Raw genomic sequence first — 57671 nt, 5'->3', positions numbered from 1 at the left:
TCCGCGCGATCCACAGGTAGTTGCGGCCGTCGGGCATCTCGGCGATCTGCGTCATGATCTTGCCGGGATACGCGAACGTCTCGTACACGTTCCACAGAGGGCACGTGCCGCCGCTGGAGGAGAAGTGAAAGCCGGTGGCGGACTGTCGTTTCGACATGTTGCCGGCGCGATCGACTCGGACGAACGAGAACGGAACACCGCGCATCTCGGGGCGCTGCAGCGTGGAGAGTCGGTGACAGATGGTCTCGTAACTCACCGAGAAGAAGGCCGACAGCCGCTCGATGTCGTATCGGAAATCCTCGGCGACATCGTGGAACTGGTGATACGGCAACACCGTCGCGGCCGCGAAATAGTTGGCGAACCCGAGCACCGCCAATTTCTTCGACGCCTCGCTCGTGAAGTTTCCCTCGTCGGCCATCTTGTTCAACAGATCACCGCATTCGAGATAAGCGAGCTCGGCGGCGAACTTGAACACCTTCTGCCCGCCGGAGAGGTGAGGAGAAATCTCCAATACCCTTGTCTGCGGGTCGAACCGATGCAACACGTTCTCACCGAGGTCGATGCGATTGACGATCTGCACGTCGTGCACCGTGCGCAACCGCTTCGCGATCTCACCGCCCACATCGGCGCGATGGAACCGAATTCTCGACGTCAATGCCTCTGCGGCGGTATCCAATTCGTGCAGATAGTTCTGTCGTTGATAGAAGTAGTCGCGCACCTCTTCGTGCGGCTTGCTGATCGAGCCGCTGCCACTGCCGTCGGAGAAGCGTTCCTCGGTCGCTGCCAACAGCTGAGCCGTCGTATTGCGGTATCGGCGATGCATATTGACCATTGCCCGAGCCAGCTGTGGGTGCGAGCTGACCATCTGCGCGATCTCGTGCGGATCGGCATCGATGCCCATGTCCTGATCGAGTGCGACCTCGCGCAACTCGGCAACCAACCTGGTGTCGTCCTCGGAGGAGAAGAACGAGGTGTCGACGCCGAAGACCTCCGAGATGCGCAGCAGAACCGGAACCGTCAACGGGCGTACGTCGTGTTCGATCTGGTTGAGATAGCTGGCCGAGATACCCAGCTTCTGCGCCAGAGATACCTGGCTCATACTGCGTTCGCTGCGGAGCTGCCGAAGGCGAACGCCGACGAAAGTCTTGGACACGGTTGCCAGGCTACGCCTGCGAAGAATTGCCTTAACACCGTTCGCAACTAGCTGCTGGGTCACGATTCGGTGACCGTCGGGAACATTAGCCGAAGTAAAGGCGTATACCGATATACGAGCTATTCATCACGCACCTCGAGGAGCGGTCATGTCCAATCGTCAGCGCACATCGGAAATCGTCAGGGACGTCGTCGTCTTCGTCACCGGGGCCGTTCTGGTCGCCTCCACCGTCTGGCTTCCCGTCCAGGGCGACCAAGAAGTCACCGGAGCCATCCTGGTGCTCGGCATCCTCGCGGCATCGTCGGCGCTCTGGGCAATCGGATCCGCGTCCAGGCAGAGCCACTGGACTCACGTCGGCCTCGGTGTGTTGCTCGCCGTCTCACCCGCGCTGATGGTCTTCCCCTCCGGATTGCTGGCCGCGGACCTGTTCGCCATCGTCGGCGGACTCGTGATCGCTGCCATGGGTGCGTTGGGGGTCATCGCATCGCGCCGGGTGCCGGTCACCTCGCGAGTGGTGGCCTCCAGCGACGAGCACACCGGCGTTCGCATCTGAGCCTTCTCTGCAACTGATGCTCCACTCCCTGGGGCGTGCGCGATGAGACTCGTGCTCGCCCCGGGAAGTGGAGCATTGTGTGCAGTCATCGCCGCGATGCCCGTCGTCGTCGAATCACCGCTGCGATTTCGGCAGCCACGTCGTCAGGCGCGGTGAGCACATCGAACGCCGAATAGCGCAGCACCAACCAGCCATCGAGGACCAGCGCGTTCTGTCGTCGGCGATCCTTGCTGAATACGGCTGCTGCACTGTGGAATTCGCGACCGTCGACTTCGATGATCGTTCGGCTGCGGCGGTCGACGAAATCACACACGAACTGACCGACTGCAGCGTTCATCTCCAGGCGCAGGCCGAGTCGATGCACTGCGCGGCCCAGGGCGCGCTCGGGCTCCGACGCAAATCTCGATACCGCGAGCCGCACCTGACGAGCCAGCTCGACGTTCCCGTGCCGACCCGGGAATCGGTCGAGTAGGCAGAGCAGCGAAGCCGGGTCCATTCCGAACTTCAGGCGCTCGTCGATCAGCAACTCGGCATCGGGGCGGGGGAGTAGCGCCAGGCAGTCGAGCATCGTCTGCGCAGAGATGGTGCAGGGCAGCGCTGCGACCTCGTCGACGAGCGTGGAGTCCATCTCGCGACGGTGCAGCCGAAGCCACGACGGAGGTCTCAGCCGCGCAGTTCGGGGGACGGTGGCGTCGAGCATTGTCGGTTCGGTGGTCCAGCCGCGCAGGTACGCGGCCGATCGATGACTGAGGACGGCGTCGGGTCGCCACAGCGTGATGGCCCAACAACGGTCCACCGTCGACGGCTCCCCGCGCATGTGGACCGTCGGCAGGACGCGCGTGAAGCGACGCGAGATGGTGCTGGGGTGAATCCCTGCGTCGACGAGGTCCCCCCAGGTGGTGGGAGTGGAGCCTGCGGGGGTGGGAGTGGAGCCTGCGGAATGACCTGCGGGGGTGAGAGTGGAGCCTGCGGAACGACCTGTGGGGTTGTGGTGTGTCATGGCTGCAGCATCGGTGTCTCGCTGTACGGCGTTGATCGCTCGACCTGGGGAAATGGAATGGCCTGTGCATGGCCGAATGCTTGTGGATGGTGCAATTCCTGCTCCACTCGACGCACTCGCACGGGGGATTCTCCAACGAGAGATCGCGAGTGGAGCCCCTTGTGCAGCGTCCACATCGTGAGACGATGCGTGTGTGACCTCCATCACTACCAGGCCGTCTTCTGACTCGATTCAGACGCTCGATTCAAACCGTACAAGCGTCCCGTAAAGAATTTTGTTCATTCCGTTCACCAACTGGGGATTCGTCGCTACCGACGAGTAACCACGCTGCCCGATCGGCGAGGTATGTGAGCCCCGAAAATTTGCAGACTTAGCAAAGGGCTCTGGAAAGCTAGCCAAGATTGGCACTAACAACTGGTAGACGCCTGTTTTCGGGTGTGCCATTGTTTTGGAGTACACCAGAAGGGCCTGGCAACGATGTGAAGATTCGTCTCGCGGCAGGCCGAGAAGCAGAGAAGAGACTGGAGCTCCGATGTCGACCACCGGCACCCCGAAGACCACCGCCGAGATTCAGCAGGATTGGGACACCAACCCGCGCTGGAAGGGCGTCACCCGTAACTTCACCGCGCAGCAGGTCTCCGACCTCCAGGGCACTGTGGTCGAAGAAGCCACACTCGCTCGCCGCGGCAGCGAGATCCTGTGGGATCTCGTCAACAACGAGGACTACATCAACTCGCTCGGTGCCCTCACCGGCAACCAGGCCGTGCAGCAGATTCGCGCCGGCCTCCAGGCGATCTACCTCTCCGGCTGGCAGGTCGCCGGCGACGCCAACCTCTCGGGCCACACCTACCCGGACCAGAGCCTCTACCCGGCCAACTCGGTTCCGTCGGTCGTCCGTCGCATCAACAACGCACTCCTGCGCGCCGACGAGATCGCCAAGATCGAGGGCGACACGTCCGTCAAGAACTGGGTTGCACCCATCGTGGCCGACGCCGAAGCAGGCTTCGGTGGCGCACTGAACGCATACGAGCTGCAGAAGGCCATGATCGTGGCCGGTGCTGCCGGCGTGCACTGGGAAGACCAGCTCGCATCGGAGAAGAAGTGCGGCCACCTCGGTGGCAAGGTGCTCATCCCCACCCAGCAGCACATCCGCACCCTGACCTCCGCCCGTCTGGCCTCGGACGTCGCCGACGTCCCCTCGGTCATCATCGCCCGCACCGACGCCGAGGCAGCCACGCTGATCACCTCCGACGTCGACGAGCGTGACCGCGAGTTCCTCGACGGAACCCGCACCGCAGAAGGCTTCTTCGGCGTCAAGAACGGCATCGAGCCCTGCATCGCTCGCGCCAAGGCCTACGCACCGTACGCAGACCTCATCTGGATGGAGACCGGCGTCCCGGACCTCGAGGTCGCCAAGAAGTTCTCCGAGTCGGTTCGCAGCGAATTCCCGGACCAGCTGCTCGCCTACAACTGCTCGCCTTCGTTCAACTGGAAGGCACACCTGGACGACGCCACCATCGCGAAGTTCCAGAAGGAACTCGGCGCCATGGGCTTCAAGTTCCAGTTCATCACCCTCGCGGGCTTCCACTCGCTCAACTACGGCATGTTCGACCTGGCACACGGCTACGCCCGCGAAGGCATGACCGCGTTCGTCGACCTGCAGGAGCGCGAGTTCAAGGCTGCCGAAGAGCGTGGCTTCACCGCCATCAAGCACCAGCGTGAGGTCGGCGCGGGCTACTTCGACCGCATCGCCACCACCGTCGACCCCAACACCTCGACGGCAGCACTGAAGGGCTCCACCGAAGAAGGCCAGTTCCACTGAGCTAGCCCGCCTCCCCGGATCTTCAGCGCACTAGTCAGGCGGCCCCAGCGTTTCGCTGCGGGCCGCCTGATTTGTATCGCCTGGGTTCTGGGCGTACCCCGGAAGGGTTACCCTCATCTCGCTTTAAGCTGTTGTGCTGCAACATTATTCGCTAGGAGTTTGCTGTGACGGTGGAGAGGGTGGGGATCGTCGGAGCCGGACAGATGGGTGCGGGAATCGCAGAGGTCTGCGCCCGCGCGCACGTCGACGTGGCGGTCTACGAACAGACTCGCGAACTGGCGACGGCCGGCCGCAGCCGCATCCTGCAATCACTGGACCGCGGAGTGAGCAGCGGCAAGATCACCGAGCGCGAACGAGAACACGCCGCCTCCCGGTTGCGGTTCACCTGCGACCTCGGGGACTTCGCAGACCGCCAACTCGTCGTCGAAGCAGTCCTCGAGGACGAAGAGATCAAGGCGGCAATATTCGCAGAACTCGACGCGGTGGTGTCCGACGCGAATGCCGTGCTCGCGTCCAACACCTCGTCCATTCCGATCACGACGCTCGCGTCGGCCACCACGGCACCGCAACGCGTCGTCGGACTTCATTTCTTCAATCCGGTTCCGGTATTGCCGCTCGTCGAGCTGGTCACCACGAGTACAACGTCCGATGCGGTGGCCGACCGCGCCGAAGCCTTCGCCGGAGATGTTCTCGGCAAGCAGGTGGTGAGATCCGCGGATCGCTCGGGCTTCGTCGTCAACGCACTTCTCGTTCCGTATCTGCTCTCGGCGATCCGCATGGTCGAGTCGGGATTCGCCACCAAGGAAGACGTCGACAAAGCGACGGTTCTGGGTTTGGCGCACCCGATGGGACCGCTCGCGCTCGCGGATCTCGTAGGTCTCGACACCGTCAAGTCCATTGCCGACTCCATGTATTCGGAATTCGACGAGCCGCTGTTCGCGGCACCGCCGTTGTTGCTGCGCATGGTCGAGGCGGGGCAGACGGGCAAGAAGACCGGGGCCGGGTTCTACCGCTACGAGAACGGCCGCGTAGCAAAGTAGTGGGCGTCTCGGGCGGGTCGCCGCGCAGCGGCCTGCCGAGCGCTATTGTCGGTCTGCCGGTGCAAATCCATCGATCCCAGGGAGCATGTCAGTGAGCAAGTCCAAGAAGTCGAACGGTCTGGTGCCCAAGGCATTCGGAATCGGGTTGGCCGCTACAGGCGCGGCCCATTTCGTCGTGCCGGAGGCCTTCGAGGGAATCACCAAGCTTCCGTTCCCCAAGGACACTCGAACCTGGATCAGTCGTAACGGGGCCACAGAACTGGCCGTCGGCGTGGCGATCGCGTACCCCAAGACCCGCAAGATCGGACTGGTCGGTCTGGCAGCGTATGTTGGATGGCTCGGCGTCAATATCGCCAAGAACAGCTGACGTTACTGTTGCGAACGACTCGTTCGGAGCAGGAATAGCCTGGTCGCAGCGGTAGCTGTGTTGCGCTTACACAGATGCGTAGGTAGCAATGTAGACATGACTTCAGCTACCGCTTACCAGGCCACCGCTCCGGACGCTCCGCTCGAGAAGGCGACGATCGAGCGACGCGCAGTCGGACCGCACGACATCCTCATCGACGTCAAGTTCGCGGGGATCTGCCACTCCGACATCCACACCGCCCGAAACGAGTGGGGCGGCACCACGTACCCCGTCGTTCCCGGACACGAGATCGCCGGCATCGTGGCCGAGGTCGGCTCCGAGGTGACCACCCGCAAGGTCGGCGACCGCGTGGGCGTCGGCTGCTTCGTCGACTCCTGCGGCAAGTGCGAGGCATGTCTCGACGGCGACGAGCAGTACTGCACCAAGGGCGTCGTCCAGACGTACAACTCCACCACCTACGAGGGTGAATTCACCAACGGCGGCTACTCCACCCAGATCGTCGTCACCGAGAAGTTCGTCCTCGGAATCCCGGAAGGCGTCGAACTCGACGTCGCAGCGCCGCTGCTGTGCGCAGGCATCACGCTGTACTCGCCCCTCAAGCACTGGGGAGCCGGCCCCGACAAGAAGGTCGCCATCATCGGAATGGGCGGCCTCGGACACATCGGCGTCAAGATCGCTCACGCCATGGGCGCGCACGTCACCGTGCTGAGCCAGACGGATGCGAAAGAAGCAGACGGCAAGGCCTACGGTGCCGACGAGTACTACGCCACCAAGGACACCACCGCGCTCAAGGATCTGCAGGGCAAGTTCGACCTGATTCTCAACACCGTCTCGGCCAACCTGCCCATGGGCAAGTACCTGGGACTGCTGGCCCGCAACGGAACCCTCGTCGAGCTCGGTGTTCCCGAGAAGCCCCTCGAGGTGCCTGCATTCAACCTGCTGGCCAACCGTCGCTCGTTCGCCGGTTCCATGGTCGGCGGCATTGCCGAGACCCAGGAAATGCTGGACTTCTGCGCCGAGCACCACATCGGTGCCGAGATCGAGGTCATTCCGGCCGAGAAGATCAACGAGGCATACGACCGCGTCGTCAAGTCCGACGTGCGCTACCGCTTCGTGATCGACGCAGCCACGCTGTAACTGTCTCCTTGGACGCGTGAATGGTCCATTGACCTGCCCAGACGGGGGTCGATGGACCATTCTCGCCTTCGACGGGGGTTCAGCTCTCGGCGAGTCGCTGCTTCTCGTATTCGACATCGAAATCGGCTGCGGGCCAATCGAGATCGAGCTTTTCGAGCGCGTCGATGAGAATTTCCGTGACGGCCAGTCTGCTATACCACTTGCGGTCGGACGGGACGACGTACCACGGTGCGTGGTCGGTATCCGTGCGATCGAGAACCCGCTGGTACGCCGTCCGGTACTGCGGCAGGAAACCACGCTCGGTGACGTCGCCCGGGTTGTACTTCCAGTGCTTCTCGGGTCGATCAAGCCGTTCCTGCAGTCGCTTCTTCTGTTCGTCGGCCGAGACGAACAAGGCCACCTTGACGACGACCGTGTCTCCGTCGACCAACTCCTTCTCGAAGGCGTTGATCTCGTCGAATCGCTTCTCCCACACCTGCCGTGGCACGAGGTCGTGGACCGCGACGACGAGAACGTCCTCATAATGGGACCGATCGAACACCCCGATTCGGCCTGCGCGCGGAAGAGCTTTGCGGATGCGCCACAGGTAGTGGTGTTGCTTCTCCTCCTGGGTCGGTACCCCGAACGACGCGAGGTCGACGCCCTGCGGATCGACCATCCCGATGACGTGCTTGACCATGCCGCCCTTGCCCGCAGTGTCCATGCCCTGCAGCACGAGCAGAACCGACTTGGTGCCGCCTGCGCGCCCGTGGGCATAGAGCTTTTCCTGGAGCGCCGCAAGGACCGCACCGCGCTGCTCGAGGACGTCGTTGCCGTGTGCTTTCGCGCCGTCGAACCCCGGAGTGGCGGTGAAATCGATGTCCTCCACACGAGGAGAGGCACTGGCGCGCAGCACATCGACGGGAGAGAGCGTCCACAGTTTCGACTTGTCGGCCATAGGCGGAAGACTACTTCTCTACCATGGGATTCATGGCCCCTACCATCGCAAAAGCCGAGACTGTGTCGCGTGAGCAACTGCTCGAATTCGTATCTCCGCGGCACCACCACACCCTGATCACGCGTAAGCGCGACGACGGTCTGCAGGTCTCCCCGGTGTCCGCAGGCGTGGACTCGGAAGGCCGCATCGTCATCGCCACCTACCCCGAGCGCGCCAAGGTGCACAACATCCGCCGCACGCCGGCCGTCACCGTGTTGGTGCACAGCGACGACTGGAACGGCGACTACGTCCAGGTCGACGGGACGGCCGAGATCATCGATCTCCCCGACGCCGTCGAGCCTCTGGTGGAGTACTTCCGCAGCATCGCCGGCGAGCACTCGGACTGGGACGAGTACCGCGCGGCGATGGTGAAGCAGGGAAAGTCGTTGATCCGCATCACGATCGACACCTGGGGCCCGATCGCCGCGGGTGGCTTCCCGCCCGGGAGAGTGTGACAAGCCCCCGGGAAGAGTGTGACAAGCCCGCCCGGGAAGAGTGTCGCAAGCCCTCCCGGGCGGGTGTGAGCTAGGCCTTCAGTGGTGCTGCGAACAGTGGCACTGCGTTGTCGAGTGCATATCGGGTTCCCGCGACCGAGGCGGCCGAGAATGCGTTGGACAGGTCGGTGTCACCGAGCACGACGAGGCGTCCGTCGCGGGCCGACGGGAGTCCCTGGATGAGCGGGTTCTCGGTGATGACCTCGGGTCCGCTGCCGATGGGGAACATGACCGTCAGGTCGGCGTCGAGGTTCGCGATGTTCTCCTCGGAGAGGTCGACGCTGAACTTCCCGGGTTGGGCGAGGCCCTGGATGGCCGGGGCGTTCGACAGTCCGAGTGCTTCGAGGAAGTCGACTCGAGTGTCGCCGCGTACGTAGGCCCCGCTCTGGCCGCTGTACAGCGTGCCGACGGCGACGGACTTGCCGGCGAATTCCGGGTTGGCAGCCACGGTCTCGGCGAATTGGGTCTTGGTGTCGTCGATCAGCTTTTTGCCTTCGTCGACTTTTCCGAGCGCCTCGGCGACGATCTCGGTCTGCCCGTCCCATGTGGTGCCGTAGGCGACGTCGGTTCCCGGAGGTGCCGCGACAGTGGGGGCGATGTCGGACAGCTGGTCGTACACTGCCTTGTCGTTGGTGCTCCGGGTCCACAGGATCAGGTCCGGTGCCAGGGCGGCGACCGATTCGACGTCGATGTCGTAGGTGGCCAGGATCGTCGGGTCGGTGTCGTACTTTTCGGTGACCCAGGGGCCGAGGCCGTTGCCTCCGACGCCGAGCCAGTCACTGGCTCCGACGGGCTGCACGCCGAGAGCCAGTGCGGTTTCGGCGTCGGACCAGCCGAGTGCAACTACTCGCTGGGGGTCGGCCGGCACCTCGACCTCCCCGAACATGTCGGTGACGACGGTGCCTTCAGCAGCCGAGTCGGCCGAGTCGCCGCCGTCGGAATTACCGGATCCGCACGCGGTCAGGGTCAGAGCGAGGGCCACGGCTGCCGCAGGCAGGGCCAGAGATCGAGAAATGCGCATAGGGCACGCTAACCTATCAAGCGCGGAAGTGCTCCACGATCTTCGCGCAGAAGGCAGGCAGGTCGTCGGGGTTACGACTTGACACCAGGTTGCCGTCCACGACCACTTCCTCGTCGACGACAGTCGCACCGGCGTTGCGCAGGTCGGTCCGAATGCTCGGGTAGGACGTCAGCGTGCGGCCTTTCAGTACGTCTGCTTCGGCCAACGTCCACGCGCCGTGGCAGATGACTCCGACCGGTTTGCGCGCCTGAACGAATGCGCGCACGAACTCCACTGCGTCCGCATCCACGCGCAGTTGATCGGGATTCGTGGTGCCGCCGGGCAGGATCAACGCGTCGAAGTCGTCGACCGATACCTCGCCCGCGATCTTGTCGACACTGAACGTGTCGCCTGCGTTCACGTCGCTGTTCATGGCTTGGATGTCGCCGTGATCGAGCGACACCAATGTGACTGTGGCACCAGCATTTTCGACGGCTTCACGAGGCTGCACCAATTCGACCTGCTCGACACCGTCGGTGGCGAGAACGGCAATGCGGCGTCCGGACAATGTTTCGTTGCTCATGCTCGTTCGGATTACCGGCGCGATCGAGTTTCAAACGAGAACCGTGTGCGCGGCAGTGGTACGAATGGACACATGAGCGAATCACCGATCGAATCTCCGACCGAGGATCGCGTCGAGCAGAATCTGCCGATCGCGGACGAACCGGACGAGCCGGATGCGGGCGATCTCCCCGTCGAGGCCGACGCCACGGACGTCATCGAACAACGCACCGAAGTTGCGCTCGACGACGAATACGACGAGCGCTAGGACTTACCCGGCTCGTCGTCCACCAGAGGATGCGGCTGCGACTTGAACTTGGCCGGTGAGCCGTCGGCCATGGCCACGCCGTGGATGCCGCCCCACATCATCATGCAGAGGTAGTCGATCAGGTCATCGGCGGACATGGACTTGTTCGAGATCCACCAGTGCGTGGCCAACTGGACTGCGCCGACGATGGCGAACGCCCACGGCACCGAGCCGCCCGAATCCATCTCGCGTTGGCGCAGCCGCTCACCCAACACGGTGGAGAGGAGTTCGGCGATCATGCGCTCGGACTCGGCCACCACGTCCCGGTTGTTGCCGGCGTTGTTGGCCATCACGTAGAGGTACACCTCGGGATCGGTGGCCACCGTCTCGACGTAGGCGGTCACCACCACCCGGGTCAGCTCGTACTCGTCGAGCTCGTGGGAGATCGCGGAGTAGATGCGCGGCGCGAGGGTGGTTTCGACGTACCGGGACATCGTCGCGCTGGTCAGATCGTTCTTGTCGGTGAAATACCGATAGAGCACCGTCTTCGAGATACCGATCTCCGACGCGATCTCGTCCATCCCGATCTCGCGACCACGCAGCCGGATCGCGGCCAACGTACCGTCGACGAGCTCTTCGCGTCGGGCGATCTTGTGCTCTCGCCATCGACGCTTGCGGCCGTCCGGCTTCTCGATCTTGGGCTTGTCCGCGTCCGCCTCGGGGGCGTCCTCCGAGGCTGCCGCCGCACTATTTTTCACCACGTCACCCACCTTATGCGTCGGGTACGACACAGGAGGGGGCCGTGCCCGGTTGATCGGTTGCGATTCTGGGCACAATGTCGGGTGTGCAGCTCATGAACTTCGACGACGAGACCAAGCGTCGCGACCTCCGCAAGATGAAAACCGTCGCGACGGGATTCCTCGTCTTCGCCTCGATCGTCTATCTCTTCTGCCGCTGGCAGGAATCCACCGGGGCCGGGGCATGGGTGGGGTACGTCCGAGCGGCGTCGGAGGCGGGCATGGTGGGCGCGCTGGCGGACTGGTTCGCAGTGACGGCCCTGTTCAAGCATCCGCTGGGCATTCCGATTCCGCACACGGCCCTGATCAAGAAGAAGAAGGACCAGCTCGGTGCCAGCCTGAGCTCGTTCGTCGGTAGCAACTTCCTCGCGCCCGAGGTCGTCTCGGAGAAGGTCGCGTCGGCTCAGGTGCCGTTGCGGCTCGGCACCTGGCTCGCCCAACCCGACAATGCGGAACGGGTGGCGGCCGAGGCGGCAACGGTGCTGCACGGCGTGGTCGACGTGCTCAACGACGAGGACATCACCGCCGTCATCGACAGCACCATCGTGCGCCGACTGGCCGATCCGCAATGGGGGCCGCCGATCGGCCGCATCCTCGACGAGCTGCTTCGCGAGAACCGTCAGCTTCCGCTGATCGACATGCTGGCCGAGCGGGCTCATCAGTGGGCATTGGGCAGCCAGGAAATGATCGATCGTGTGGTCGCCCGGGACTCGCCCAACTGGTCGCCGAAGTTCGTCGACACACTGCTGGGGGAGAAGGTCTACAAGGAACTCGTCGAGTTCACGTGGAAGATCCGCTCCAATCCCGAACACGAGGTGCGCCTGGCGGCGAACAAGTTCCTCGTCGACTACGCCAACGATCTGCAGAACGATCCGGCCACCATCGAGAAGGCCGAGAAGCTCAAGGCACAGATCATGGGCCGCGAGGAGATCACCGGGCTCGCCGCGTCGACGTGGAAGGTGGCCAAGCGTCTGATCACCGAGTCGGTGGACGATCCGACGAGTACTTTGCGCAACAAGATCAAGGAGAACACGGCCAACTTCGGCATTCGACTGCGCGACGACGACGAACTGCGCGGAAAAGCCGACGGATGGCTGCTGGGTGGGGCCCGTTACATCGCTGCCAACTACGCGGACGAGATCACGACGATCATCGGCGACACCGTCGCGCGCTGGGACGCCGAGGAAGCGAGCAGGAAGATCGAACTGCAGGTCGGACGGGATCTCCAGTTCATCCGGATCAACGGCACCGTCGTCGGTTCCATCGCAGGCCTGGCGATCTACACCGTCTCCGATCTGATCTTCGGGCACTAGTGCTAGCAGAGTGCTTGCAATAGTTAGCACCCTTCGGTACCGTCCAGTAGGACACCGAAACCAGGAGGCCGAGATGGCCGAGAACGAGGGGGATCTGGTCGCCAAAGCGACCGAGGCGACGCAGGTGGTCGCCGAGGCCGGAGACCTTGTCGCCGCAGTCGTCACGACTGCAGCCCAGGACATCGGAAGCTACATCCGGTCTCAGCGAGAAGCCGCACAAGTATCCATGCGGCAGCTCGCGAGCAGGGCCGGAGTGAGCAACCCGTATCTGAGCCAGATCGAACGCGGACTACGCAATCCGTCCGCAGAAGTGCTTGCGCAGATAGCCAAGGGTCTGCGCGTCTCCTCCGAGGTGCTGTACGTCCGGGCCGGGATCTTGGAAGCGCGTCCCCACGGTCCGGTGCGCGAAGCTCTGCTCGGCGATGAGCACATCACCGAACGGCAGAAGCAAGTGCTGATCGAGATCTACGACTCGTTCTGTCGTGAGAACGAGTCGACGCAAGAGCCCGAAACCGACGAACAGGAGACACCAGATGTCTGATTCCAAGAACTTCGAGAACGTCAAGACTCCGATTTACGCAGCTGTCGGTGCCGGCGACGCAGTCGTCCAGGCCGTCGCAGATGTCGTGGCACAGGTGCGCTCGCGCGCCGAGAGCCGGACCAGCGAGGTCAACGCCCGCATCGCAGACCTCTCCGACGAGGTCACCGAGGGCGTCGAGTCGCTCCGCGAGCGCCTGACGAACCTGCCCGCAGAGCTGCCCGACGAGATCGCCGAGCTCCGCGAGCGCTTCACCCCGGACGAGCTTCGCAAGGTAGCCGAGGCGTACCTCAAGGTCGCGTCCGACCTCTACACCTCGCTCGCCGAGCGCGGCGAAGAGACCGTCGAGCGCATCCGCCGCACCCCGGCAGTCGAAGAAGGCTTCGAACGCGCCAACTCCGCCGCCAACGACGTCGTCGACCTCACCGAGCACGCTCTCGGAACTGTCGCATCGCAGACCCGCGCGGTCGGCGAGCGCGCCGCAGCTTTGGCCGGCATCGCGTCGGACAAGGTTCGTGAAGGTGCCGACGAGATCTCCGAGGCCGCCGACGAGCTCGCCGAGAACATCGACGAAGCCGGCGACGAAGCCAAGGACAAGGCCGTCGAGGCGTCCGACAAGGTGAGCGGCGTGGCAGGCAAGGTCGAATCCAAGACCCGCGGCACCGCCGACGCACCCATCAAGAAGGCTGCTCCGGCACCGGCCAAGAAGACGGCACCGGCACCGGCCGCCAAGAAGACCGCACCGGCACCGGCTGCCAAGAAGGCTCCGGCCAAGAAGACCACCAGCTAAAGCACTCGTAAAGAAAACGACCCCTGCACCGCACGGTGCAGGGGTCGTTTCTCGTACACTGGGCGACGTGATTGCGAGCAGCTTCTCCCAGACGATCTTCCTGATCCTGCAAATCATCTCGATTGCAGGGGCTGCGTACGCAATCTTCCACGCGCTACGCCAACGTGCCGACGCTTTTCCGGCCACCGGCAAGCTGACCAAGAACGCCTGGCTGGGCATTCTGGCCGTCGGGCTGCTGCTGACGCTGATCGGCCCGATCGTCATCATGTTCTGGATCATCGGAGTCGTCGCGATCGCGGTGTACCTGGTGGACGTGCGTCCCAAGATCGACGGAATTCAGCGCGGACCGCGCTGGTAGAGGGGCTTGAAGCACCCGTTCGGCGCTGGGCGTAACCTCTACCGCACCCGCTCGGGGGTCACAGGTAGAGGGGAATATCAGTGGTTTCACGCAAGGTAATCGAACGTTCGCTGCTCGGAGTCGGAGGCATCGCCGCTGCCGCGAGCATCGGGGCCTTCGTCGTTCGGCGACGTCGACTGCATTCGTTCACCAAGACCACGGACGTGCAGCCGGACGAGTTGCTGCAGCATCCCACGGCCGAGCCGACCGTCACCGAAGTCGTCACCGACGACGGCGCACACCTGCACGTGCGCAGCTACGGTGACCCCGATGCCGAACCCGTCCTGTTCAGTCACGGTTGGACCTGCTCGGCCGATTATTGGTTTCCGCAGATCAATGCGCTCGCAGGTCGCTACCGCGTCATCGTCTACGACCAGCGCGGACACGGGCGCAGCGACGTCGGAACGCGTCCGCTGAGCCCTGACGTACTGGCCGACGACCTGTCGGCCGTTCTCTCGGCCACCGTCACCGAGGACAACAAGACCGTCCTGGTGGGGCACAGCATGGGCGGCATGTCGATCATGGCGTGGGCCGGAAATTACCCCGATCAGGTCGACCGCCTGGTCAGCGCCGTGCTGCTCGCCAGCACGGCGACGGATTCCCTCGTCCGAGAGACCACCGTCATCCCGTTGCCGCAGCGCTTCCCCCGGGTGCCCGCCCCCGTGGGACGCGCTGTGCTGAGTTCCGCGCTACCGCTACGGCCGTCCCCGGTGACCCGCCAAGCCATCAAGTACATTTCGATGGCCCCCGGTGCCACGCCCGCCGAGGTAGCGTTCTGCGAGAAGATCGTGCTCGAGTGCGCGCCGCGTACCCGGGGTATCTGGGGCGCTGCGCTGAGCGACCTCGACATCCGCGAGGCGCTCGAGAACATGTCCGTGCCCACCAGCGTGCTCGTCGGATCTGCGGATCGACTGACCCCGCCCGTGCATGCGCGCAAGCTCGCCCGAGCACTCGACGACCACGACCACCTGAGCCGACTGATCGTGATCCCCGGAATCGGCCACATGAGCTCGGTGGAAGCGATCGACGACTTCAACGCCGAAGTGGTTCGTCTGCGGAACCTGTGACCCGAACGGTCTAGCTGAACACCACGGTCTTGCGTCCGTGCACCAGGACGCGATCCTCGAGGTGCCAGCGCAGGCCGCGGGAGAGCACCAGCTTCTCGATGTCGCGCCCCTGACGCACCATGTCGGTCACCTCGTCGGAGTGGTCGACGCGGATGACGTCCTGCTCGATGATCGGACCTGCGTCGAGCTCGGCCGTCACGTAATGGCACGTCGCGCCGATGAGCTTGACGCCACGGGCGAACGCCTGGTGGTACGGCCGAGCACCGACGAACGACGGCAGGAAGCTGTGGTGGATGTTGATGGCGCGACCGGCCCAGTGCTCGCACAGCGACTCGGGCAACACCTGCATGAAACGCGCCAACACGACCGCGTGCGGGTCGTAGGAGTCGACGAGCGACCGAACTTCCTCGAAGGCCGGTCCGCGCTCGGACGGGTCCTTCGCGAACTCGACGTGATGGAAGGGTGTTCCGTGCGCCGCAGCGACGGGCTCGAGCGACCTGTGGTTGCCGATCACCGCCGAGATCTGAGCGGGTAGCTCCCCGCCGGCCGCGCGGCCCAGGAGATCGTGCAAGCAATGCGCTTCCTTGCTCACCAGCAGTACGACTCGCTTGGGTGCGCCCGAATCATGCAGTGCCCATTCGGTTTCCGGGCCGAGCTCGGCAGCCACCTCGGCGAAGCGGGCACGCAGATCCTCGACACTCATGCTCACCGACGAGGCCCGCACGGCCTGACGCGTGAAGAACCAACCGGTATCGGGATCGGCGTGATAGGCGGCCTCGACGATCCAGCCGCCGACCTCGGCGAGAAACGTGGAGATACGGGCGACGATGCCCGTCTTGTCTGGGCAACCGAGGGACAGAACGTAGCGGCGATCCTCGGACACGGAAGAACTCATGAGGGCAATTCTCTCAGGGCGCTCGCAACCCGGTTGCCACCAGTGTCCCGAGATCGATCGAATCGATGCCGCGCTCGGTCAGCGACGCGAACAAGTCCGCTCGAATCCGCCCGACGGCTGCCTCGTCGAACGGGGTGAGGGCACCGCGCAGAGCACTGCCCAACACGAAGCTCCACACGAACGACTCCGTGGCGGGTACATGATTGCTCAGCTCGGCCACCCGGACGTCCGTCGTACCGGCCGCCGCAAGCCACTCACCGAGCAGATCGGCCGTCTCCATCCGCCGGATCGGGTGCTTGTCGTACCCCTCCTGCGCGAGGCGGCCCACCTGCTCGGTGGACGGTGAATGTGCTGCGATCACCTCGAAGTACGCACGGGAGAACGCCTCGATTGCGCCCTGACGCCACACCGTCACCCCGACGCCGCCACCAGGCCGGACCAGCGACACCAGACGCGAGAAGTCCAGCTCGGGATTCGGCAGGAAGAAGATGCCGTACGAACACGTCAGGGCGTCGTATCCGGCGTCGGGAACGGTCGACGGCGGTTCCCAGGCCGTGGCGTCGGCGACGACGAAGTCGATGTTGCGCAGGGCGCGCTCGGTGGCGTTCACCCGGCCCACCTCCAGCAGGTCGTCGGCGAGGTCGACGGCATGGACCAGGCCGTCCGGGCCGACGGCTGCCGCGGCGGGGAGCGCGGACGCCCCCGTGCCGGAACACACGTCCAGTACGGCGTCGCCGGATCGCAGCCCGAGAGCGAACGTCAGCGACTGCCCGGCCGGGCCCCAGACCAGCGGCGTCACCGCGTCGAACTCCCTGCTGGTGGCGTTGAACGTGTCGGCGAGCGAGGCTGCGTCCATAGCCGAGAATGGTAGACCGACAGGGCCGCGACATGCGGTGCTGTGAAAAGCTGGGTTCATGACACTCACCCGCGCCGCCCTCGCCGGAATGGTCGATCACACCCTGCTCAAGCCGGAGGCCACGGCCGCCGATGTGGAGGCCCTCATCGAGGAAGGCCGCGAGCTGGGAGTGCTCGCCGTGTGCGTCTCCCCGTCGATGCTGCCGATTCGCGCCGAGGGAATGCTCACCGCTGTGGTGGCCGGATTCCCGTCGGGTAAGCATCATTCGTTGATCAAGGGATCCGAGGCGCGACTGGCGGTGCAGCAGGGGGCCGACGAGGTCGACATGGTGATCGACGTCGGCGCGGCCATTGCCGGGGACTACAACGCCGTTCTGGCCGACATCGTGACCGTTCGCGAAGGCATCGGCGACGCGGTACTCAAGGTGATCATCGAATCGGCAGCGCTGTCCGACGAGGCGATCGTCGAAGTGTGCCGCGCCGCGGAGAAGGCCGGAGCTCACTTCGTCAAGACATCCACCGGATTCCATCCCGCTGGCGGCGCGAGCGTCGAGGCGGTGCGGCTGATGGCCGAGACCGTCGGCGGACGTTTGGGCGTCAAAGCCAGCGGCGGCATCCGCACCACGGACGATGCCCTGGCCATGATCGACGCCGGTGCCACGCGGTTGGGGCTATCGGGTACCCGCGCGGTACTCGACGGGTTGAACTAGAGCGACTGCGTCGCATGTGAATGGAACTTCGTAGTGGGCTACGAAGTTCCACTCACATGGATTACGCAACCAGCGAGCAACCCTCGGGCGTCTGCTGATTCTGGTTCTGCTGGGTGGCCGGGATGGTGTACTGGCCGCCTTCGAGGGCGAGTTCGATGCCGGAGTCGGTGACGGTCAGCGACGTCGGAGCCATGTCCAGCGGGTACGCCTGCAGGCTGTCGGTGAGCACGCCGACGACGGAATCGACCAGATCGGTGGGGATTCCCAGGCCCAGAATCGATGCGTCGACGGTTTGGACGTCGACCTTGCCGCCCGTGACCTGCGGCTTGACGGTCAACTTCGCAAGCGCGCCGACGGCGAACTCCAGGGTGCCCGCCGACGCGTCGGACGTGACCCCGGAGACGATGGCACCGATGCCCTGGCTCTGCAGGGTGCGGGTGATGCCGTCGGTCGACCACGAGATGTCGGCACTCGAGCTACCGATGGTGCCGCCCGAGTCGGCGCTTTGGGTCAGGTTCAGATCGTTCGCCTCGGCGTGCACGACCATGCCCTCGGCCGGGCCGAATCGAGCATCGTCGCTGTCGACGGTCACCGACGAGACCTTCTTGTCGACCAAGGACAGCAAGACCGGCTTGAAGCCGAGACCCACCTCCACCTGGCTGCCCAGCTCGGACTCGAGCTGGCCGGCGAGGCAGGATTTGATCTGCTGCCGAACGAACAGTTCTCCGCCGATGACGGCGACGAGGAGGACGACAACAACGGAGACTGCGATCAGCGGTACTGTGCTGCGCCTGGCTGAGGATGTCATTCCCGGCAGTCTTCCCGAAGTTTCTGAGCAAGCTCTGTGAAACTCGCCGAGTCCGGGGATTCGATTCGAAAGTTTGTGATGTGTAACACATTCTGACGTACTCTTGCTGCATGAGCACGATAGGACCGAGTGTGCAGGAGCTGCACTCGCTCGCTACCCGGCAGGACGGCTACTTCACCGCCGAACAGGCCGGTGAACTCGGCTTCGACTCTGCGATGGTGCGCGTCAACCTGGCGACGGCCACGTGGACTCGCGTCGAGCGCAACCTGTTTCGGCTCGGGCAGTGGCCGCACAGCGAACTCGAAGTGTTCGCTATGTGGTGCGCGTGGTTCGGCGGCGAGGCGGTGATCTCACACCAGAGCGCCGCCGAATTGCACGGTTTCGGACACCTGCACCCGCAGTTCGTACATCTCTGCGCGTTCGGCGACCTACGACTCACCGACACTCGCCTGGCAGTGCACCGACTGCGGCTCGAGCCGCGTGACGTCGAATCGGCCGGCACGTTCAACATCACCACTCCCGTACGCACGGTCCTCGACCTCGCCGCAGGCGGTATCTCGCAGATCACCCTCGACGAGGTGGTGGGCGACGCCGTGGCTATCGGTCGCGTCGACCCGCAGGCGCTGTACTCCGAGGCCGGCAGCAGCACCGATCGAGTGGCCGAACGCGTCGAACTGGCACTGTCCGCCTGTACGTAGCACCCGATTCACGGTGCCGGGGCTACCGTCGACCAGGGCACTGTGAGCACGTTGTCTCGCATGCGGCGGCGGGGGAGTGTGACCGGGAGTCCTTGCTCTGCAAGCACTTTCAATGCCGCCCGCCAACGCAGTCGGGGGCCGAACGGGGCCAATGGTGCCGAGACCGACCACGCGCGGTCGGCGCGGCGGAGCACATCGTGGATCAGCTCGCCCTCGATGTTGCGGTGTATCAACACTTTCGGAAGCCGCTCCGCGATGTCCGACGGCATCTCGACATCGAACGGGTCCCAGGCCAGGGTCAGAGATCGCGGCCCATCGGCGTCGAGCAGCACCCACGCGCAGCGTCGACCGAGTTCGTCGCACGTGCCGTCGACCAACAGGCCGCCGGGTGCCAGGCCCGACAGAATGCGGTGCCAGGCACCGGGAACCGCGTCCTCAGGATATTGCCGCAGCACGTTGAAGGCCCGCACCAGATTCGGTCGCAGTCCGGCCAACTCGAAACCGCCACGGGCGAATTCGACGCCACCGCTTCCTTCGACCACCCGCGCGGGATCGATTTCGAGACCGGTGACACGGAGATCGGGCCTGACGGTGCGAAGTCGGCCCGCGAGTTCGAGAGTCGTGTTCGGCATCGCCCCGTAGCCGAGGTCGACGACGAGGGGGTCCGGTGATTCGCGCAGGACGCGTCGGACATCGGGATCGTGCATCAACCACCGGTCGCTGCGACGCAACCGATTGATGCCGGTGGTGCCGCGGGTGATGACACCCTCAGGCTTGTTCAGGGCTAGGCGTTCTTCTCGAGCCAGTCGGCGGTCACTTCGCCCTCGCCGCGCCACAGGTCGATGAGGTTGACGAGCATCAGTTGTTCGAGTTTGCCGCCGATGAACGGCAGGAACACCTTGGCCTCGGAGGACGTGCGCAGCGTCGAGCCACCGTTGGTGGGGAACAGTGACGTGGTGCCCTTCAGCGAGCCGGGTCCGGCCGGAATCGACGCGTCGTAGTGCCCCGCCGTGGTTTCCCCGTACGCGTCGAAATGCACGTTGCGGGTGATGACCATGTCTTTCTTCATCACCGTCTGTGCGATGTCGGGCAGTTCGGTACGGGGGATGACGTGGTGCATCACGATGTCGATTCCGGCGTCGGACACCTCGAAGCTCTTCAGCTCGTTCTCCGAATACTTACGCATCTCCTCGATGCGCGCGTCCCAGTGCTCGCGACTGGACAGCGCTGCATAGACCTGCTGCGTCGAGTGGGTGAACCGGGCGGAGTAGTTCATTCGGCGAGCCATAGTGCGCCAGGTTACCCAGGAGCGGAGCCTGCGGAGCGACCAGGTTACCCAGGAGTGGAGCCTGCGGAACGACCAGGCTCAGCTGCTTGCTTGCGCCGCGATCCAGTTACCGGTGAAGTCCTGCTCGTTGTCGATGAGGGCGAGGACCTGCTCACTGATCATCGCTTCGATCTTCCCGCCGAAGATGGGGACCTTGACCTCGGTGGTGCCGGCCAGCGCGACGGTGGTCGTCTCGCCCTTGCCGTCGAGGCTGGTGGTGCCGGTGATGCGCGCAGGTGCTCCTTCGACGGTGGCTCCGAAAGTGCCCGCGGCGTGGGTGCCGTCGAACTGTCCCCAGCTCTCGGTTCGTTCGATGATGAGGTCGCCCTTCTTGAAGGCGGTGACCGCGGACGGCAGCTCTTCTTCGGGGACCGACTGGATCATGACGACGTCGATGGTGCCGTCTCCGACGGTGACGCTCTTCAAGCTGGCACCGGGGCCGCCGATCTGCTCGATGCGGTCCTTCCAGTACTGCTCGGACGTCAGCGCTGCGTGGACCTTGTCGGCGGAGGCGGGCACAGTCGAGCTGTGCTCAATAGGGCGAGGCATCCCCGCAGGTTACCGGGTGACTGAGGACGTTCGTGCGCGACCGGTAGCGTGAGAGTCCGTGCCTACTGCAATTTCCGAACTCACCACCATCCGGGTGGGCGGCCCAGCCCGTGAATTCACCGTCGCGACGAACGCTGACGAGTTGGTCTCCCTGGTGCGTGACGCGGACCGTGCAGGGACGGATGTGCTGGTCATCGGCGGCGGATCCAACCTGGTCGTCGGCGACGACGGGTTCGACGGCCGGGTGGTTCGGGTGACCGGCTCGCGGTTGGAGATCGACGGCGAGCGGGTGACCGTCGACGCCGGTGTCGAGTGGGATGCCGTCGTAGAAGCGACGATCGATGCCGGGCTGTCCGGTATGGAAGCGCTGTCGGGGATTCCTGGAACGACCGGCGCGACGCCGATTCAGAACGTCGGGGCCTACGGTGCGTCGACGTCGGAATTGCTGCACAGCCTCACCGTCTACGACCGGCAGACGCAGGAGACCTCGGTGTGGACGCCCGAGCAGTGCGGATTCGGAACGCATCGGTCGTCGGTGTTCAAGCGATCGTCGCGCTACGTGATTCTGGACGTGACGTTCGCGCTGAAGAAGACCACCGAATCGCTGCCGGTGCGCTACGCGGCGTTGTCGGAGCGGCTCGATGTGCAGATCGGCGACGTCGTTCCGGTACCGGACGTGCGCGCAGCAGTGCTCGCGCTGCGCGGTGAGCGTGGAATGGTGCTCGACGCGGCCGATCACGATACGTGGAGCGTGGGGTCGTTCTTCCTCAACCCGGTGTTGCCGGAGGTGCCGGAGCAGGCAACCCACGCGCCGAGCTTTCCCGACCCGGCCGGCACGAAGATTCCGGCCGCCTGGCTCATTCAGAACTCGGGATTCCCGCGGGGCTACGGCACCGAGTTCGGCCGCGGTACCGCGGCCCTGTCGACCAAACATGTACTCGCGATCACCAACCGGGGTGGGGCCACCGCGTCGGACATCATGGCTCTTGCCGCGCACGTCCGAGACGGTGTGCGAGAGAAGTTCGGGGTCACGCTGACCCCCGAGTGTGACCTCGTCAACTGCGCTCTGGGTTAGGGACGCTCGAAACGGCGCATACGATGGAGATTCGAGAGTTCGGCTCGTAGGAGGTAAGTCAGTGCAGGTCACCAGCGTGGGGCACGCGGGATTCCATATTCGGACCGAGGCGGGGAGCATCCTGTGCGATCCGTGGGTGAACCCGTCCTTCTACGCGTCGTGGTTCCCTTTCCCCGACAACTCGGGCCTGGACTGGGACGAGTTGGGTGATTGCGATTACCTCTACGTCTCGCACCTGCACAAGGACCACTTCGATCCGAAGAACCTGGCCGAACACGTCAACAAGGACGCGACGGTGTTGCTGCCGGACTACCCGGTGCTCGATCTCAAGCACGAACTGGAGAAGCTCGGCTTCCACAAGTTCTACGAGACCACCGACTCGGTCAAGCACACGCTGACCGGGCCCAAGGGCGATCTCGACATCATGATCATCGCGCTTCGCGCGCCTGCCGACGGCCCGATCGGCGACTCCGGCCTGGTGGTGTCCGACGGGAAGACCGTCGCGTTCAACATGAACGACGCGCGGCCGGTGGACCTGGACATGATGACCGAGCAGTTCGGTCCCGTCGACGTCCACATGCTGCAGTATTCGGGCGCGATCTGGTACCCGATGGTCTACGACATGGTCTCGCGTGCGAAGCGAAACTTCGGTATCCAGAAGCGTCAGCGACAGATGGATCGTGCGCGTCAGTACATCGAGCAGGTCGGCTCCACGTGGGTCATTCCGTCGGCGGGCCCGCCGTGTTTCCTCGACGACGAACTGCGCTCGCTCAACGACGTCTACGGCGACCCGGCCAACGTGTTCCCGGACCAGATGGTGTTTCTCGAGCAGATGCGCCTGCACGGTCACGACAAGGGTCTGCTGATGATTCCGGGCACGACGGCCACGTTCGAGGGTTCGGATCTGAAGTCCCACGAGCATCCCATCCCCACGGCCGACGCCGAAGCCATCTTCACCACCGGCAAAGCCGACTACATCGAGGCCTACGCCCAGCGTCAGGCGTCGGTCATCGCGGCCGAGAAGGCAGGCTGGGCACCGGCCGAGGGAGAGCCGCTGCTCGAGCCGCTGCGCGGACTCTTCGAGCCGATCATGGCGCAGACGGATCTGATCTGTGATGGCATCGGCTACCCCGTCGGGATCACGATGGGTGACGAGACGGTTGTGCTGGACTTCCCGAAAAGGATTGTCCGAGAACCGATCTCGAACGAGAAGTTCCGATACAGCTTCACCATCCCGCCGGAACTGGTACGCACCGCAGTGCGTGATCAAGAGCCGGACTGGGTCAACTCGATCTTCCTGTCCACGCGGTTCCGGGCCCGACGCGTCGGCGGGTACAACGAGTTCCTGTACACGTTCTTCAAGTGCCTCACCGACGAACGCATCGCCTACGCCGACGGCTGGTTCTCAGAGGCGCACGACGACACGGCCACCATCACAATGGGCGGCTACGAAATTCAACGTCGCTGCCCGCACCTGAAGGCGGACCTGACGAAGTTCGGCATCGTCGAGGGCAACAAGCTCACCTGCAACCTGCACGGCTGGGACTGGAACCTGGACTCGGGCCGGTGCCTGACGTCGAAGGGACACGAGCTGCGCTCGCAGAAGCTCTGACTCGTCGTCGACGGTTCGCTGTGAGACTGCCCCCAAAAACAGTGGGAAATGTGGGGTAGTTCGCAGACGCAGGTACGTTGGACAACGTGCATGAGCAGGTAGAACAGACAAAACGGACGCGCATGGTGTGGTTGGTCACCGTGCTTGTCGCACTGGTTGCGTTAGTAGCCGGCTGCACCGTCGGATCGGGCGACAAGAGCCCCGGTGCTTCGGCACCGACGACCGAGGCAGCGCCCGTCGCGCAGATCACGCAGAACCCGGCCGAAGGTGCCACCGACGTCAGCCCGGTGGCACCGATCTCGGTGTCGGTGACGAACGGAACGCTCACCCAGGTCGAGTTGACGAACCCGGGCGGCAAGATCGTTCAGGGTGCGCTGGCACCCGACAAGGCGTCCTACGCCGTCACCGAGCCACTCGGGTACGGGGTGAAATACACGTGGTCCGGTTCCGCCGTCGGCGCGGACAACAAGACCGTGCCGATCGAGGGCAGCTTCACCACCGTCGAACCGGACAGCCGCACCTCGGTGAGCACCAACATCGGCGACGGCCAGGAAGTCGGCATTGCAGCGCCGATCATCCTGCAGTTCGACTCGGCGATCGAGGACAAGGCAGCCGTCGAGAAGGCGCTGACCGTCACCACCAATCCGCCGACGCCCGGTGCCTGGGCGTGGTTCCCCGACGACAACGGCTCGCGCATCCACTGGCGTCCCACCAACTACTGGACGCCCGGCACGACGGTCTCGGTGAACGCCAAGCTCTACGGCGTGAACTACGGCGACGGTGCCTACGGGGCCGACGACGTCACCCTGAACTTCAGTATCGGACGCAGCCAGGTCGTCGTCGCCGACGCCACCAGCCACCGCATGCAGGTGGTGCGTGACGGCGCGACGATCATGGACATTCCCGTCAGCTACGGCGAGGGCAACGAGGATCGCAACGTCACCCGCAGCGGCATCCACGTCGTCACCGAGAAGCACGAGGACTTCCTGATGTCGAACCCGCCGTTCTACGAGAACGTGCGCGAACGCTGGGCGGTGCGCATCTCCAACAATGGCGAGTTCATTCACGCCAACCCGCTGACCACCGGCGTGCAGGGCGCATCGAACGTCACGAACGGATGTATCAACCTCTCGACGGAGGACGCGCAGCAGTACTTCGGCACGGCGATGTACGGCGATCCGGTGGAGGTCACCGGCACCCGCATCGACCTCTCCGCAGCGGACGGTGACCTGTACGACTGGGCCATCGACTGGCCGACGTGGGAGTCGATGTCGGCGCTCCCTGCCGGCGGGGCGCCAGCGACGACGACGCCTGCGACAACGGCACCCGCGACGACAACGGCACCTGCGCCCGCGGGGTAGAGCGCTGCGCGCATGTGAGTGGAACCTCGTAGCCCACTACGAAGTTCCACTCACATGGGTTACTTACGGGAGAAGCGCCCCGGACCGGCCTGATCGCGTGGCTTGATGATGATCTGGTCGAGATTGACGTGCGACGGGCGGGAGGCGACGAAGCCAATCACCTCGGCGATGTCGCTTGCGACCAACGGCGTGATGCCCTGGTAGACCGCGTCGGCCTTGGCCGCGTCACCGTCGAAGCGGACGAGTGAGAATTCGGTTTCCACGGCACCCGGTGCAACCTCGGTCAACCGCACCGGTTTGCCGAGCAGCTCGCCGCGCAGCGTCCGATGCAGTACGGCCTGAGCATGTTTGGCGGAGGTGTAACCCGAGCCGTTGTCGTACGCCTCGAATGCCGCGACGGAGGTGATGGTGACGATCAGGCCGTCGCCGGAATCGATCAGCTTGGGCAGCAACGCTTTCGTGACGCGCAGTGTGCCGAGAACGTTGGTCTCCCACATCCAGCGCCAGTCGTCGAGGTCGGCGTCGATCACCGGGGCCAATCCCTTTGCGCCACCGGCATTGTTGATCAGGACGTCGACGCGGGGGATGACGGCGGTGAAGGCGGCCACCGAATCCTCGTCCGTCACATCGAGTTCCAGGGCGGTGCCGCCGATCTCCGAGGCCAGTTCTTCGAGTCGGTCGAGCCTGCGTGCGCCGATGACGACGTGGAACCCGTCGGCGGCGAGTTGGCGCGCAGTGGCCGCGCCGATGCCGGAACTCGCTCCGGTGACGACGGCGATGCGGGTATCGGGTGCGATGTGTTCGGGCGAGGTCATGGAGAAATTCTAGTTCGGGAGAAACAGCGCATCCGGACGGGCCCGATTGGACAATCGGGCTTCGAGTGCTAATTTTGGTTTCATGTCCGCCAGCGAGACCACCGCGATGCGGGTCACCTATGTGACCGCGTCCCTCGGGTCTCGCCTCCCGCTTCCTCGGGAATTGTGTTGTCTCGGCCAAGGAACCTGTCTCTAGCCTTCTCGCGCTACGGGCAGTCGATTCGCGTGACGTGGACCTCCCCGGTCTGCCTCACCCCTTGACCTGCACCACTTCGCTCTTTCGTCGACGTTGCTTTTCACGAGACGAGAGTTTTCCACTGCTGAGGAACACGACGGATGTCCGTATCCACGCTGCACCACCACTCTCGCCCCACCGCGCTGCGCTCGCCGGCGCGGTCCACCTCCCACGCCCCGCTGCGATCGCGGGTCCAGCTCGTCGCGCCCGATCTTCGGATTGCCGACAGTCCCGCGGCGTCGGTACTGCGGGTCGCATGCGTCGAGGGCCCGATCTCGCGTGACAGTGCCGCACGCACAACGGGTTTGAGCATTGCCACGGTCAATCGTCAGGTGTCTGCTCTGCTCGGCGTCGGATTGCTGCGCGAGCGCGCAGACCTCACGGCCGCCGGTGCGATCGGACGACCCCGCGTGCCGTTCGAGGTCAATCACGAGCCGTTCTCGACCATCGGGATTCATATCGGTGCCGTCGTCACCGGAATCATCGTCAGTGACCCGCGCGGAAAGATCCTGGGGGCTGTGGAGATTCCCACGCCGAGCGGGTCCGCCGATGCGGCGCTCGCTTCGATCACCCGCAGCGCCGGGGCCTTCGCCGGCAGATGGCATCGGCGCACCCCACTGTGGGTGGGGGTTGCCCTCGGCGGCCGTGTCGACACGACGACCGGCACCGTCGATCATCCGCGTCTGGGCTGGGAGAACGCCCAGGTGGCGGGTGTCATCGGCGGTGGGCTGGGGCTACCGATCTCTGTTTCCGGCCACGTCGAAGCGATGGCGGCGTCGGAACTTCTGCTCGCGCCCCGCGTATCGGACGTCGCTGCTCCGCCGAGCAGCACCGGCACCTCGCTCTACTTCTATGCACGCGAAAGCGCGGGTATGGCGCTGACGATCGACGGCCGCGTGCACACTCCGTCCAGCGGACCCGGGTCGATCGCTCACCTGCCCACCGGCTCGTCGGTGCTGTGCAGCTGCGGCAACCGGGGCTGCCTCGAAGCGGCCGTCAGCGATCGCGCGATCGTGACCGCGGCGATCGACCGCAAAATTTTCGCGAGCGTAGCCCGCGGAGCCCGGCCGACTATCTCCGCCGTGTACCGAGCCGCGACCGACGGCTCGGAGGCGGCCAGGGACTTGCTCGTCGAACGGGCCGTCACGTTGGGCCGGACGGTCGCCCTGTTACGCGACATGTTCAATCCGGATCGAGTGGTACTCGGTGGCCAGGCGTTCACGGCGTACCCCGCCGGGATTCCGCACGTAGGGGAGGCATTCGCCGCCAATTCGACGTTGCCGCGCAGGGACATTCGGGTCACCGGATTCGGCGACCGGGTGCAGGAATTCGCCGCAACGGTGGTTTCGCTCAGTTCCCTGTACTCGGATCCACTGGCCTCGATGCGCCGAGCAGCCGCGTAAGTTGACCCCACATGAGCACCCCTGCAGCAGGACCGGTTCGGCAGGCCACCGGCATCGACGGAACGAACATCGTCTACCGCGTCACCGGTGACCCGGCGGCGAGACCGCTGGTTCTGCTGCACGGGTGGGCGCAGAGTTCGGCGTGTTGGGGCGACGGGCTGCTGGCCGATCTGTCCTCGCGCTACCGCGTCGTTGCCGTCGACCTGCGTGGCCATGGTTACTCCGATGCCCCCGAGGCCGGATACGACGACTCGAAGATCTGGGCCGGGGACGTGGCCGCGGTACTGGACGCCGAGAACATCACCGCAGGCGCAGTGCTGCTGGGGTGGTCGTACGGCGGGCTGGTGATCTGCGATTATCTCGCGACCCACGGCTCGGACGCGATCGCGGGCATCGTGCTCGTCGGCGCGATCACGAGCATCGGCCGGGGAGAAGCAGGCGGACGGGTGGGTACGGCCATGCGGGCGGCGATCCCCGGGGCGATGGCGGAAGAACCGCGTATCGCGATCAAGGCACTGGGTAGTTTCGGTAACGCGCTGACGGGCCCCGTCGAGGGAAAGGGCACCGAGGCGCAGGCCCTGTTCGGGTTGACCCTGTCCACCCGGCCGCGGGTTCGCGCCGCGTTGTTCGATCGCACCGTCGGCCACGACGAGCTGCTGCGCAACCTCGATGTCCCCGCCTTCGTGCTGCACGGAACCGACGACACCGTCGTCGATGTCTCGGCCGGTCGGCACGCCGCAGACCTCATTCCCGGAGCCGGCGCGTCGTACTGGGACGGCGTCGACCACGGCCCGTTCGTCGCCGATCCCGAGCGCTTTCTCGGCGAGGTGAGCGAATTCGTCGACGGTCTGGACGGGTGAGCAAAAGCGCAGGCCGTGCGAAGCGGAAGACGTGGCGACGTAATGTGGAGGCGTGCACGCTGAAGAAGTGACTGGACGCCGGCTGAACAGGGTCGCTGTGTTGTCCTTGCATACCTCCCCGCTGGCGCAGCCCGGAACGGGCGATGCCGGGGGAATGAACGTCTACGTACTGCAGAGCGCCAAGCAGTTGGCCGAACGCGGCGTCGAGGTCGAGATATTCACCCGCGCGACGTCGTCGAGCGATGCGCCGGTCGTCGAGGCCGCTCCCGGGGTGCTGGTACGCAACATCGTCGCGGGGCCGTTCGAGGGTCTGGACAAACACGACCTGCCCACTCAACTGTGTGCGTTCGCGGCCGGGGTGCTCCGCGAGGAAGCCCGGCACGAGCCCGGCTACTACGACCTGGTTCATTCGCACTACTGGCTGTCGGGTCAGGTGGGGTGGTTGGCACGTGACCGCTGGGGAGTGCCGTTGGTGCACACGGCGCACACCCTCGCCGCCGTCAAGAACGCGTCCCTGGCTCAGGGCGACGCACCCGAGCCCGCGGCCCGTCAGATCGGTGAGCAGCAGGTGGTCGCCGAGGCCGATCGATTGATCGCCAACACCACCGAGGAAGCGAAATCGCTCGTCGAGATCTACGGGGCTCGGCAGGAGTCGATCGACGTGGTTGCCCCGGGAGCCGATCTGGCGCAATACAATCCGGGAGACAAGCGGGCTGCACGTGCCGCACTCGGACTCTCGCAGGACGAGGCCGTCGTCGCGTTCGTCGGGCGGATCCAACCGCTCAAGGCCCCCGACGTTCTGGTCGCTGCGGCTGCCGAAGTGCTGCAACGACATCCGAGCATGCCGCTGCGGATCCTGATCGTCGGCGGGCCGTCCGGCAGCGGGTTGGACCGACCCGACAGTCTGATCGATCTGGCCGATACGCTCGGGATCACCCCGCACGTGACGTTCATGCCGCCGCAGCCGTCCGCGCGCCTGGCGCAGGTGTACCGAGCCGCCGATCTCGTGGCGGTGCCGAGCTACAACGAATCGTTCGGTCTGGTGGCGATCGAAGCCCAGGCCTGTGGAACACCGGTTCTCGCAGCAGATGTCGGCGGGCTCGGTGTCGCGGTGCGATCCGGTGAAACCGGGCGACTGGTGCAGGGACACCGCATCACGGACTGGGCCGACGCCTTGGCGTCGATGCTCGTCGATCGAGCGGCGTTGTCCGAGATGGCAATTGCCGCACCACTCCATGCGCAAAACTTCTCGTGGGAACACACCGCGGACGGCCTGATCGAGAGCTACCGGCAGGCCCGATTCCACTTCGATCGAGGCGAGGCACCGAGTGAATTCTCGCCGCGACGTGTCCGAGGATTGTCGAAATTGCGCAGATCGGGAGCAGTGACTGCATGAGCGAAACCGCCGAACTGATCGACCGGGTCCTGAAGGATCGCGAACTGGACTACACGCGGCGCGGCGAGGTGTTCACCGTCGAACTGCCCGGGGAACGCAAACTGAAGACGACGACGATGTTGACCGTCGGACACCACGGGGTGCGCATCGAGGCGTTCGTCTGCCGCAAGCCCGACGAGAACTTCGAGGGCGTCTACAAATACCTGCTGCGTCGCAACCGTCGGCTGTACGGAGTGCATTACACGATCGACAAGGTCGGTGACATCTACCTGGTGGGCCGAATGTCGTTGCGCGCCGTCGACGGTGACGAACTCGATCGCATCTTCGGTCAGACCCTCGAGGCCGCCGACGGCGACTTCAACGTGTTGCTCGAGCTGGGTTTCGCGGAGTCGATCAAGCGCGAATGGGCCTGGCGTGTGTCACGCGGTGAATCGCTCGCGAATCTGAAGGCGTTCGAGCACCTGGTGGCCAGTGGCAGCAGCGACGAGCCGGAACATCCGTAACTCGCCGGAAACGGCTGGGTATTGCCCTCGGTAACGTCCGGTTCCTAGCCTGAGGTCATGACCAGGCCCGAGGACACTCGCCCGCCGCTGCTGCAGATGTTCGGCTACGGCATGCAGCACATTCTGTCCATGTTCGGCGGTGTCATCGCCGTCCCGATCATCGTGGGCGGAGCAGCGGGCTTGTCCGCGGCCGATCAAGCGCTGCTCATCTCGTGCGCGCTGTTCGTCAGTGGCGTCGCGACCGTGCTTCAGACCGTCGGAGTGCCCTTCTTCGGCTCGCAACTGCCGCTGGTGCAAGGCATCTCGTTCGCATCGGTGTCGACGGTGCTGACCATCATCGGCAGCGCCGAGGACGGTAGGACCGGGCTCCGTACGGTCCTTGGGGCCGTCCTGGTGGCCGCGCTGATCGGTTTGGCCATCGCCCCGTTCTTCTCGAAGATCGTCCGCTTCTTCCCACCCCTGGTGACCGGAAGCATCATCACCGTCATCGGGCTGTCGCTGATGCCGGTGGCCGCACGCTGGATCACCGGCCAGGAGATGGTGGGCGGTGCGCCGAACCCCGAGTACCTGGACCCCGGCAACATCGGACTGGCGATGTTCACCCTGCTCGCGGTGCTGGTGATGACCAAGATCAAGGTGCTCTCGCGCCTGTCCATCCTGCTCGGGCTCGTCGTCGGGACGATCGCAGCACTGATCGTGGGCAAGACGGACTTCGGCGGCGTCGGGGACGCCGCGGTGGTCGCGGTGCCCACCCCGTTCGCCTTCGGCTCACCGATCTTCGCCGTCGGCGCGATCGTGTCGATGACGATCGTGATCCTGGTGGTGATGGTCGAGACCACGGCCGACATCCTGGCCGTGGGGGAGGTCGTCGGAACCGACGTCGACTCCCGACGTGTCGGCGACGGTTTGCGCGCAGACATGGTCTCCTCGGCCGTCGCCCCCATCTTCAACACGTTCCCGGCGACGGCGTTCGCACAGAACGTGGGACTGGTTGCGATGACCGGCATCAAGAGCCGTTTCGTCGTCGCCCTGGGCGGCGGCGTGCTTGCGCTGCTGGGTCTTTCGCCGGTTCTCGCGGCGGTCGTCGGCGTCGTTCCGTTGCCCGTGCTCGGCGGCGCCGGAATCGCCTTGTTCGGAACCGTCGCCGCCAGTGGAATCCGCACCCTCGGCAAGGTGAACTACGACAACAACGCCAACGTCGTCATCGTGGCGGTGACCTTGGCTTTCGGTCTCATTCCTGTTGTTGCGAGCGACTTCTGGGACGAGTTCCCGGACTGGTTCGTCACGGTGTTCCATTCCGGAATCAGTGCCGCAAGCATTGTCGCAGTGGTGCTCAACGTATTCTTCAACGTATTCAAGCCCGGTACGCCGTCGAATCCATCGGTGGTCGCCGCGGGCCCGGCAGTGATGGTGCGCGAGGACGAAGCACGGGTACTCGGCAAAGGCGGAACCTTGACCGGCAAGGTCGCGCCCGACACCGATACCTGAGTGAAATCCTGCGCACCCAGGTTCGCGCGAGTACCGTCCCGAAACAGACGAAACACACATCGATATTGGAGGACATCTTGTCATTCGTTACCCGCACGAGTACGCGGAAGGCAGCACTCGGCGGCGTCGCGTCGCTCGGTGCCATCGCCCTGATCGCAGGCTGTGGATCCGCACCCGAGAACGAAGGATCCGGCGGGGGCGGCTCGAGTGACTTCCTGCCCTGCATGGTCTCCGACAGTGGCGGATTCGACGACAAGTCGTTCAACCAGCTCGGATTCGAGGGACTCACCGAGGCTGCAGGCGAGCTCGGCGTCGAGCCGCGCACCGTTGAGTCCACGTCGCCCACCGACTACGCCCCCAACATCAACAACCTCGTCGATCAGGGCTGCAACCTGATCGTCACCGTCGGATTCGACCTGGCCGACGCCACCAAGGTCGCGGCCGAGGCCAACACCGACATCGATTTCGCGATCATCGACGACTCCTCGATCGATCTGCCGAACGTCAAGCCGCTGACCTACGACGCGTCGCAGTCGGCATTCCTGGCCGGTTACGCCGCCGCCAGCTACAGCAAGACCGGAGTCGTCGGCACCTTCGGCGGCTCGCAGCTGCCGACCGTCACCATCTTCATGGACGGTTTCGCCGACGGTGTGAACTACTTCAACGAGCAGAAGGGCAAGGCAGTCCGCGTCATCGGCTGGGACGTGCCCTCGCAGAACGGCTCGTTCACCGGTGGATTCACCGCCAACGAGGTCGCCAAGAACACCGCCCAGGGCCTGATCGACCAGAACGCCGACGTCATCTTCCCGGTCGGTGGACCCATCTATCAGAGTGCGGCGCAGGCCATTCGGGACTCCTCTCGTCCGGTCGCGCTGATCGGTGCGGACGCCGACGTCTTCGAGTCGGACCCGTCGGTCGGCGACCTGCTGCTCACCTCGGTGACCAAGGGCCTCAAGACCAGTGTCGACGAGGTAGTGGCCAACTCCGGTGCAGACAAGTTCGACAACAGCCCGTACGTGGGCACCCTCGAGAACGACGGCGTCGGCATCGCGCCGTTCCACGACTTCGAGTCCCAGGTCGACCCCGCACTGCAGGGCGAACTGGACACGATCAAGGCCGGCATCGTCGACGGGTCCATCACCGTCGAATCGCCGTCGGCACCCAAGTAGCCTCGGTCGTAAAGGGATATGAAGCTCGAACTTCGCGGTATAACCAAACGATTCGGCTCGTTGATCGCCAACGATCACATCGATCTGACGGTCGAATCCGGCGAGATCCACTGCCTCCTCGGTGAGAACGGCGCAGGCAAGTCCACGTTGATGAACGTGCTCAGCGGCCTGTACCGCGCCGAGGAAGGCCAGATCCTGCTCGACGACGTCGAGCAGAACTTCGCCGGACCGGGCGAGGCGATGACTGCAGGAATCGGCATGGTGCATCAGCACTTCATGCTGATTCCGGTGTTCACCGTGGCCGAGAACATCGTGCTCGGCAACGAAACCACCTCGCTCGGTGGACGACTCGACCTCGTGGCAGCACGAAAGCTGGTACGAGAGATATCCGCGAGGTTCGGCTTCGACCTCGACCCCGATGCTCTCGTCGACGATCTCCCCGTCGGCGTGCAGCAGCGGGTCGAGATCGTCAAGGCGCTCTCTCGAGAAGCCAAGGTGCTCGTGTTCGACGAGCCGACGGCCGTGCTGACGCCGCAGGAAACCGACGATCTGATGCGGATCATGCGGGAACTTGCGGCGTCGGGCACCACCATCGTGTTCATCACCCACAAGCTCCGTGAAGTACGCGAAGTAGCAGACAAGATCACCGTCATCCGGCTCGGCAAGGTCGTCGGCGAAGCGAAGCCGACGGCAGGCAACACCGAACTCGCCGCGTTGATGGTGGGACGTGATGTGCAGCTGACCGTTTCGAAGGAACCGGCCGAGCCGGGTGCTGCCGCACTGGTCGTCGAGAACCTGTCGGTGTTCGACGTCCAGGGCAACAAGACCGTCGACGACATCAGTCTCGAGGTCGCCGCGGGAGAAATCCTCGCCATTGCCGGCGTGCAGGGCAACGGGCAGACGGAGTTCGTCGAGGCGCTACTCGGCTTGCAGGAGAACGTGTCCGGAAAGATCGCCCTCGACGGCCGCTCGCTCGTCGGGGCGACAGTTCAGCAGGTGCTCGACGCCGGCGTCGGGTTCGTGCCCGAGGACCGGACCGTCGACGGCCTGGTGGGGGAGTTCTCGATTGCCGAGAACCTGATGCTCGACCGCTCCATCAGCGAGCCGTTCGTGCGGCGCGGAGCGGTACAGCGGGAGTATCTCGACACGTTCGCGTCGGAGAAACTGAGCGAATTCGACGTGCGGGCACCGGGAATCGGAACCGCCGTCGGACGCCTGTCCGGTGGTAACCAGCAGAAGGTGGTACTCGCACGCGAACTGAGCCGCGATCTGCGACTGTTCGTCGCCGCGCAGCCCACTCGCGGAATCGACGTGGGATCCATCGAATTCGTACACAAGCGCATCGTCGCCACCCGGGATTCGGGGATCCCGGTCATCGTGGTGTCGAGCGAACTCGACGAGGTCGCCGCACTGGCCGACCGCATAGCCGTCATGTATCGAGGAGCAATCGTGGGAATCGTCCCCGGGGATACGTCCCGCGAAACACTCGGATTGATGATGGGCGGCGAGCGCGGTGAGTGAGACCGAGCAGCCGTCGAAAGCTCATGTCATACTTCGGCAGATCTTCACCGGCAGTGCCATCATCTCGGTTCTCGCGGTCCTGCTTGCGCTGATCGTCGGTGCCGTCCTCATTGCCGCGACCAACTCCGGCGTCCAGGAATCGGCAGGCTACTTCTTCTCCCGTCCGTCGGACATGCTGACGGCGATCTGGGATTCGGTGTCCGGCGCGTATTCGTCGCTGTTCCAGGGGTCGGTGTACAACTTCCGTCGTCCGGGGTTCGAGAACGGCATCCGGCCGTTGACCGAGACGTTGACGTTCGCGACACCGCTCATCGTCGCCGGACTCGGTGTGGCCCTTGCCTTTCGAGTCGGTATGTTCAACATCGGTGGTCGTGGCCAGATGCTCATCGCCGCCGCATGTGCGGGCTGGGTCGGTTTCGGGGTGAGCCTGCCCGCCGGCATTCATCTGCTGGTGGCCGTCGTCGCAGGCGTTGTCGGCGGCGCGGTCTGGGGCGGCATCGCCGGATTTCTCAAGGCCCGCACCGGTGCTCACGAGGTGATCGTCACGATCATGCTCAATTACGTTGCGTTCTATCTCATCTCGTACCTGCTGCGTACTCCCGGTGCGCTGCAGGCTCCGGGATCGAACAATCCCAAGACGGCTCCCATCGAATCGACGGCCGTGTTCCCGAAGCTGTTCGGCGACAAGTACAACCTGCATCTCGGGTTCGTGCTGGTCATCCTCGTGACGGTCGCGGTGTGGTGGCTGCTCGAACGATCGAGCCTCGGATTCCGATTCCGTGCCGTCGGTGAGAACCCGCACGCGTCCCGCGTCGCCGGAATGAACGTCAACCGCATCTACCTCTACGCGATGATCCTTTCCGGAGCTCTCGTCGGCCTGGCCGGCGTCGCTCAGGTGCTCGGTACGGTCACCACCGGCTTCAGTGCCGACATCGACGCCGGTATCGGATTCGACGCCATCACCGTGGCCCTGCTCGGGCGATCCAAACCGTGGGGCGTCTTCTTCGCGGGAATCCTGTTCGGCGCGTTCAAGGCCGGCGGGTTCGCCATGCAGGCGGCCGAGGGCGTACCCATCGACATCGTGCTCGTCGTGCAGTCGGTGATCGTGCTGTTCATCGCCGCACCGCCGTTGGTGCGAGCGGTGTTCCGATTGCCCAAACCCGGTGAAGAGAAACTCGCCAAAGCCGAGACCGCGAAGGTGGGTGCACTGTGACCACCTCCGTCGACTCACCCGCAGAGACGGTCCTCGGTCGTAGTTGGAAGGTGCCCACGATCCTCGGGGTCGTGACACTGCTGGCGTTGGTGCTGTTCGTGGTCCGAAAAGGTTCGGGCACCAGTACATTCGCGCTGGCCTCGGAAGACGACTTCTTCGCACTGCCCGCCGTCGGCGTACCGTCGTACGGTGCCGGCCTGGTCGTGGTCGTACTACTGGCCGTCATCACCGGCTACGCGGCCCTGTTGGCGTCGCGTTACCGGTCGACGCCGTTGTGGCTGCTCGCCGTGTTCGCAGTGCTGTTCGTGTTCGGATTCCTCGCGTGGGCCGCGGACGGGGAGACGATCCCCGTGCCCGGATTGCTCATCGGCGCGGTCGCTTTGAGCACACCGCTGATTTTCGGTGCGATGGGCGGAGTGATCTCCGAGCGCGTCGGTGTCATCAACATCGCCATCGAGGGGCAGCTGCTGGCCGGTGCGTTCGTCAGCGCCGTCGTCGCGTCGATCACCGGTTCGACCTACGTGGCGCTGCTCGCAGCTCTGGTCGCCGGCGCACTGACCGCGTCGCTGCTGGCGGTGTTCTCGATTCGCTACTTCGTCAATCAGGTCATCGTCGGTGTGGTGCTCAACGTGCTTGTCGTCGGACTGACGAGCTTCCTGTACTCGGTGGTGCTCACCAAGAACGCCGAGACGCTGAATTCGCCACCGCGCTTCGCGCGCATCGACATTCCGGTGCTCTCGCAGATTCCGATCCTCGGTCCGGTGCTGTTTCGACAGACACTGATCGTCTATTTGATGTACATCGCCGTGGCCCTGGTGTTCTTCGGTCTGTTCCATACCAAGTGGGGTCTGCGACTACGTGCCGTCGGTGAGCATCCGCAAGCCGCCGACACCGTCGGAATCAACGTGGCCCGAACGCGGTTCTGGAACGTCTGCCTCGCCGGTGCCATCGCCGGGCTCGGTGGTGCGTACTTCACCCTCGGTTCCGTCGGTGCCTTCGGCAAGGAGATGACCGCAGGTGCCGGCTATATCGCACTCGCCGCGGTGATCTTCGGCCGGTGGGATCCGGTGCGTGCCACCCTGGCCGCGTTGCTGTTCGGCTTCGCGTCGAATCTGCAGAACGTGCTGGGCATCATCGGGTCCCCGGTGCCGAGCGAGTTCATGCTGATGCTGCCGTACGTGGTCACCATTTTCGCCGTCGCCGGCCTGGTGGGACACGTGCGAGGACCGGCCGCGGCGGGCAAACCGTACGCGTCCAGGAGTTGACGGTTTCGCCATCTGACTCAGCGGTAGGGTCGTAAGTCCGATGTGACCGCTTTCACTGTAAGGTTCGATCATTGTTGCCGCAGTTTTTCGAAGGAGAGCCATGAGCTTCCGCAGTCCCTTTCCCGACGTCGAGATCCCGAATCTGAGCGTCTACGACTTCCTGTTCGGGTCCATCGCCGAGTCCGATCTGGACAAGCCTGCGCTCATCGACGGCACGTCGGGTGACGTCACCACCTACAAGAGCCTGATCGGCCAGGTCGACGCGATCGCCGGGGCACTCGCTGCCCGCGGGCTTGAGGTCGGCGACGTCGTCGGACTGCATTCGCCGAACGTGCCCGCATTCGCATCGGTGCTGCACGGCATTCTGCGTGCCGGCGGAACCGCGACGACGATCAATGCGCTCTACACCGCCGAGGACATCGCCAAGCAGCTCACCGGCTCCGGCGCGAAGTTCCTGTTCACCGTCTCCCCCCTGTACCCGCAGGCCAAGGCCGCCGCGGAGAAGGTGGGTATCGACGCCGATCACGTCATCGTGCTCGACGGCGCCGAGGGCCACCCGAGTCTGCGGGATCTGCTCACCCAGGGCGCGCCTGCTCCCGAGGTCTCGTTCGATCCGGCGACGCACGTTGCCGTGCTGCCGTACTCGTCCGGCACGACGGGTGTGCCCAAGGGCGTCATCCTCACGCACCGCAACCTCGTCGCCAACGTGGCCCAGATGGAACCGCGCGTGGGCATCGACAGCAACGACGCGATCCTGGCGCTGCTGCCGTTCTTCCACATCTACGGACTGACGGTGCTGCTCAACATCGCCCTCAAGCTGCGCGCGCACTTGGTGACGATGCCGAAGTTCGACCTCGTCGAGTTCCTGCGCATCATCCAGGACCAGAAGCTGACCTACCTGTTCATCGCCCCGCCGGTGGCCGTCGCGCTCGCCAAGCACCCGATGATCGATCAGTACGACCTCTCGAGCGTGCACACCATCTTCTCCGGCGCGGCCCCGTTGGACGAGGAGCTCGGCAAGGCTGTCGCCAAGCGCTTGAACACGCGGGTGCGTCAGGGCTACGGCATGAGCGAGCTCAGCCCGGTCAGCCACGCGATCCCGTTCGATCGCGACGACATGCCGCTCAGCTCGGTGGGCCAGCCGTTGGCCAACACCGAGAACAAGCTCGTCGACCCGGGCACGCTCGAGGAAATCGAGCTGCCCACAGAGGGATTGAGCAAGCCGGGCGAGCTGTGGGTCAAGGGACCGAACGTGATGGCGGGATACCTGAACAATCCCTCCGCCACCGCGGAGACCCTCGACTCCGACGGTTACCTGCACACCGGCGACATCGCCGTCGCCGACCACGAGGGCGTCGTCTACATCGTCGACCGCCTCAAGGAACTGATCAAGTACAAGGGCTACCAGGTGCCCCCGGCGGAGCTCGAGGCGCTGCTGCTCACGCACGAGGAAATCGCCGACGCGGCCGTCATCGGTGTTCTCGACGACGAGGGCGAGGAAATCCCCAAGGCGTTCGTCGTCCGCCAGCAGGGTGCCACGATCGACGAAGAGGGCATCATCGCGTTCGTCGCCGAGCGCGTCTCCCCGCACAAGAAAGTTCGACGCGTCGAGTTCATCGACATCGTGCCGAAGTCTGCGGCCGGCAAGATTCTTCGTAAGGATCTGCGGGCCGCGGAAGCCGGAAAGTAATACTCCGTTCCACGACAACACCCCGTCCCACACTCAGTGGGGCGGGGTGTTGTGTTGTGGCGCATACGTTTCGATAGTGCACACCCCTTTTCTCGACCGCGCGACTCTCCTCGGGCGCAAACATGGGCGCTCAGTCGGTAGCAGGGGTGTGAGGTTGTCGTGGAACCGCGCTCGAATCAGCCGGGTGCACTCATCGCCGGGCATCGGGTGAGGCGGTTGTATTCGTCCAGGGTGGTCAGTGGGGGACGGTCGACGAGAGACAACGGTGCCACGCTCATCGAGAGCTGAGTTCCGGTGGTGGAGAACGTGGTGAACCCGGCTCCGGAATCGCTCAGACCCAGGCGCGAGAACATCGTGGCGATGATCTGCCGACTCATGACAGCCAACTCCGACGTCGGCCGATTTCGATGCCGTCGGGTTCCCAGTCCGACCTGGCCGATCGCGCCGATACCCAACCGGTCGCACGTATCGAGCAGAACACCGATCTCGACTCCGTAGCCGGGGGCGAACGGAAGTGCTTCCAGGAGGCGACGAGTCGCGGCGTATTCCCCGCCCAACGGTTGGAAGACGCCGGCGAGTTCGGGCCGAAGCGCCGTCAGCAGAGGACGTACCGTCAGCTGCGTGACGCGGCCGCCGCCGTCCTCGTCGGTGGTGTCACCGATCGTCAGCGGTCGGCGGTAGAAGCCTTTGACCAACTCGACGTCGTCGGACATGACCAGCGGCCCGACGAGGGAGGGAACGAAGTGCGAACCGGGATCGACCAGATCGGAGTCGACGAACACCACGAGGTCGCCCGAGGTGGCGGCCACGCCGCGCCACAGCGCTTCACCCTTGCCGCGAACCACGGGTGTGCCGGGTAGGGCGTCCTCCCTGGAGACGACGGTGGCACCGGCGCAGCGGGCCCGCGCCGCGGTGCGGTCGGTCGATCCCGAATCCAGCACCACCAGCTCGTCGATCAGGCTGCCCAGATGGGGAGTCATCGAGGCGATGACGCCGGCGACGGTGTCTTCCTCGTCGAGAGCGGGCAGCACGACCGAGACGGTCCGGCCACGTTTGGCCCGGATGATGTCTGCCAGTGGCCACGGAGAGCGGGCCCAGGTGGCAGCCAGAGCCGGAGTGCCCGCAACGTCGGTTCGGTTCATCGCTTTTCCTTCGTCATCGCTCGAGGAGTGCACGGCTCAGGACGGGCCGGTCGGCAGCCCCAACGACGGTGCGATCACCGACCACGAATCGTGCAGATCCTGTTGCCAGTAGGCCCAGGAATGGGTCCCGTTGGGTCGGAAGTTGTAGGTGGCCTCGATGTTCAACTCCTGCAACCGTTTCCGCATCTGTTGCGAGCACACATCGGTCGTCGCCTCGATCACTGCGCCGACGGCGAGTTGCTGGGCTAGCTTGCCGTAATCGCTGCCGATACCGGGGCCGCCCGGCACGTCGAACGCACCGGGCGCTCCCGTTCCGGACGAGATGTAGACGGCCATGCCGCGCAGCCCCTCGGCATTGACGTAGGGGTCGTTGGCAATCCAGTCGGCGCTGCCCTGTGGTCCCCACATGTTGGCGGTCGACCCACCGCCGCGGGCCTCGACGACGGACCTGACGTACATGGCACCCACCGGGTCGCTGGTGCGTGCGCATCCACTGAACGCGGCGACGGATCGATACACCGAGGGATGGGCGATGGCCAACTGCAGAACGGACGTGCCTGCCATCGATATACCGGCGACCGCATTGGCCCCGTTGCCGTCGAGCAGAGCATCCATCACCGGAGGAAGTTCGCGACCGAGGAAGGTGGACCACATGTTTCGGCCCAGTACCGGATCGTCGTGCAACCAGTCGGTGTAATAGCTCGCAGCGCCGCCCCGCGGAACCACCACGTTGACGTTCTTGTCTCCGAAGAAGCCGGCGATGTCGGTCTGATCGAACCAGCTGCTTCCCCCGTCACCGCCCGCCGCTCCGTTGAGTAGATAGAGCGTGGGTGAACCGGGCTGCGCCGACCGAAATACGTCGAGCTGGATATCGCGGTCCATGGCTGCCGAATGCACCCACACGATGTCTCGTCGGTCGGCAACTCCCTCGACGCCGACCACCGACGAGACGGTGTCGGCGGAAGCCGACCCCGTCGTGATCGACAGGAGAACGACGACGGTAGCGAGCACACTCAGAGCCGACAAGGTCGCCTGACCGAGGCGAAATCGACTGGGCATCAACGGTTCCTGACATTGTGGGAGCCGCGCACGACAAACCTCCGGCGAGCGCGATGTGCCTTTGGACGGTAATGCGAATCACTGGTGTCGACAACAATGTTGACGATCCTTCAGTTCTGACACAGATATCCCGTGAATCGTTGTCAATTTTCCAAAATGCTCGTCGACGGGGTTTCTCGGCCTCTGCCCGGGTGATGCACTGGCCCCTCCGACGCACCTCGCCGCGTCGAATCGCTCTGTCTCCTTCGAAAGGTTGTGTCGTGGTCGCATTCGGACTCATCGACGAGTGGAAGCCCGCTCCAGGACCGCTCACCACGTGGTCACCCACCGTCGCCTCACGAGCTGCTGCCGCGGCTGCGCCCGTTCACCCGGCACCGCCCTCGCACATCCAGCAGGCGTATCTCGAAGCCGCCTACCGCAACCGGGGATCGTCGTTCCGATTCTCCCGGTTGTGCCTGGTGACGTTCAAGATCGAAGGCACACTGGACCGCACCGCGATGGGACGAGCATTCAACACGTTCGTCACCCGACACGATTCGTTCCGCAGCTGGTTCTCGACGACGGCCGAGGGTTCGACGCGCCACCTCGTCGACGTCGCCGACATCGCGCTCGAAGCGACCGATTTCGGAACGCCTGCGGACTCCGAGGCCATTCGGCGTCACGTGCAGGACAGCACGCCCGGTCCCGAGAGCTGGGACTGCTTCTCGTTCGGAACGATCGAACACGACGATCACTTCGTGGTGTACGCAGCGGTCGATCACCTCGACACCGACGGCATCTCGCAGGCCTTGACCTACTACGAACTGCGCCAGCTCTATCGCAACGCGGTGACGGGGGAGTCCGACGGCCTGTTCACCCCGGGCAGCTACCTCGAGTACTGCCAGCGCGAACGCCTCGAGAGCGATGCGACGACTCTCGAGAGCCCTGCGGTTCGGACCTGGATCGACTTGGTCACCGACAACGGGGGCGATCTGCCGACGTTCCCACTTCCGTTGGGACGCAACAGCGCCGACTACACGCGGACCTCGCACAGCTCGTTCCCGTTGTTCGACGGTGCCACCGCGCAGGCAGTCGACGAGGCGTGTGCAGCCGTGGGAGTCAAGTTCATCGGCGGAATCTTCGCCGCCGCAGCTCTGGCGGAGTACGAGCTCGCCGGCCGGGGCAGCTACCTCGGTCTGACGCCCAAGAGCACGCGGGCGACCCCGGGCGAATTCGCGTCGATCGGGTGGTATTCGAGCCTGATTCCGGTGCAATTCGACCTCGGTGAGCAGCCGACGTTCCGTACCCTCGCAGTGCTCGCACAGGCAGCATTCGATTCCGGAAAGTTGCTGGCGAACACCTCGTACCACCGGGTGCTCGAGCTGGCCTTGCCGGAACACGGAATCACGACGCAGCCGGGATGGACCGCGCCGATGATCTCGTACGTCGACGTTCGCAAGTTGCCGGGCGAAGCCGAATTGGATGCGGCGGGAGCGGGTCTGTACGGCAACCGTGGCAGTTCCGAGGAAGTCTTCATGTGGATCAACCGCTTCGAGGACCACACCGGTGTCGAGTTCCTGTACCCGGGCACCGACGAGGCCGATCGTTCGATCGACCTGTACTTCTCCAAGATCTCCGAAATCTACGCCGCCGTGGTCGACAAGGGCGACTACATCCCACAGCCACCCGAGGCTCACGTGTTGGCCCACGAGCTTCCGGACGTCAGCAGGGTATGACGCTCCCTCGCCGCGGGTCGTGGCTGACGCTGGGTGCCTGCCTGCTGGCCGTCACGATGCAGATGATCGACGTCACCGCCGTCACCGTGGCGTTGCCGACGATCGCGCGTGACCTCGACGCGTCGGGCACCCAGCAGGTCTGGATCCCGACGGCGTATCTGCTCGCCTTCGCCTGCGCGCTGCTCACGATGGCGCGCGCAGGTGAGGTGTTCGGGCGCAGAACGGTATTCGTCACCGGCACTGCACTGTTCGCAGTGACGTCGGTGCTCTGCGCCTACGCGCCCACCGTCGAACTGCTCGTCCTCGCCCGCGTGCTGCAGGGGCTCGCGGGAGCGGCGATGTCGGCGCAGACGGTGGCGATCGTGACAGCGGCCTACTCCGGCACGCGGCGCACCACCGCGTTCGCGCTGTACGGTGGCACCGCGGGGCTGGCCGGACTCGCCGGGCCGTCCATCGGCGCAGCGCTGCTGCACCTCGACATCCTCGGAACCGGTTGGCGAGCACTGTTTCTGATCAACGTTCCGATCGCGGCGGCGGCGGTCGTTCTCGGCCGCAGGTTCGTGGCATCGGGTACCGAGCAGGTCCCGGCCGGACACGGCGGGCGGTTCGACCCGGTCGGTGCCGTCCTGTGGTCGATCGGGGCCCTGCTGATCGTCTGTCCCGTCATGATCAGCTCGAGTGTCGCCGCAGCGTTGCCCGCGGCTGCGCTCGGTCTGACGACGCTGGCCGGGTTCGCGATGTGGGAGCGTCGTCGACGTGCTGCAGGAGCACACGTCATGGTGAACATCGGCGTCTTCGTTGAGCGAGGATTCTCCGTGGGATGCGCAGTATCGGCTCTCGTGTACGGGACCTTCACCGGGTTCGTTCTGACGATGTCGGTGACACTGCAATCCGGACTGGGGGAGAGCGCGTCGACGGTCGGAGCGATCACTGTTCCCTTCGCGCTCGGGGCAGTGCTCGCTTCCGTGGCCGCACCGATCTCGTTCCACCACTGGGATTCTCGCGTCGTTGCGGCGGGCGCGGCTGCCATGGGACTGGCTCTGCTCGTTCTCGGCGTCACCACCGAATATCTGGACCGTGCCGGCTTTCCCTGGTGGGCGGTCGTGCCGCTCGGGGTACTGGGAGCGGGTCTCGGGTCGGTGATCGCGCCGTTGCAAAGCACCATCGTCGCGGAGGTGGCCCCGCACGCCATCGGCTCGGCCTCGGGAATTCTGCCGACCGTCCAACAAGTGGGATCGGCTGTGGGAACCGCGGTGACCGGGGCCCTGTACTTCGGTCTGCTTCCTGCGGAGCCGGTTGCCGCGGACTATCTGGCGTCTCAGCGGACGGTGTTGTTCGGGCTGGCCGCGACCATGGTGGTGGCCACCGCAGTCGCGGCCGCGCTGCCCCGCGGCGTCGTCGAACGCAGCTCGTCGATGGTCTCCCAGGGTGTGCCGTGAATATTCGTAAGTGATTGTTCTGCAACAGTATCCGACAATATCTCACCCGGACCAGGAGTCCGGGCCGATCGAAATCGAGAAGAGTTACACCATGCTTCGCACCCTCGTGACCTCGACACTCGTCGTCGGGCTGATGTCGCTGTTGTTCGTATCTGCTCCCCATGCGTCGGCCGCGCCCGGTGATCCGGCCCCGGTACCCGGCACGTTGTATGCGGCGGCTGCGGACCTGAACGGGAAGAACAACGGCGATGTCGTTGCCAGTCGGCGGTTTTCGAGCCCCCTGTATCCCGGTGCCGACATCTGGCAGCTCCAGTACCGGTCGTCCGATTCCCGAGGCGACGCCATCGCCGCAGTGACAACCGTTCTGGCACCGACGAACCGCGCACCCGGTGGGCCTCTACTGTCGTATCAGCCGTTCGTCAACGCGCTCGGATTGCAGTGCGCACCGTCGGAGTCCCTGTTCGGTGCCGACCCGACGACCGGTGTGCAGGAACGCGAATTTCTCAACCTCGCGCTGATGCGTGGATGGACCGTGGCGGTACCGGACCACCTCGGGCCGAAAAGTGCTTACGGCGCAGCCAAGTTGGGCGGTCAGATCACGCTCGACGGCGTCCGCGCCGCACAACGCGTGAAGGAACTGGGTTTGGCAGCAAGCCCGGTAGGTATGGCCGGTTACTCCGGCGGCGGTATGGCGACGGCGTGGGCCGCGGCGCTCGCTCCCAGCTATGCACCCGAGCTGAACATCGTGGGTGCCGCAGCCGGAGGTGTGCCTGCGGATCTGGACAACATTGCTCGCGCGTTGGGTTTTCAGCCCCATCAGGCATTCGGTCTCGCGTTCGCGGCCGCCCTCGGACTCGAACGTGAATACCCGGATCGCCTGCCGATCACCGCGCAGCTCAATCCCACCGGTCTGGCGTTGAAGGATCAGGTGTCGAATGCGTGCACGCCGGTGATCCTTGCGACCGGAGCCTTCAAGAGTGCGCTGGCAGTGTCGACCACTACGTCGTTGGTGGACAGCCCCGAGGCGCAGCAGATCATCGACGAGAACAGTCTGGTCAAGTACGCCGGTGTGCCGACGGCACCCACACTTCTGTGGGGAAGCGACAACGATCCGCTCATTCCGATCGGTGCGTTGCGTGACACTGCTGCTCGGTACTGCGCGAGTGGTGCCACCTTGCAGTTCGACGTCGTCCACGCACCGCAGCACATCCAGGCGGCGTTCGAGGGTCTTCCCGCGGCACTGACATTCCTGGACAACAGGTTCCGGGGTGTCGCGCCGCCGACGAACTGCCTCCGATGAGAAGACTGGCAACCGTCGTCGCTGCTGTGACGACGGCTCTGGTCGCGGCTGCCGCGCCCGGATATGCAGCGGATCTTCCGGTCCTGGCACCGCAGACGCTCGGCGACTTCTCGGTGCAGACTCGGTACTTCGACGTCGCAGTGGGGCCCGAACACGATCAGCACTGCACCGTCGTCGGGGATGTGTACGTTCCTGTCGGGCTCGGACCGGACCATCGAGCTCCAGCCATTCTGACCAGCAACGGTTTCGGCGGATCCAAGGACGACCAGGCCGGTGCCGCTGCCAGATTCGCCACTCACGGCTACGTGGTACTGACGTACTCGGCCCTGGGTTTCGGCGGCTCGACGTGCAAGATCTACTTCGCCGATCCCGATTACGACGGCATGGCCGCATCGGCTCTGATCGGCTATCTCGCCGGTGAGAGCGGCGGGGTGTTCACCGATCCCGCACGGACGGTGGCCGCCCCGGCACTGGATGTCGTTCGCCTCGACGCACCGGGTGACCCGCGCGTCGGCTACCTCGGCGGTTCCTACGCCGGCGCAACGGGATTGGCGACGGCGTCGGTCGATCCACGATTGGACACCGTCGCGTCGATGATCACCTGGAACGATCTGGCGCGGTCGTTGGCACCGGACGGGACCGGCCGCAGATCCGTCGGGCCGGTCAAGAGCGTGTTCGGTTCGGCCTTTCTGGCCGCCGGTGCCGTTCTGACCGGACCGGGCGGATACGCCGTCGATCCGGCACGGGCACAGGGTTGCCCGAACTACGCCCAGTGGGTGTGCGACGCCGCGTCCGCCTTCACGGCCAATCGCGAACCCGACCCGGGAACTCTGGCGGCGATGCGTCATGTCTCGCCCGTCGACTACCTCGATCGAGTCGATGTGCCGGTGTTGCTCACGCAGGGGCAGAAGGATTCGCTGTTCAGTCTCGACGAGGCCGCAGCCACATTCGAAGCCCTCCGGGCGCGGGGAGTGGAGACGTCCATGGTCTGGCACTCGTGGGGACACAACGATCGCAAGGGTTATCCGGGTGAGTTCGACATCAAGGCCCCCGACCCGTTCACTCAGCACGAAGCGGCACTGGTGGGCAATTGGCTCGACCGACACCTCAAGGATCGTGACGTCGACCCAGGACCGGCTTTCACCTACTTCCGGGACTGGGTGCCCTATACCGGTGTCGCGTCGCCGGCCTACGTCGAATCCGAGACATTTCCCGTCGGTGCTCGCCGCACGTTCCGTTTGTCGAATGGATCACTGGCGGAGGGGGATTCGTCGAACGAAGTGTGGACGCAGACGATTCGGGGTGCAGGTGCGTCGATGCCCACCACGTTCGGACTGCCGAATCTCGCGGCCGAGTTGCCCGTGCCGCGGGTCTCGCTACCCGGCTCTGCCGCGAACTGGACGACGCCGCCACTGACCGAACCCATCGACGTCGTCGGCGCACCGGAACTGTCGATCGGTCCCACGGTGTCCGGTCCCGCGACCGTCTTCGTCACCGTGCTCGACGTAGCACCCGACGGTGCGCGGAGCCCGATTCACGGACTCCTTGCACCCGCCGTACTCACCGGATCCGGTGAACCGGTGACCATCTCGCTGCCCAGCATCGTCCATCGATTCGACCGCGGTCATCGCGTCGCCGTCGAGATCACCGCGTCGGATCCGTCCTTCGCAGGTGGGCCGGGCCCAGCGGACGTCACCGTGTCCTCGACGGATCCGATCAACCAGCTTTCTCTTCCCGTAGTCCCGTGATCTTCGATTTTGCTCACCCGAAAGGCTCGCTGTGATCCGAAAATTCTTTACCCTGGGGTCCATCCTGGTGGCGCTCTGCGCGTCCCTGTTCGCAGTGGGCACAACAGCTTCGGCGGCTCCCGCGCCGACGGCCCCGGATCCGGACGTCTTCTACGCGGCACCGGCCGACATCGCCGATCACGCGCCGGGTGACATCCTGGCCAGCCGACGGGCCGACGCCTGGATGTACCCCAACACCGACATCTGGCAACTCAAGTACCGGTCTACCAACTCCGCAGGTGCACCCGTCGCCGCGGTGACGACCGTGCTGATGCCGCGAGGCAAAGGCGCGGGAACCCCACTGGTGTCCTATCAAGCCGTCATCAATGCCCTGGGCGTCAAATGTGCACCGTCACATGGTCTTTTCACATACGAGATCGGTGAAGCGCCGAGCCTGTACGTCGGTATGGTCGCTCGCGGTTGGGCAGTTGCGGTGCCGGATTACCTCGGCCCGACCGGAGCGTACGGAGCCGCGGAGTACGAAGGTCGTTTGACGCTCGACGGTGTACGGGCCGTGCAGAACTTCGAGCAGTTGCCGCTGAAGGACAGTCCCGTTGCACTGCTGGGTTACTCGGGAGGCGCACTGGCGACCTCGTGGGCCGGTGCCATGGCACCCACTTACGCGCCGGAGCTGAACATCGTGGCCAGCGTGCACGGCGGAACTCCGGCCGACCTGGGATTGATCGCACAGAACCTGGGCTACAGCGCGATTCCGCACCCCGCCTTCGGAATGGCACTCGCGGCATCACTCGGACTCGAACGTGAATACCCGACGGAATTCCCCGTCTCGGAGAACCTGAATGCAGCAGGCCTGGCCCTGCGAGATCGCGTGAGCAACGAATGCAGGCGCCCCATCATCATCGGCGGAGCGTTCAAGAGCGCGAGAGATCTGTCGAACGTCGACATCGCGTCCCTGCCCTCTGCGCAGGCGGTACTGAAGAAGAACAGTCTCGTCGACTACGACGGCGTCCCCACGGCCCCGGTGTACATCTGGCATGGAATCAACGACTTCATCACCCCCTACGCACCGGTGAAGGAGACGGTCGACCGCTACTGCGCAGCCGGGGCAACCGTGCAGTTCCGGGCGTATCCACTCGCCGAGCACTTCAGCGGATCGATCGTCGGACTACCAGAGGCCTACGCCTACGTGGACGCACGATTCCGAGGAGAGCCGGCACCGTCGAACTGCGGCTGATGCCCGCTCGGTGGTGACCTCACACCGCATTTGTCGACTTCGCGCCCTTGCTCCTGAGCGAGCGGGGGCGCGCAGTCGGTAGTAGGTGTGTGAGGTTGCCGGGGAACCGAGTCAGGGCTCGCCGCGTCCAACCAGTTGTGAGAGCAACAGGGCGCTGGGTGACGGGTGTGGTCGGACTGATGATGCTGGTCGCCGGATGTGGTGAGTCGACGCCGAGTGCACCGAATGCTGCGTTGCCGACGTCGACCAGCGTTGCGCCGATCGCCACCGAGCCCTGGGATCCATGCACCATCCCGGACAATGCCGTCGAGGCCGCGGGATTGGATGTGGACAGTAAAAGCTCGAACCTGTTCGGAGACGCCCCGCTGTCGAACGACTGGAAGACGTGTATCTGGACAGACCCTGACCCTGGATCGTGGTACTTCCTGGGCGCGTTCTCGGGCTTCCACTCGCTGGACGATCTGGAGGCGAACGACCGCTTCAATCAATTCTCGAAAGTCGACGGTCTCGGCGGATACCAATTCCTCCGCGCCGATCGCCCCGCCGGACGAAGTTGTGGCATGGCATTCGAGGTGGAGAAGGGTCTGGTGTATTTCGTCCTCGACACAATGGGTTCCGAAGACCCGCAGGGTGACCCGTGCATGGAGATCATGCGGATCGCAGGCTCTCTGCGTTCGTCGCTGCCTCCGGCAACAAATTGACCGATGGGGGATCTGGTGGGGACTAACGTCAATAGTCTTGCAGTGTCGATGCAGCAGTGGCGCAACCTGTCCGAGCAGGCGGCCGCGGGGGCGCTCGAGATTCCGGAGGGCGTGGCGTTCCAGTGCGACCAGGCGTGCGCCGAATATCTCAGACACCTGAATGGCATGTTGCAGAAGACGGAGTTTCTCGTCGATCTCGACGCATTCGGCACGCTTCCTTCAGCTCGACAGCTGGGTCGCAAATTCAAGCGACTGGCCGATGGTGAGGAACGGTCGGCGGCTGTTGCGATCAGGCAACACATCGAGGTCATCGAATTGATGCGCTCGGTGTTTCGTCGCTATTTCGTCGACACCGAAGAGGTAGATCGGAGCGTGGGAGCTCGGGTCGGCGAGATCGGAGCGGCGCTGGGGGAGTAGTCCCGCAACCTCACACCCTTTCTCCGGACCTCTCACCCCCGCTATGCGCGGAACCCCGGCGCGCGGTCGCCCAAAAGGGTGGGAGGTTCCGTACATTGCCAAACGCCATACCGTCGACCCTGCCCGAAATGTCCGTAAAGGCAACTACGGCAACTCAATCACGACAACATTCGCGAATCGGATGCCATACTCTGCCTTCGTGAATCTTTCCACGGCCCGGCTGGTACAGATGCGTCCGCGCGATCCGAACGAACCGCATCGCGCGGCGAGTCCACTCGAATTGTTCTTCGACCTCGTCTTCGTCGTGGCCGTCAGTATCGCGGCGGTGCAACTCCATCACGCGCTCACCGAGAACCACGTCGCCGACGGCCTGCTCAGTTACGCGCTCGTGTTCTTCGCGATCTGGTGGGCGTGGATGAACTTCACGTGGTTCGCCACCTCCTTCGATACCGACGACTGGCTCTATCGAACGCTGACCGTCGTACAGATGGCCGGCGTGCTGGTGCTCGCCGCCGGAGTCGAATCGGCGTTCGTGGACAAGGATTTTGCGGTCGTAGTGCTCGGCTACGTCGTGATGCGCGTGGCGATGGTGACGCAATGGGTTCGAGCGTCTCGGACCGGTGACTACAAGAAGACCGCACTGACATACGCGACAGGCATTGCGGGCGTTCAAGTTCTGTGGATTCTCTGGCTGGTGCTGTTCGACGGCACAGCCGCCGTCGTCTTGTTCTTCGTGTTGGCAGCCGCGGAAATGGCGGTTCCACTGATCGCCGAACGCAGCGGGTCGACGCCATGGCACCCGCATCACATCACCGAACGCTACGGGCTGTTCACGCTGATACTGCTCGGCGAGAGTCTGCTCGCATCGGCCAACGCCATCATCGAAGCGCTGCACGACGAGACGGCGCTGGCACCCTTGATCTCGATTTCCGTCCTCACCCTCGTCGTCACCGCGAGTCTGTGGTGGATCTACTTCTGGCCGCCGCATCACCGGGCCATCGGAAAGTTCGGCAACTCGCTGATCTACGGCTACACGCACTACTTCATCTTCGCCGCGGCGGGCGCGTTCTCGGCCGGCATCGAGGTCGAGATCGATGTGCTCACCGAACACAGCAAGCTCGGGGACGTCGCCGCGTCGTTCACCGTCACGGTGCCGATTGCGATATTCGTCCTCGGCGTCTGGCTGATCGCCATCCGCGCCCACGCGGATCGCGTCGTCAACATCGCAGTTCCGGTCGGTGCCGTGCTCGTCTTGTTCGACCCGATCATTCCCATCCCGATCACCCTCACCGCGGTCGTCATGATCGTCGTCGTCGGCGTGCTCGTCGCACGCGGGCCACGACCCCCAGCGTTAGGTCGTTCCGCAGGCTCCACTCCCCAGCGTCCCGCATGAGAAACTGACCACATGAGTATCGGAACCCTGATTCTGCTTCGTCACGGCGAGAGCGAATGGAACGCGTCCAACCAGTTCACCGGCTGGGTCGACGTGCGACTGACCGAGAAGGGCGAGGCCGAGGGCAAGCGCGCCGGCCAGCTCCTCGCCGAGGCGGGCGTACTGCCCGACCTGCTGTACACCTCGCTGCTGCGCCGCGCGATCAGCACCGCGAACCTCGCGCTCGACGCGGCCGAGCGGCATTGGATCCCCGTCGTGCGCGATTGGCGTCTGAACGAGCGGCACTACGGCGCACTGCAGGGCTTGAACAAGGCCGAGACCAAGGACAAGTACGGCAACGAGCAGTTCATGCTGTGGCGTCGTAGCTACGACACCCCGCCACCCGCCATCGAGATCGGCAGCGAATTCAGCCAGGATGCCGATCCCCGTTACGCCGACCTGGACAGCGTTCCGCTGACCGAATGCCTCGCCGACGTCGTCGAACGGCTCATCCCGTACTTCGAGGAGACGATCGTCGCCGATCTGAAGGCCGGCAAGAATGTGCTCGTCGCCGCACACGGCAACTCGCTGCGTGCACTCGTGAAGTACCTCGACGAGATCTCCGACGCGGACATCGCCGAACTGAACATCCCCACCGGCATCCCACTGCAGTACGACCTCACCGAGGTCGACGGCAAGCTGAAGCCGACCAATCCGGGTGGCACCTACCTGGATCCGGAAGCAGCGGCTGCGGGTGCGGCTGCCGTGGCAAACCAGGGCGGTAAGTAACTCCGCCACGCACAAACCGGCAGTTTGTCGAAACTGCAGGTGAACGAACGAAGAACACTGCCGACGAGGGCTATGACGACCAGGGAAATGCCTGCACCCTGCGTATGTGAGCCGTCCATCGAACGTACGATTCCGGTGTGAGTGTTGCATCGGCCGTACTACTGGCAATTGCCGCGGCCTTCGTGGGATACCTCGTCGGCGGTGTTCTGATCCCGTACCTCAACACTCGACACTCGGAGCGTCGCCGCGCCACCTCCGGATTGACGATGTCGCAGGTCCTGGACCTGATCGTGCTGGCGTCGGAGAGCGGTATCGCCGTCGTCGATCAATTTCACGACGTGGTGTTGTCGAATCCTCGGGCCGAGGAGCTCGGCCTGGTGCGTAACCGTTCCATCGACGAGCGGGCGTGGGCCGCGGCGACGAAAGTTCTGTCCGACGGCAATCCCGTCGAAGTCGATCTCAGTGCCAAGGCCCCCCGGCCCGGCCGCGACAAGATCGCTGTCCGGTGCGTCGCGAGACTTCTCAGCAAAGAGGACCGACGGTTCGTCGTTCTCTTCGCCGACGACGATTCCGAGCAGGTACGGATGGAGGCCACGCGTCGCGACTTCGTGGCCAACGTCAGTCACGAACTCAAGACGCCGGTCGGTGCGATGAGCCTGCTGGCCGAGGCGCTGCTCGAATCCGCGGACGACCCGGACTCCGTCCGGCACTTCGGCGGCAAGGTCGTCGCCGAATCCAAACGCCTGGGCAACATGGTGACCGAGCTGATCGCACTGTCGCGTCTGCAGGGGGCCGAGAAACTGCCCGACCTGGAAGTGGTCGACGTCGACACCGTCGTCAACGAGGCGATGGACCGGTCCAAACTCGCTGCCGAGAACGCGGGCATCTCCGTCACCACCGACCATCCGAGCGGGCTCGAAGTACTCGGCGACCAGGCGCTACTGGTGACGGCCCTGGCCAACCTCATCCAGAACGCGATCGCGTACTCCTCCGACGGTTCACCCGTCTCGGTCAGTAGGGCACTGCGCGGATCGAACGTCGCCTTCGCCGTCACCGACCGCGGAATCGGTATCGCCAAGGCGGACCAGGAACGCGTCTTCGAGAGATTCTTCCGCGTCGACAAAGCTCGGTCGCGGGCCACCGGCGGGACAGGCCTCGGCCTCGCCATCGCCAAACACGTCGCAGCCAACCACAACGGCAGCATCTCGCTGTGGAGCAAGCTGGGCACCGGATCCACCTTCACCCTCCAGATCCCCGCGTACTTCGAAGAAGAAGACGACGCCGCGGTTACAGAAAGAGAGAATCAGTGACCAACGTTCTGATCGTGGAAGACGAAGAGTCGTTGGCCGATCCACTGGCCTTCCTGCTCCGCAAAGAGGGGTTCGAGGCCACCGTCGTCGGCGACGGACCGTCGGCTCTGGCCGAATTCGATCGTGCCGGCGCGGACATCGTGCTGCTCGACCTGATGCTTCCCGGAATGAGCGGCACCGACGTGTGCAAGCAATTGCGTTCGCGCTCAGGCGTTCCCGTGATCATGGTGACCGCGCGTGACAGTGAGATCGACAAGGTCGTCGGGCTCGAACTCGGTGCCGACGACTACGTCACCAAGCCGTACTCGGCTCGAGAGCTGATCGCTCGTATCCGCGCCGTACTGCGCCGCGGCAGTGACGCCGAGGTCGATGGCGGCACCGACACCGGAGTGCTCGAGGCCGGGCCGGTGCGGATGGACGTCGAACGCCACGTGGTGATGGTCGGATCCGACCAGATCACGTTGCCGCTCAAGGAGTTCGACCTGCTCGAATACCTGCTGCGCAACTCCGGCCGGGTCCTGACCAGAGGCCAGTTGATCGACCGAGTGTGGGGTGCGGATTACGTGGGCGACACGAAGACTCTCGACGTGCACGTCAAACGACTGCGGTCGAAAATCGAGACCGACCCCGCCAAGCCGGAGCATCTCGTCACCGTGCGCGGTCTGGGCTACAAGCTCGAGGGGTAGAGCCTGCGGCATGTGAGTGGAAAAGCGTAGTGGGCTACGAGTTTCCACTCACGTGCGGCGCCAGCCGCACTACCGGCGCTGGGCCTCACGAGTGGCCGGATGTACGGCAATCAGACCGAGGCCACGGCGACGCTTGCACAGGGATGCCAACTCCTCGTACGCGGCCTTGCCGAGCAGCTCGGTCAATTCCGGCTTGTACGACTCGAACACCTGCTTGGCTCCGACGTGTGCGTCGGGTGAGCCGGAGCAGTACCAGTGCAGATCGAGTCCGCCTTCGCCCCAACCGCGTCGGTCGTACTCGCCGATGGTGGTCTTGAGAATCTCGGAGCCGTCGGGACGCGTCACCCAATCCTGGGTGCGCCTGATGGGCAACTGCCAACACACGTCGGGCTTGACCTCGAGCGGTTCGATGCCCTTGCGCAGCGCCATCGAATGCAGTGCGCACCCGATGCCACCCTCGAACCCGGGTCGGTTCTGGAAGATGCACGCACCCTTGTACCGCCGCGTGCGCAGAGATTGCTCGTCGTCGAGATCGTCGTATTCGACGTATCCCTTCTTGCCCAGACCCTTGTCCATCAGCTGCCAGTCCTGCGGCGTGAGCAACTTCACCGACTCGTCGAGCTTGCGTTTGTCGTCCTCATCGGACAGGAACGCGCCGTGCGAACAGCATCCGTCGTCGGGGCGACCCTCGACGGTGCCCTGGCATGCGGGGGTGCCGAACACGCAGGTCCAGTTGGACAACAGCCACGTCAGATCGGCGGCGATGACATGTTCGGCGTTGTCGGGGTCGGGGAACTCGACCCATTCTCGCGGGAAATCCAACTCGACCTCTGCAGCGAACGACTGCTGCTCACGACCTGCTGTCACAAACGACGACGGTAGACCCAGTACCGTGGGGTTGTGCGATTAGGGGTGCTCGACGTCGGTAGCAACACGGTGCATCTGCTCGTAGTGGACGCACACCGTGGCGCACACCCGACGCCGATGAGCTCGAGCAAGGCGACGTTGCGCCTGTCGGAGAACACCGACGCGTTCGGCAACATCACTCCTGCGGGTGCCGATCGGCTCGTCGACGAGGTGCGTGAGTTCGCCGCCATCGCCGCCCGGTCGGGTTGCAGTGAACTGATGGCGTTCGCCACCTCTGCGGTGCGCGACGCCTACAACTCCGACGACGTTCTCGCGCGTGTTCTCGCCGAGACCGGAGTGGCCCTGGAAACTCTGTCGGGCGTGGACGAGGCCAGATTGACGTTCCTGGCCGTGCGCCGCTGGTACGGCTGGAGCGCCGGGCGCATCCTCGGACTCGACATCGGCGGCGGATCGCTGGAACTGACCAGCGGCAGCGACGAGAATCCCGACGTGGCGTTCTCCCTGCAGCTCGGTGCCGGCCGCCTCACCCGGGACTGGCTCGACGAGGATCCTCCAGGAAAGCGTCGTATCGCCGTGCTTCGAGACTGGTTGGATGCCGAACTCGCGACACCGGCCAAGGAACTGTTGGCTGCGGGCGATGCGGACCGCGCAGTGGGAACGTCGAAGACATTTCGTTCGTTGGCTCGCTTGACCGGTGCTGCGCCTTCCGCGGCCGGTCCGCGAGTGACGAGAACGCTGACGGCGAGCGGTCTGAGGCAACTCATCGCGTTCATATCGCGGATGACGGCCGCCGACCGTGCAGAATTGGAAGGCATCAGTGCCGACAGGTCACCACAACTGGTGGCCGGGGCGCTGGTAGCGGAGGCGAGCATGCGGGCACTGTCGGTGGAATCACTCGAGATCTGTCCGTGGGCGCTGAGGGAAGGTTTGATTTTGAGGAAGCTGGACACCGAAGCCGACGGCGATCTGGTGGGGAGTTCGAGATGAGCGACGCCAACCCGGAAGACACCGGGCAGATCTCGGTCGCCGAGCTGTTGGCCAGAAACGGCCAGAAGACCAACCTGACGGCAGGAGGGCGACGCCGGCGAGGCGTCAAGGGCGGCATCTCCGTGGCCGAACTGACCGGGGAGATTCCCGTAGTTCGTGACGAACCCGGCGACCGCAGCGCACCCGTCGTCGACGAGCCGCGGGACGAAGCTCCCGATACCGCTGCGAACGAGACCAAGAGCAGCGCATCCGACGGCGACACGACCACGTCGTCCAGGCCGCAACCGGCCCGGCCCCAGAGCGCACGCCCGACCCCGTACCAACCGGCGGGTAAGCGCGACAAGCAGCAGCCCGAACCGGAACTGCTGTCGGGCTCCACGACCGTCGCCGGAGACCTGCTCAATCGATCGCACGACGACACCGCGCGCGGGTTGCGGCCCGCTGCTCCTTCCGCGCAGGGATCGGAGCGTCGTCCGTACGGGTCGACCCAGGCCGAGCAGGGACGGGCCCGTCGATCGGCGGGATTCCAGCCGCCGCGTTCGACCGAATCCGCCGAACCCAAGACCGACGTCACCTCGCGTGCGCCGCTGGTGGAGAGCCCACATGCCGCTCTCGTCGAGGTGGACGACCTGGCGAAGACCGCGGTCACCCCGCGCATCACGCGCGGCAACGAGGTCGACGACAAGACGACCGCCGACAAAAAGACCGCTGACAAGAAGACCGCGGACGAGAAGGCCACTGATGAATCGGCCGACGAGGCCGGCACTCAGGTCATACCCGAGGTGGTCGACCTCACGAAGCCGACCACCGACGAAGACCCTGCCGACTCGACGACCGCCGACTCGAAGACCGCCGACACCCCGAGTTCCGGCTCGCGTGCCGATCGACGCAAGTCGGCGAGCAAGGACAAGGCGAGTAAGGACAAGGCGAGCAAGGACACGGGAAGCAAGGACAAGTCCCCGGTCAAGGGCAAGGGCGGCGCGGTTCGGCAGTGGCTGGTGCTCATCGGGCAGGCCGTGGTGTCGATCGTCGTCGGTGCGCTGCTGTTCAAGGGCTTCGAGCAGCTGTGGGACGTGCTGCCATGGGTGGCACTGGTGCTGTCGGTGCTGGTCATCGTCGGTCTTGTCGCGGTGGTGAGGATTCTCCGGCGTACCGATGATCTGGTCTCGATCGTCATTGCCATAGCCGTCGGTGTGTTCGTCACGCTCGGTCCGTTGGCCTTCCAGCTCAGTACCGGCTGAGTTTCGACAACGATGGCGGCGAAGCGAATCAAGGTCGGATTGTCCACGGCCTCGGTGTACCCGCAGAACACCGAGGCAGCGTTTCGCTATGCCGCCGATCTGGGTTACGACGGCGTCGAACTGATGGTGTGGGCCGAATCGATCAGTCAGAACGTCGATGCGGTGGCCGCGTTGTCACGTGAGTACTCGATACCGGTGCAGGCCATCCATGCGCCGTGTCTGCTGATCTCACAGCGGGTGTGGGGATCGGATCCGATCGTCAAACTGGCCCGGTCGGTCGAAGTGGCCGAGAAGCTGGGTTCGGCGACCGTCGTCGTGCATCCGCCGTTCCGCTGGCAGCGCAAGTACAGCGACGGATTCGCCGATCAGGTGGCGGAACTCGAATCGAACTCCCACGTCGTGGTCGCGGTGGAGAACATGTTCCCGATGCGTGCCGACAGATTCTTCGGGCGCAAGGAGAAATCCGCCCAACGGCTGGAACGACGCGGAGGCCCGGGAGCGGCCCTGTCGGCGTTCTCGCCGTCGTACGACCCGACCGATGTCGGTCACGGCCACTACACACTCGACCTCTCGCACACCGCGACGGCGGGCTCCGACGCACTCGAGATGCTCGACCGTATGGGCGACGGGATAGCGCATCTGCATCTGGCCGACGGCCGCGGCGCGTCCGTGGACGAGCACCTGATCCCGGGGCACGGCAGCCAGCCCTGCGCCCAGGTCTGCACCGAACTGGTGCGGCGTGGATTCGACGGCCAAGCCGTCATCGAGATCAACACTCAGAATGCGCGCACGGTGCCCGAGCGTTCGTCGATGCTGGACCAGGCGCTGCAGTTCGCCCGCGCACACCTGTCCTGACTGCCGGTAAGTTGTCCGGAATGAGTTCCACCAGCCCGTTCCGGGCCGCAACCACACTGGTCCCACTCGACGTCTCCGCCGACACGGCGTCCTTCGCCGGTGCGATCGA

Annotated in this window: 58 protein-coding genes (2 of these 58 running past the window's edge); 42 read left to right on the top strand and 16 right to left on the bottom strand. The window is 64.7% G+C overall.

Annotation, left to right across the window (positions count from 1 at the left end; translation table 11 throughout):
- Positions 1–1153: the 5' portion of an acetate metabolism transcriptional regulator RamB gene (gene ramB / locus CH266_RS08600; RefSeq protein ID WP_027498407.1), read on the bottom strand. The gene continues 260 nt to the left of window position 1, outside the view; 1153 of the gene's 1413 nt are visible here — the first part of the coding sequence; it begins with the start codon at positions 1151–1153; its stop codon lies off the left edge, out of view.
- Positions 1154–1301: 148 nt separating this feature from the next.
- On the opposite strand from ramB, the gene CH266_RS08595 reads away from it, so the two are divergent.
- The gene (locus tag CH266_RS08595; protein WP_094715097.1) at positions 1302–1706 is read left to right on the top strand and encodes an SPW repeat domain-containing protein; all 405 of its coding nucleotides are present in this window, start codon (positions 1302–1304) and stop codon (positions 1704–1706) included.
- 85 nt (positions 1707–1791) lie between these two features.
- On the opposite strand, the gene CH266_RS08590 is transcribed toward CH266_RS08595, so the two are convergent.
- Positions 1792–2706 carry a DUF559 domain-containing protein gene (locus CH266_RS08590; protein ID WP_176457041.1) on the bottom strand — a complete coding sequence of 305 codons (915 nt, stop codon included), beginning with the start codon at positions 2704–2706 and terminating at the stop codon, positions 1792–1794.
- A 532-nt stretch (positions 2707–3238) separates the two neighbouring features.
- Here CH266_RS08590 and aceA point away from each other — a divergent pair.
- From aceA to CH266_RS08570, 4 genes are all read left to right on the top strand, one after another.
- The gene (aceA, locus tag CH266_RS08585) at positions 3239–4528 is read left to right on the top strand and encodes an isocitrate lyase (protein WP_027498404.1); all 1290 of its coding nucleotides are present in this window, start codon (positions 3239–3241) and stop codon (positions 4526–4528) included.
- Between the two features lie 164 nt (positions 4529–4692).
- Positions 4693–5568 carry a 3-hydroxybutyryl-CoA dehydrogenase gene (locus tag CH266_RS08580; protein WP_032373732.1) on the top strand — a complete coding sequence of 292 codons (876 nt, stop codon included), beginning with the start codon at positions 4693–4695 and terminating at the stop codon, positions 5566–5568.
- Between the two features lie 91 nt (positions 5569–5659).
- Complete coding sequence (locus CH266_RS08575) at positions 5660–5935, top strand: hypothetical protein (protein WP_027498402.1); 276 nt, start codon at positions 5660–5662, stop codon at positions 5933–5935.
- Positions 5936–6031: 96 nt separating this feature from the next.
- Entirely contained in the window at positions 6032–7072 is a 1041-nt protein-coding gene (locus CH266_RS08570) for an NAD(P)-dependent alcohol dehydrogenase (protein WP_027498401.1), read from the top strand.
- A 79-nt stretch (positions 7073–7151) separates the two neighbouring features.
- On the opposite strand, the gene CH266_RS08565 is transcribed toward CH266_RS08570, so the two are convergent.
- Positions 7152–8009 carry a PPK2 family polyphosphate kinase gene (locus tag CH266_RS08565; protein WP_094715095.1) on the bottom strand — a complete coding sequence of 286 codons (858 nt, stop codon included), beginning with the start codon at positions 8007–8009 and terminating at the stop codon, positions 7152–7154.
- Between the two features lie 32 nt (positions 8010–8041).
- On the opposite strand from CH266_RS08565, the gene CH266_RS08560 reads away from it, so the two are divergent.
- Positions 8042–8503: a PPOX class F420-dependent oxidoreductase gene (locus CH266_RS08560; RefSeq protein ID WP_027498399.1), complete on the top strand. Its 462-nt coding sequence runs from the start codon at positions 8042–8044 to the stop codon at positions 8501–8503.
- Between the two features lie 70 nt (positions 8504–8573).
- Here the strand turns inward: CH266_RS08560 and CH266_RS08555 are convergent, their stop codons facing one another.
- Positions 8574–9563, bottom strand: coding sequence for an iron-siderophore ABC transporter substrate-binding protein (locus CH266_RS08555; protein ID WP_094715094.1), 990 nt, complete (start codon positions 9561–9563; stop codon positions 8574–8576).
- 16 nt (positions 9564–9579) lie between these two features.
- Entirely contained in the window at positions 9580–10125 is a 546-nt protein-coding gene (locus tag CH266_RS08550) for a type 1 glutamine amidotransferase domain-containing protein (protein ID WP_176457040.1), read from the bottom strand.
- A 72-nt stretch (positions 10126–10197) separates the two neighbouring features.
- Between CH266_RS08550 and CH266_RS25355 the strand changes: the two genes are divergently transcribed.
- Positions 10198–10371: a hypothetical protein gene (locus CH266_RS25355; RefSeq protein ID WP_155289526.1), complete on the top strand. Its 174-nt coding sequence runs from the start codon at positions 10198–10200 to the stop codon at positions 10369–10371.
- On the opposite strand, the gene CH266_RS08545 is transcribed toward CH266_RS25355, so the two are convergent.
- Positions 10368–11045: a TetR/AcrR family transcriptional regulator gene (locus CH266_RS08545; protein ID WP_228139367.1), complete on the bottom strand. Its 678-nt coding sequence runs from the start codon at positions 11043–11045 to the stop codon at positions 10368–10370. The genes CH266_RS25355 and CH266_RS08545 overlap by 4 nt on opposite strands.
- Positions 11046–11185: 140 nt before the next feature.
- Between CH266_RS08545 and CH266_RS08540 the strand changes: the two genes are divergently transcribed.
- The 5 genes from CH266_RS08540 (at position 11186) to CH266_RS08520 (ending at position 15252) form a co-directional block, all read left to right on the top strand.
- Entirely contained in the window at positions 11186–12460 is a 1275-nt protein-coding gene (locus tag CH266_RS08540) for a DUF445 domain-containing protein (protein ID WP_027498395.1), read from the top strand.
- Positions 12461–12533: 73 nt separating this feature from the next.
- Positions 12534–13001, top strand: a complete 468-nt coding sequence (locus tag CH266_RS08535) for a helix-turn-helix domain-containing protein (RefSeq protein ID WP_027498394.1) — start codon at positions 12534–12536, stop codon at positions 12999–13001.
- Positions 12994–13788, top strand: a complete 795-nt coding sequence (locus CH266_RS08530) for a heparin-binding hemagglutinin (protein ID WP_032373735.1) — start codon at positions 12994–12996, stop codon at positions 13786–13788. Before CH266_RS08535 ends, CH266_RS08530 begins: the two co-directional genes overlap by 8 nt.
- Before the next feature lie 67 nt (positions 13789–13855).
- A complete protein-coding gene (locus CH266_RS08525; RefSeq protein ID WP_027498392.1) occupies positions 13856–14146 on the top strand; it encodes a DUF2516 family protein in 291 nt (96 codons plus the stop codon).
- Positions 14147–14226: 80 nt separating this feature from the next.
- Entirely contained in the window at positions 14227–15252 is a 1026-nt protein-coding gene (locus CH266_RS08520) for an alpha/beta fold hydrolase (protein ID WP_080731889.1), read from the top strand.
- 10 nt (positions 15253–15262) lie between these two features.
- Here the strand turns inward: CH266_RS08520 and purU are convergent, their stop codons facing one another.
- Both purU and CH266_RS08510 read right to left on the bottom strand, forming a co-directional pair.
- Entirely contained in the window at positions 15263–16147 is an 885-nt protein-coding gene (purU, locus tag CH266_RS08515) for a formyltetrahydrofolate deformylase (protein ID WP_032365183.1), read from the bottom strand.
- A gap of 13 nt (positions 16148–16160) precedes the next feature.
- Complete coding sequence (locus tag CH266_RS08510; protein WP_094715093.1) at positions 16161–17003, bottom strand: class I SAM-dependent methyltransferase; 843 nt, start codon at positions 17001–17003, stop codon at positions 16161–16163.
- 58 nt (positions 17004–17061) lie between these two features.
- Between CH266_RS08510 and deoC the strand changes: the two genes are divergently transcribed.
- On the top strand, positions 17062–17712 hold the full coding sequence (gene deoC / locus CH266_RS08505; protein WP_094715092.1) for a deoxyribose-phosphate aldolase: 651 nt from the start codon (positions 17062–17064) through the stop codon (positions 17710–17712).
- A gap of 61 nt (positions 17713–17773) precedes the next feature.
- Here deoC and CH266_RS08500 read toward each other — a convergent pair whose 3' ends face one another.
- Positions 17774–18520, bottom strand: coding sequence for an LmeA family phospholipid-binding protein (locus tag CH266_RS08500; protein ID WP_027498387.1), 747 nt, complete (start codon positions 18518–18520; stop codon positions 17774–17776).
- Between the two features lie 110 nt (positions 18521–18630).
- On the opposite strand from CH266_RS08500, the gene CH266_RS08495 reads away from it, so the two are divergent.
- Positions 18631–19218, top strand: a complete 588-nt coding sequence (locus tag CH266_RS08495; RefSeq protein ID WP_032365186.1) for a type IV toxin-antitoxin system AbiEi family antitoxin domain-containing protein — start codon at positions 18631–18633, stop codon at positions 19216–19218.
- 8 nt (positions 19219–19226) lie between these two features.
- Here the strand turns inward: CH266_RS08495 and CH266_RS08490 are convergent, their stop codons facing one another.
- The 3 genes from CH266_RS08490 to CH266_RS08480 all read right to left on the bottom strand — a co-directional run bounded on the left by CH266_RS08490 (position 19227) and on the right by CH266_RS08480 (position 21094).
- A complete protein-coding gene (locus CH266_RS08490) occupies positions 19227–19925 on the bottom strand; it encodes a methylase (RefSeq protein ID WP_032381239.1) in 699 nt (232 codons plus the stop codon).
- A gap of 77 nt (positions 19926–20002) precedes the next feature.
- Entirely contained in the window at positions 20003–20506 is a 504-nt protein-coding gene (locus CH266_RS08485; RefSeq protein WP_032381240.1) for a DUF2505 domain-containing protein, read from the bottom strand.
- A 78-nt stretch (positions 20507–20584) separates the two neighbouring features.
- On the bottom strand, positions 20585–21094 hold the full coding sequence (locus tag CH266_RS08480; RefSeq protein WP_094715091.1) for a DUF2505 domain-containing protein: 510 nt from the start codon (positions 21092–21094) through the stop codon (positions 20585–20587).
- Between the two features lie 58 nt (positions 21095–21152).
- Here CH266_RS08480 and CH266_RS08475 point away from each other — a divergent pair, with 58 nt between their 5' ends.
- From CH266_RS08475 to CH266_RS08465, 3 genes are all read left to right on the top strand, one after another.
- Positions 21153–22169, top strand: coding sequence for a UDP-N-acetylmuramate dehydrogenase (locus CH266_RS08475; protein ID WP_094715090.1), 1017 nt, complete (start codon positions 21153–21155; stop codon positions 22167–22169).
- 61 nt (positions 22170–22230) lie between these two features.
- Positions 22231–23781 carry an MBL fold metallo-hydrolase gene (locus CH266_RS08470; RefSeq protein WP_032399557.1) on the top strand — a complete coding sequence of 517 codons (1551 nt, stop codon included), beginning with the start codon at positions 22231–22233 and terminating at the stop codon, positions 23779–23781.
- A 122-nt stretch (positions 23782–23903) separates the two neighbouring features.
- Entirely contained in the window at positions 23904–25142 is a 1239-nt protein-coding gene (locus tag CH266_RS08465; protein WP_176457039.1) for a L,D-transpeptidase, read from the top strand.
- 59 nt (positions 25143–25201) lie between these two features.
- Here the strand turns inward: CH266_RS08465 and CH266_RS08460 are convergent, their stop codons facing one another.
- Positions 25202–25957 carry an SDR family NAD(P)-dependent oxidoreductase gene (locus CH266_RS08460; RefSeq protein ID WP_027498379.1) on the bottom strand — a complete coding sequence of 252 codons (756 nt, stop codon included), beginning with the start codon at positions 25955–25957 and terminating at the stop codon, positions 25202–25204.
- Between the two features lie 336 nt (positions 25958–26293).
- Here CH266_RS08460 and CH266_RS08455 point away from each other — a divergent pair, with 336 nt between their 5' ends.
- From CH266_RS08455 to CH266_RS08410, 10 genes are all read left to right on the top strand, one after another.
- Complete coding sequence (locus tag CH266_RS08455) at positions 26294–27595, top strand: ROK family transcriptional regulator (RefSeq protein ID WP_094715088.1); 1302 nt, start codon at positions 26294–26296, stop codon at positions 27593–27595.
- A gap of 11 nt (positions 27596–27606) precedes the next feature.
- The gene (locus CH266_RS08450; RefSeq protein ID WP_032389042.1) at positions 27607–28455 is read left to right on the top strand and encodes an alpha/beta fold hydrolase; all 849 of its coding nucleotides are present in this window, start codon (positions 27607–27609) and stop codon (positions 28453–28455) included.
- Positions 28456–28522: 67 nt separating this feature from the next.
- Entirely contained in the window at positions 28523–29851 is a 1329-nt protein-coding gene (gene mshA / locus CH266_RS08445) for a D-inositol-3-phosphate glycosyltransferase (RefSeq protein ID WP_032389074.1), read from the top strand.
- Positions 29848–30354, top strand: coding sequence for a YbjN domain-containing protein (locus tag CH266_RS08440; protein ID WP_032365194.1), 507 nt, complete (start codon positions 29848–29850; stop codon positions 30352–30354). The genes mshA and CH266_RS08440 overlap by 4 nt, the downstream gene beginning before the upstream one ends.
- Positions 30355–30411: 57 nt before the next feature.
- On the top strand, positions 30412–31842 hold the full coding sequence (locus CH266_RS08435; RefSeq protein WP_094715087.1) for a nucleobase:cation symporter-2 family protein: 1431 nt from the start codon (positions 30412–30414) through the stop codon (positions 31840–31842).
- 77 nt (positions 31843–31919) lie between these two features.
- Entirely contained in the window at positions 31920–33011 is a 1092-nt protein-coding gene (locus tag CH266_RS08430) for a BMP family lipoprotein (protein ID WP_228139285.1), read from the top strand.
- 18 nt (positions 33012–33029) lie between these two features.
- On the top strand, positions 33030–34532 hold the full coding sequence (locus tag CH266_RS08425; protein WP_094715086.1) for an ABC transporter ATP-binding protein: 1503 nt from the start codon (positions 33030–33032) through the stop codon (positions 34530–34532).
- Positions 34525–35745 carry an ABC transporter permease gene (locus CH266_RS08420; protein ID WP_094715085.1) on the top strand — a complete coding sequence of 407 codons (1221 nt, stop codon included), beginning with the start codon at positions 34525–34527 and terminating at the stop codon, positions 35743–35745. Before CH266_RS08425 ends, CH266_RS08420 begins: the two co-directional genes overlap by 8 nt.
- On the top strand, positions 35742–37010 hold the full coding sequence (locus tag CH266_RS08415; protein WP_027498372.1) for an ABC transporter permease: 1269 nt from the start codon (positions 35742–35744) through the stop codon (positions 37008–37010). Before CH266_RS08420 ends, CH266_RS08415 begins: the two co-directional genes overlap by 4 nt.
- Positions 37011–37110: 100 nt before the next feature.
- Positions 37111–38700 carry an AMP-binding protein gene (locus CH266_RS08410; RefSeq protein ID WP_032381245.1) on the top strand — a complete coding sequence of 530 codons (1590 nt, stop codon included), beginning with the start codon at positions 37111–37113 and terminating at the stop codon, positions 38698–38700.
- Positions 38701–38876: 176 nt separating this feature from the next.
- Here the strand turns inward: CH266_RS08410 and CH266_RS08405 are convergent, their stop codons facing one another.
- The gene (locus CH266_RS08405; protein WP_094652021.1) at positions 38877–39842 is read right to left on the bottom strand and encodes a glucosyl-3-phosphoglycerate synthase; all 966 of its coding nucleotides are present in this window, start codon (positions 39840–39842) and stop codon (positions 38877–38879) included.
- Positions 39843–39878: 36 nt separating this feature from the next.
- Positions 39879–40901 carry an alpha/beta hydrolase gene (locus CH266_RS08400; RefSeq protein ID WP_052061332.1) on the bottom strand — a complete coding sequence of 341 codons (1023 nt, stop codon included), beginning with the start codon at positions 40899–40901 and terminating at the stop codon, positions 39879–39881.
- 260 nt (positions 40902–41161) lie between these two features.
- On the opposite strand from CH266_RS08400, the gene CH266_RS08395 reads away from it, so the two are divergent.
- The 11 genes from CH266_RS08395 (at position 41162) to CH266_RS08345 (ending at position 53612) form a co-directional block, all read left to right on the top strand.
- Entirely contained in the window at positions 41162–42616 is a 1455-nt protein-coding gene (locus CH266_RS08395) for a condensation domain-containing protein (protein ID WP_032365202.1), read from the top strand.
- Positions 42613–44055 carry an MFS transporter gene (locus CH266_RS08390; RefSeq protein WP_094715084.1) on the top strand — a complete coding sequence of 481 codons (1443 nt, stop codon included), beginning with the start codon at positions 42613–42615 and terminating at the stop codon, positions 44053–44055. The genes CH266_RS08395 and CH266_RS08390 overlap by 4 nt, the downstream gene beginning before the upstream one ends.
- A 91-nt stretch (positions 44056–44146) precedes the next feature.
- Positions 44147–45355 (top strand): lipase family protein, encoded by a 1209-nt coding sequence (locus CH266_RS08385; protein WP_094715233.1) that lies wholly within the window; start codon positions 44147–44149, stop codon positions 45353–45355.
- Positions 45352–47103, top strand: coding sequence for a CocE/NonD family hydrolase (locus CH266_RS08380; RefSeq protein WP_094715083.1), 1752 nt, complete (start codon positions 45352–45354; stop codon positions 47101–47103). The genes CH266_RS08385 and CH266_RS08380 overlap by 4 nt, the downstream gene beginning before the upstream one ends.
- Before the next feature lie 34 nt (positions 47104–47137).
- A complete protein-coding gene (locus CH266_RS08375) occupies positions 47138–48337 on the top strand; it encodes a lipase family protein (RefSeq protein ID WP_371828524.1) in 1200 nt (399 codons plus the stop codon).
- A gap of 158 nt (positions 48338–48495) precedes the next feature.
- A complete protein-coding gene (locus CH266_RS08370; RefSeq protein ID WP_094736185.1) occupies positions 48496–49038 on the top strand; it encodes a DUF3558 domain-containing protein in 543 nt (180 codons plus the stop codon).
- A 48-nt stretch (positions 49039–49086) separates the two neighbouring features.
- Positions 49087–49455 carry a hypothetical protein gene (locus CH266_RS08365; RefSeq protein ID WP_255175878.1) on the top strand — a complete coding sequence of 123 codons (369 nt, stop codon included), beginning with the start codon at positions 49087–49089 and terminating at the stop codon, positions 49453–49455.
- A 229-nt stretch (positions 49456–49684) separates the two neighbouring features.
- The gene (locus CH266_RS08360) at positions 49685–50848 is read left to right on the top strand and encodes a low temperature requirement protein A (RefSeq protein ID WP_051365418.1); all 1164 of its coding nucleotides are present in this window, start codon (positions 49685–49687) and stop codon (positions 50846–50848) included.
- A gap of 12 nt (positions 50849–50860) precedes the next feature.
- Positions 50861–51616, top strand: coding sequence for a phosphoglyceromutase (locus CH266_RS08355; protein ID WP_094715081.1), 756 nt, complete (start codon positions 50861–50863; stop codon positions 51614–51616).
- A 137-nt stretch (positions 51617–51753) separates the two neighbouring features.
- Positions 51754–52926, top strand: coding sequence for a sensor histidine kinase (locus tag CH266_RS08350; RefSeq protein WP_027498362.1), 1173 nt, complete (start codon positions 51754–51756; stop codon positions 52924–52926).
- A complete protein-coding gene (locus CH266_RS08345; protein WP_027498361.1) occupies positions 52923–53612 on the top strand; it encodes a response regulator transcription factor in 690 nt (229 codons plus the stop codon). Before CH266_RS08350 ends, CH266_RS08345 begins: the two co-directional genes overlap by 4 nt.
- A gap of 69 nt (positions 53613–53681) precedes the next feature.
- On the opposite strand, the gene CH266_RS08340 is transcribed toward CH266_RS08345, so the two are convergent.
- Positions 53682–54479, bottom strand: coding sequence for a hypothetical protein (locus tag CH266_RS08340; RefSeq protein ID WP_027498360.1), 798 nt, complete (start codon positions 54477–54479; stop codon positions 53682–53684).
- A 33-nt stretch (positions 54480–54512) separates the two neighbouring features.
- On the opposite strand from CH266_RS08340, the gene CH266_RS08335 reads away from it, so the two are divergent.
- The 4 genes in view from CH266_RS08335 to CH266_RS08320 are tightly spaced (at most 20 nt apart) and all read left to right on the top strand, a layout consistent with a single transcriptional unit that may run on beyond the window.
- Positions 54513–55466 carry a Ppx/GppA phosphatase family protein gene (locus tag CH266_RS08335; protein WP_032365208.1) on the top strand — a complete coding sequence of 318 codons (954 nt, stop codon included), beginning with the start codon at positions 54513–54515 and terminating at the stop codon, positions 55464–55466.
- A complete protein-coding gene (locus tag CH266_RS08330; protein ID WP_094715080.1) occupies positions 55463–56707 on the top strand; it encodes a hypothetical protein in 1245 nt (414 codons plus the stop codon). Before CH266_RS08335 ends, CH266_RS08330 begins: the two co-directional genes overlap by 4 nt.
- Positions 56708–56719: 12 nt before the next feature.
- Positions 56720–57562, top strand: coding sequence for a sugar phosphate isomerase/epimerase family protein (locus tag CH266_RS08325; RefSeq protein ID WP_032365210.1), 843 nt, complete (start codon positions 56720–56722; stop codon positions 57560–57562).
- A 20-nt stretch (positions 57563–57582) separates the two neighbouring features.
- Positions 57583–57671 carry the start of a thioesterase family protein gene (locus tag CH266_RS08320; RefSeq protein ID WP_032369773.1) on the top strand. It continues 769 nt past the right edge of the window, so the window shows 89 of its 858 coding nt (coding positions 1–89); it begins with the start codon at positions 57583–57585; its stop codon lies off the right edge, out of view.

It is taken from the genome of Rhodococcus sp. 06-1474-1B (genome assembly GCF_002258885.1).
Taxonomy (GTDB): Bacteria; Actinomycetota; Actinomycetes; order Mycobacteriales; family Mycobacteriaceae; genus Rhodococcoides; species Rhodococcoides fascians.
The sequence above is the reverse complement of the archived record's forward strand: the minus strand, read 5'-3'. Positions and strand labels throughout refer to the sequence as shown.

Excerpts from the sequence above, each read along its gene's own strand:
- CH266_RS08595 (WP_094715097.1), top strand. The coding sequence starts at position 1,302 with ATGTCCAATCGTCAGCGCACATCGGAAATCGTCAGGGACGTCGTCGTC.
- CH266_RS08590 (WP_176457041.1), bottom strand. The coding sequence starts at position 2,706 with ATGACACACCACAACCCCACAGGTCGTTCCGCAGGCTCCACTCTCACC.
- aceA (WP_027498404.1), top strand. The coding sequence starts at position 3,239 with ATGTCGACCACCGGCACCCCGAAGACCACCGCCGAGATTCAGCAGGAT.
- CH266_RS08570 (WP_027498401.1), top strand. The coding sequence starts at position 6,032 with ATGACTTCAGCTACCGCTTACCAGGCCACCGCTCCGGACGCTCCGCTC.
- CH266_RS08565 (WP_094715095.1), bottom strand. The coding sequence starts at position 8,009 with ATGGCCGACAAGTCGAAACTGTGGACGCTCTCTCCCGTCGATGTGCTG.
- CH266_RS08560 (WP_027498399.1), top strand. The coding sequence starts at position 8,042 with ATGGCCCCTACCATCGCAAAAGCCGAGACTGTGTCGCGTGAGCAACTG.
- CH266_RS08555 (WP_094715094.1), bottom strand. The coding sequence starts at position 9,563 with ATGCGCATTTCTCGATCTCTGGCCCTGCCTGCGGCAGCCGTGGCCCTC.
- CH266_RS08550 (WP_176457040.1), bottom strand. The coding sequence starts at position 10,125 with ATGAGCAACGAAACATTGTCCGGACGCCGCATTGCCGTTCTCGCCACC.
- CH266_RS25355 (WP_155289526.1), top strand. The coding sequence starts at position 10,198 with ATGAGCGAATCACCGATCGAATCTCCGACCGAGGATCGCGTCGAGCAG.
- CH266_RS08540 (WP_027498395.1), top strand. The coding sequence starts at position 11,186 with ATGTCGGGTGTGCAGCTCATGAACTTCGACGACGAGACCAAGCGTCGC.
- CH266_RS08535 (WP_027498394.1), top strand. The coding sequence starts at position 12,534 with ATGGCCGAGAACGAGGGGGATCTGGTCGCCAAAGCGACCGAGGCGACG.
- CH266_RS08530 (WP_032373735.1), top strand. The coding sequence starts at position 12,994 with ATGTCTGATTCCAAGAACTTCGAGAACGTCAAGACTCCGATTTACGCA.
- purU (WP_032365183.1), bottom strand. The coding sequence starts at position 16,147 with ATGAGTTCTTCCGTGTCCGAGGATCGCCGCTACGTTCTGTCCCTCGGT.
- CH266_RS08510 (WP_094715093.1), bottom strand. The coding sequence starts at position 17,003 with ATGGACGCAGCCTCGCTCGCCGACACGTTCAACGCCACCAGCAGGGAG.
- deoC (WP_094715092.1), top strand. The coding sequence starts at position 17,062 with ATGACACTCACCCGCGCCGCCCTCGCCGGAATGGTCGATCACACCCTG.
- CH266_RS08500 (WP_027498387.1), bottom strand. The coding sequence starts at position 18,520 with ATGACATCCTCAGCCAGGCGCAGCACAGTACCGCTGATCGCAGTCTCC.
- CH266_RS08495 (WP_032365186.1), top strand. The coding sequence starts at position 18,631 with ATGAGCACGATAGGACCGAGTGTGCAGGAGCTGCACTCGCTCGCTACC.
- CH266_RS08490 (WP_032381239.1), bottom strand. The coding sequence starts at position 19,925 with ATGCACGATCCCGATGTCCGACGCGTCCTGCGCGAATCACCGGACCCC.
- CH266_RS08485 (WP_032381240.1), bottom strand. The coding sequence starts at position 20,506 with ATGGCTCGCCGAATGAACTACTCCGCCCGGTTCACCCACTCGACGCAG.
- CH266_RS08480 (WP_094715091.1), bottom strand. The coding sequence starts at position 21,094 with ATGCCTCGCCCTATTGAGCACAGCTCGACTGTGCCCGCCTCCGCCGAC.
- CH266_RS08465 (WP_176457039.1), top strand. The coding sequence starts at position 23,904 with ATGGTGTGGTTGGTCACCGTGCTTGTCGCACTGGTTGCGTTAGTAGCC.
- CH266_RS08460 (WP_027498379.1), bottom strand. The coding sequence starts at position 25,957 with ATGACCTCGCCCGAACACATCGCACCCGATACCCGCATCGCCGTCGTC.
- CH266_RS08455 (WP_094715088.1), top strand. The coding sequence starts at position 26,294 with ATGTCCGTATCCACGCTGCACCACCACTCTCGCCCCACCGCGCTGCGC.
- CH266_RS08450 (WP_032389042.1), top strand. The coding sequence starts at position 27,607 with ATGAGCACCCCTGCAGCAGGACCGGTTCGGCAGGCCACCGGCATCGAC.
- CH266_RS08440 (WP_032365194.1), top strand. The coding sequence starts at position 29,848 with ATGAGCGAAACCGCCGAACTGATCGACCGGGTCCTGAAGGATCGCGAA.
- CH266_RS08435 (WP_094715087.1), top strand. The coding sequence starts at position 30,412 with ATGACCAGGCCCGAGGACACTCGCCCGCCGCTGCTGCAGATGTTCGGC.
- CH266_RS08425 (WP_094715086.1), top strand. The coding sequence starts at position 33,030 with ATGAAGCTCGAACTTCGCGGTATAACCAAACGATTCGGCTCGTTGATC.
- CH266_RS08410 (WP_032381245.1), top strand. The coding sequence starts at position 37,111 with ATGAGCTTCCGCAGTCCCTTTCCCGACGTCGAGATCCCGAATCTGAGC.
- CH266_RS08405 (WP_094652021.1), bottom strand. The coding sequence starts at position 39,842 with ATGAACCGAACCGACGTTGCGGGCACTCCGGCTCTGGCTGCCACCTGG.
- CH266_RS08400 (WP_052061332.1), bottom strand. The coding sequence starts at position 40,901 with ATGCCCAGTCGATTTCGCCTCGGTCAGGCGACCTTGTCGGCTCTGAGT.
- CH266_RS08390 (WP_094715084.1), top strand. The coding sequence starts at position 42,613 with ATGACGCTCCCTCGCCGCGGGTCGTGGCTGACGCTGGGTGCCTGCCTG.
- CH266_RS08385 (WP_094715233.1), top strand. The coding sequence starts at position 44,147 with ATGCTTCGCACCCTCGTGACCTCGACACTCGTCGTCGGGCTGATGTCG.
- CH266_RS08380 (WP_094715083.1), top strand. The coding sequence starts at position 45,352 with ATGAGAAGACTGGCAACCGTCGTCGCTGCTGTGACGACGGCTCTGGTC.
- CH266_RS08365 (WP_255175878.1), top strand. The coding sequence starts at position 49,087 with ATGCAGCAGTGGCGCAACCTGTCCGAGCAGGCGGCCGCGGGGGCGCTC.
- CH266_RS08360 (WP_051365418.1), top strand. The coding sequence starts at position 49,685 with ATGCGTCCGCGCGATCCGAACGAACCGCATCGCGCGGCGAGTCCACTC.
- CH266_RS08355 (WP_094715081.1), top strand. The coding sequence starts at position 50,861 with ATGAGTATCGGAACCCTGATTCTGCTTCGTCACGGCGAGAGCGAATGG.
- CH266_RS08330 (WP_094715080.1), top strand. The coding sequence starts at position 55,463 with ATGAGCGACGCCAACCCGGAAGACACCGGGCAGATCTCGGTCGCCGAG.
- CH266_RS08325 (WP_032365210.1), top strand. The coding sequence starts at position 56,720 with ATGGCGGCGAAGCGAATCAAGGTCGGATTGTCCACGGCCTCGGTGTAC.